The sequence below is a fragment of the Nonomuraea sp. NPDC049378 genome, from assembly GCF_055586745.1.
Map to the genome: position 1 here is coordinate 171468 of NZ_JBVJHP010000011.1, position 55805 is coordinate 227272.

Below are 55805 nucleotides of genomic sequence, written 5' to 3' on the forward strand. Positions count from 1 at the left end.
CCCGCGACGCACGACGCGCCGCGCGGGAGGGCACCGCGGGGCTCATGCGGCGCCGGCGTGCCCGCCTGGCCGAGGCGGTGGCCTACGCCCGCGCCCACTCGCCCTACTACCGCGAACTGTACGAAGGCCTGCCGGATCAGGTCGACGACCCGGCGCTGCTTCCGGCCACCGACAAGAAGGCGCTGATGGCCCGCTTCGACGACTGGGTCACCGACCGGCAGGTGACTCTCGAGAAGGCCGAGGCGTTCGTGGCCGACCCGCGTCTCGTGGGGCACCCGTTCTGCGGCCGCTACCTGGTGGTCACCACCACCGGCACCAGCGGCCTGCGCGGCCTCTTCGTGCTGGACGACCGGAACATGACCGTGCACACCGGCCTCGGCCTGCGCTCCGGTGGAGGGCTGTCGGCCGGGGACGTCGTCCGGACCCTCGCCCGCGCGGGCCGTACCGCCATCGTCACCGCGCCCGGCGGCCATTTCGCCACGGTCGCGGGACCGGCCCGGATGGCGTTGGACAGGCCATGGCTCGGCCGGATGATGCGGATCTTCCCCATCAACCAGCCGATCGCGGACCTGGTCGACCAGCTCAACCGGTTCAACCCCGCCAGTGTCGCCGGCTTCGCAGGCATGCTCACCCTGCTCGCCGGCGAGCAGGAAGCGGGCCGCCTGCGCATCCACCCCTCCCTGGTCATCCCGGGCGGTGAGACGCTGTCTCCGCACGCCCGGGAGCGGATCGCCACCGCGTTCGGAGCCAAGGTCCGCGCCACCTACGCCTCGGCCGAGTGCGGCTTCCTGAGCGCCGGCTGCACGGACGGCTGGTATCACGTCAACAGCGACTGGGTCGTCCTGGAACCGGTCGACGCCGACCACCGGCCCGTCCCACCGGGTCAGCTCTCGCACACCGTCCTGATCAGCAACCTCGCCAACCGGGTCCAGCCGATCCTCCGTTACGACCTCGGTGACAACGTCATCGTCCGGCCCGACGCCTGCCCCTGCGGCAGCCCGCTGCCCGCCATCCGGGTGCAGGGCCGCGCCGCCGAGCTGCTCGCCTTCCCCACCGGCGGTGGCGACCACGTCAGCATCTCCCCCATGGTCTTCGGCGCCGCGCTGCACGTGCCGGGCGTCGAGCAGTTCCAGCTCGTCCAGACGGCACCCACCACCTTGCGCGTACGCCTGCGAACCGCCGACGGCGCGGACGCCGACCGCGTGTGGGAGACCACGCGCGACCAGGTGACCCACCTGCTCGCCGAGCACCAGGCCGGGGCCGTCACCCTCGAACGCGCCGAGGAACCACCGCAGCAGTCGCCCGGTGGCAAGTTCCGCAGGATCATTCCCCTGGCCAGGGCGTGACGGCACGTCCACGTACGCGGCGCCGCACCCGTAGGCCGTAGCCTGCGCGGTGCCCGGGTCCCGGCCGCGACCGTCGCCGCGCCGGCACACGACCCACGCAGGGCAAGGGCTCGACTCTCGGGAGAAACGGTGCGGTTCTGGCGACTCGCACGGGAGCACCTGCGCACGATGGGCGTGCTCCTCGCGCTGACGTTGAGCGCCTGCCTGCTGGTCGCGGGGCTGCCCAGGGCGACGCAGGCGTCGTACGACGAGGCGCTGCGCCGCGCGCTGAGCTCCGCCCCCGCCGTGCTGGCCGACCTGACCGTGACCATGGAGTCGAGCTCGCGGGAGGAGGACCTTCGCGAACGCGCCCCGTTCGACTCCCTCGACCGCCTCTGGCGCCGGATCATGCCCGCACGGCTGCGCCCGCTGGCCGCAGCCGGTGGTCACATGAGCGCCAAGACCATCCGCACGCCGATCACCGGCACCAGCGGCCAGTCGTACATCAACCTGGGCTGGCTCTCCGACGCCGACCGGCGCGTGGACTGGGTGCAGGGGCGGGCGCCCGGCGCGATCGCGACCATGCGGTACGAAGGCCGGACGATCCCCGTGTTCGAGGCCGGGGTCGTCGAGGAGGCCCTGGGCAAGATGGAGCTGCGGCTGGGCCAGACGAAGATCGTCGGTGAGAACGATCAGGCCGGCGTGAAGATCGTCGGCGTCTTCCGCGCGAAGGACCCCGCCGACCGCTACTGGTCGCACCACCTCGACGTCCTGCACGTCCTGCGGCTGCAGCCGCTCCAGAAGCACATCACGGCGCTGATCTCCGAGGCCGGGCTGGGCGTGCTCAGCGGCAGGGAACGCTACCTGACCTACCGCTGGACCCTGCCCGTGGACCCGCGCGCGGCGAGCGCGCGGGCCGCCGGCGACCTCCGGACGGCGGTCGCGGAGTTCGACCGGGTGGTGGCGCTGCAGCCCATGGGCACGGCCGCCCCTTTCCACCTGCGGACCGCGCTGCCCAAGCTGCTCGGTGACTTCCTGGCCGAGCTGTCCACCGCACGGACCGTGATGTTCCTGGTGCTCGGCGGGCTGCTCGCCGTGGCCGTCGGCGTGATCGTGCTGGCCGTGCAGCTCCTGACCGACAGGCTCGACCACGCGCTGACGCTGGCGCGGGCGCGCGGCGGCTCGCTCCGGCAGGTGGCGGGCACGGCAGCGGCGCTCACCGGACTCGCCGTGGCGCCCGGCGCCCTGGCCGGGTACGCGCTGTCGTCCCTCGTGCCCGGTCCCGCGCTGCCGATCGTGCACGCCGGGCCGGTGCTCGTGGTGCTCGTAGCCGTCGGGTTCGCCGCCGTGCGCCTGGCCCTCGTGCACCGCACACCTCTGCGCGAACGACGCGACGACGTGGCCGCCGCCCGGCCCTCGGCCAGGCGGATCACCCTGGAGCTGCTGGTCGTCGTGCTGGCGTCGGCCGGGGCCTACCTGCTGCGGGCGCGCGGGCTGGACGACTCCGCGGGGCAGGACCCGTTCCTGCTGCTGGTGCCGGTCGCCTTGACCGCGGCGGCGGCGCTGATCACCCTGCGCTGCTACCCGTACCCGCTGCGGCTGCTCGTACGGCTGGCCGCGCGCGGCCGGGCGGCGGTGCCGTTCCTCGGGCTGACCCGGGCGGCCAGGGCCCGCCCCGCCGGCGTGCTGCCCGTGCTCATCCTGCTGCCCGCGCTGGGCGTGTCGGTGTTCGCCGCGGTGATCTCCGACGGGATCGCCGGCACGCAGCTGCAGGCGTCCTGGCAGCAGGCGGGCGCGCCGATCAGGATGACCTCCGACATCGAGATCCCGGCCGACGCGATCGAGCGCGTGCGCGGCCTTGCCGGGGTGGAGCAGGTGGTGCCCGCGCAGACGGGCGAGGTGCAGATCGGGTACGGCGGCGAGCGGGCCGCGGCCATCGCCGTGGACGTGGCGCGGTGGCGGCAGATCCTCGGCGGCACCCCGCTCGACCTGCCCGCCCTGTCCGACGGCGCGCTCGTCTCGCCCGAGCTGCGCGGCCGGGGCACGTTCGAGATCGGCTGGCAGTCGCGGCTGAAGCTCGCCACGCGCGGCGTGATCGAGTCGGTGCCCGGCTTCTTCACCGAGGGCAAGTTCCTCGTCGTGCCCATCGACGTGCAGGTCCGGCCCTACGTGAACACGCTGCTGATCAAAGGGGACGCCTCGCTCTCCGCGCTGGCGCGGCTCGTCCCATCGGCCACCATCACCTCCCAGGAGACGACCCTGGCAGCCATCAGGGACGATCCGCTGACGAGCGCGGTGCGCTGGGCGCTCGTGGTGGTGACGGTCGCACTGGCCGCGTACGCGCTGGCCGCCGTCGTGCTGGGCCTGATGGTCGGGGCGGCGGAGCGGGCCAGGGCGGTGTCGTTCCTGCGCACCCTCGGCCTGTCGGAGCGTCAGGCGCAGCGGCTGACCGTGCTGGAGATCCTGCCCATGATCCTGGTCACCGCGCTGACCGGGCTCGGCCTGGGCCTCGGCCTGCCCGCCGCGCTCGGGCCCGCCGTGGACCTGTCGCCGTACGCCGGTGACCTGCCCGTCGGCGACTACGCGCTCAACCTGTTCGTGCCGGGCGCGCTGGCGGCAGGGCTGGCCGCCGTGGCCGTGCTCGGCGCGTATGCGCACACGCTCATCAGCGGCCGCCGCAGCCTCGGCGCCGTCCTGCGCGTGGGAGACCTCGTCTGACTGGTCATCGCCCAGCGTTCCGGGCACGGTAGAGGCTGTGCCCGAAGACAATTTCGACGAACGAACAGCACGGACGTACGAAGCCAAATGGCCGGAACTGTTCGACCCTGCGGTCGTCGACCCCGCTGTACGGTTCCTCACCGACCTGGCCGGGCCAGGCGGCGCCGCTCTCGAACTGGGCATCGGTACGGGGCGCATCGCGTTGCCGCTCAGCCGGCGCGGTGTTCGGGTGCACGGCATCGAGCTGTCGCGGGCGATGGTGGCGCGGCTACGGGCCGAACCGGGCGCGGAGAACATCCCCGTGACCATCGGTGACTTCGCCACCACCCAGGCGGGCGCCACCTTCACCCTCGCCTACCTGGTGCGCAACACCATCACGAACCTCACACGCAAGACGAACAGGTCGAATGCTTCCGCACCGTGGCGGCGCAGCTGGCACCAGGCGGCTGTTTCGTCATCGAGGTCTATGTCCCTGAGCTTCGGCGTCTCCCGCCCGGCCAGACCGTCCATCCGTTCACCGTGACCCAGGAACATCTCGGTTTCGAGGAGTACGACGTGGCATCGCAGATCGCCGTCTCCCACCATTACTGGGTGGTGGACGGCCGGCTCGAGACCCGTTCGACGCCGCATCGCTACGTGTGGCCGGCCGAACTCGACCTGATGGCACGGCTCGCCGGCATGACCTTGCGCGAGCGATGGGCGGGCTGGAAGCGCGAGCCGTTCACCAGCGACAGCCGCACCCACGTCTCGGTGTGGCAGAAGTCGACGTAACGGCCGATCGGTACTTCTTGGCGGTGCGGCCCCGTCCGTATCATCGCGGGCATGGTGCTGCTGAACCCGGAGCCGCGGCCCAGCCGGCGGGCGGTGCTCCTGGCCGCTGGAGGGCTGCTCGCCGGGTGCGCCCAGCAGCCCGAGGCCGACGAGGTCGACCTGCGGCTGGCCACCGGGCCGGCGGGGGCGGTCTACCGGCGCATCGGCGGCGCGCTGGCCGGCCACATCTCCGAGCGGGTGCCGGGCGCCACCGTGCGCACCGTGCCGAGCGGGGCGTCCACCGACAACATCCGGATGTTGCGGGCGGGCGAGGTGCAGCTCGGGCTGACGAGCCTCGACGCGCTGATCATGGCTGACGGCAGCGCTCCCGAGGGGCTCTCAGCGATCTGCCGCCTGTACGAGAGCCACCTGCACCTCGTGGTCATGGCCGGTTCGCCGATCGAGGAGTTCCGCGACCTCAAGGGCAAGCGGGTCTCCCTCGGCGCCCGCGACTCGGGCACCGAGTTCACCTCGCTGCGGGTCCTGGAGTCCGGGCCGGTGGACGCCGACGGCCACTACCTCAGCCAGGCCGCATCGGCGGCGGCGCTGCGCGACGGCGAGATCGACGCGATGTTCTCCCTGACCGGCGTCCCGACACCCGCCATCACGGAGCTGGCCAGGCAACACGCGATCCGGCTGATCCACCTGGACGAGCAGGCGCCCGCGCTCTTCACGGCGTTCCCCGGTCCCTACACCCCGGCCATGATCCCCGCGACCGCCTACGCCGGTGTCCCCGCCACCCGCACGGTCGCCGTCCCGAACGTGCTTCTCGCGCGCAACGACCTGCCCGACGACCTGGTCCACGCCATCACCGACACGATCTTCACGCACACCGGCACGATCACCTCCGGCGGGCCCGACGCCGCCGGGGGCGGTCCGGAAGCCATACCCGAGGCGTGGCAGATCAACGTACGGACCGGCATCTCCACCGCGTCGATCCCGCTCCATCCGGGCGCGGCCGCCTGGTTCCGCGACCGCAAGCGCTGATCCCGAGCGCCGGCCGAGGTCTCCGTCGCCCGATTCAGGAGGTCTCAGGCCGCGGGATTCAGGAGGTCTCAGGCTGGGGATTCAGGCGTCCCGAGCGAGGCTCGTGCCGGAGGTCGCAGGCGAGGCTCAGGCGGGGGCAGGAGCCGGCGCGTCCGGCGGCGACGCCACCCGGGGCACGGCGGGCAACGCGACCACCGCGGCGAATCCGTGCCCCGACCCGTCCGGACGCGGCAACCCGTCCTCCAGCCGCAGTTCGCCCCCGGCCGCCCCCACCAGGTCGGCGCAGATCGCCAGTCCGAGGCCGGTCCCCGGCACGTTCTGGTGCCGCGGCGAGCGCCAGAACCGCCGTAGCGCCTGGACCCGCTCGGACGCGTCGATCCCCTGCCCGTCGTCACGGACGACGATCGTGACCACCCCACCGCCCCCGGAACCGGCCCCGGGCCCATCACCCTGCCCATCACCCTGCCCATCACCCTGCCCATCACCGGGCCCATCTCCCTGCCCATCACTGGGCCCACCGCCTGGGCCGCCGGTCTCGCCCGGATCGGCCTGGGCGGTCACCTCCACCGCCCGCGCGTCCGACAGCCGCAACGCGTTGCTGATCAGCTCGTCCAGGATGCTGCCCAGCCCTCCGGACGGCTCCAGCAGCCGCAGACCCGGCGGTACGTCGACCGCCAGCGTCTGCCCCGCGTTCTCCGTCAGCGCCCGCCACCGGTCCACCCGGGTCGCCAGTACCGCGTCGAGGTCCACCGGCGACGCCGTCCTTATGCTCTCCATCCGCGCGCTGGCCTGCAGGGAGTTCAGCATCCGCTGCATGGCTTTCAGCTCGTCGACGGCGACGGCGTACACCTGACGCCCGTCGCCGGCCCTGTCGCCGGCCCCGTTCCCGGACCCGTCAGCCGGGCCCAGGTGCGGTTCCAGGCTCTCCACGGCGAGCCGGAGGCTGGTCAGCGGGTTGCGCAGCTGGTGGGAGGCGTCGGACACGAACGCCCGCTGCCGCTGCACGGCGTTCTCGACGGCGTCCATCATGGTGTTGAACGACTCGGCCAGCCGCCGCAGCTCGACCGGGCCCGCCTCGGCGTCCGCGCGGATCGTCAGGTCGCCCTGGGAGATGCGCGAGCTGGCCGCGTCCAGTTCGCGCACCGGCCGCAGCACCCACGCCGACACCGGCCAGGCGACGGCCACGAGCGCGATCAGCGGCAGCAGTCCGAGACCGGCGAGCCGGGCCCAGCGCGCGAGGATGCGGGAGCGCGTCTTCGACAGGTCGGAGATCGTCACGACGGCGCCGACGACCTCGCTGTCCCGGCCCACGGGTTCGGCGACCACGAGTGCGGAGTCGTCCCACGGCGCCCATTCCCCTGAGGGTTCGGGTCTGGCCCCGGCCAGCGCGGCCGTCACGATGCGGGGCAGCGCCGGCTCCTTGCGGGCCGCCTCCTGGTAGGCGTCCGCGGGTCCGAGCAGCACCGTGCCCGAGGTGTCGATCACCGCGACGGGGATCCCGTACAGCTCGTGGTAGCGGGCCAGTTCCTGCTGGAGCGCCTCGGTACGCCCGGTCGAGAGCGCGGTCTCGGCCAGCGACGAGAACCGTCCGACGTCGTTGAGCCGGTCGACGTACGTCTCCTGGATCTCGCGTTCGGCCACGGTGACGCTGAGCGGCACCCCGAGCGCCGCGACGAGCAGCACCGCGAGGGGCACCAGGACGACGAGCAGGCGACGGTGCATGGCGGGTCAGCCGGTCGGCTCCGGCCGCTCGGCCAGGAGCCGGTAGCCGACCCCGTGGATCGTACGGATGACCACGGCCGGTCCGAGCTTGTGCCGTAGCGCCGCGATGTGGGTGTCGAGGGTGCGGCTGGAGGACTCCCAGGTGGCGCCCCAGATCTGGTCGAGGATGACGTCGCGGCTCACCACGTTGGGGGCCCGCCTGGCCAGCAGCAGGAGCAGCTCGAACTCCTTGCGGGTCAGCGTCACGGGGGCGCCGTCGACGGTGACCTCGCGGGTGCCGACACCGATCCGCAGCGGGCCGAGGACGAGGGGCTCGTCGGGGTGGCTGAGGGCGCGGGCCAGCCGGGTGCGCCGCAGGACGGCGTCGATCCTGGCCAGCAGCTCCGGGATGCCGAACGGCTTGACGATGTAGTCGTCGGCGCCGGCGCGCAGGCCGCGTACGCGCTCGTGCTCCTCCGAGCGTGCCGTCACGGCGATGACGGCGGTTTCCGGGCGGTCGCGCAGCTTGCGGATCACGTCGAGCCCGTCGCCGTCGGGCAGGCCCAGGTCGACGAGGACAACGTCGGTGGGGTCGGCGCGCACGGCTTCGGCGGCGGTGGCGATGCGGTGGACCTCGAACCCGGCCTGAGCCAGGACGGTCACCAGACCCCGCGCCACGCGGTCGTCATCCTCGATGATGGTGATCCGCATAGTGGATTGTACGACCCGGTCAAACGCCGGTGTTAGCCCGTTCTTGGGATTTCTCTGACATCTTGTGCATTCCTTGGGATTCCTCTGACACTATCCGCGCCCCTGCCAGCCCAGACTGAGGCCGCGCACTCACCGACGGAAGCGAATGCGCTGACGAGGAGGCCTCGACATGAGAACGTCCAGCAGATACCGGGCCACCGCGCGGATGATCGCCACGATCGGCGTCGTTTCGCTCATCGCCGCGTGTTCCGGCAACGGAGGTGGAGGCACCGCCGACGCCGGCGGAGGCTACCCTGACGACAACATCACGATCGTCGTGCCGTTCAGCGCGGGCGGCCCGACGGACACCGTCACCCGCCTGATCGCCGAGCCGATGGCCGCCAAGCTCGGCGGCAAGATCGTCGTGCAGAACGTCGAGGGCGCGGGCGGCACGGTCGGCGCCGGCGAGGTCGCGCGGGCAGAACCCGACGGCTACACCGTGCTCATGCACCACATCGGCATGTCGACCGCGCCCGCCCTCTACAAGGACCTGGGCTACCAGCCTCTGGAGAGCTTCGAGACGGTCGGGCTCGTCACCGAGGTGCCCATGACGGTCGTCGCCCGCAAGGACTTCGCGCCCGCCACGCTCAAGGACCTCGTGGCCCACGTGAAGGCGAACGCCGACAAGGTCACGCTGGCCAACGCCGGCATCGGCGCCGCGTCCCACCTGTGCGGCCTGCTGTTCCAGACCGCAGCCGGGGTGAAGCTCCAGGAGGTCCCGTACGAAGGCACCGGCCCGGCGCTGACCGACCTCGTCGGCGGCCAGGTCGACTTCATGTGCGACCAGACGACCAACACCAGCGGCCAGATCACCGCCGGCGAGGTCAAGGCGTACGCCGTCACCACGCCGGAGCGGGTCAAGAGCCTGCCCGACCTGCCCACCACGGCCGAGGCCGGGCTGCCCGGCCTGGAGGTCAGCGTGTGGCACGGGCTCTACGTCCCGAAGGGCACGCCGCAGGACGTCGTGCAGAAGCTGTCCGAGGCGCTGAAGGCCGCGCTGGCCGATCAGAAGGTCATCGACCAGATGGCCAAGCTCGGCACCGCGCCCGTCCCGGCCGAGAGCGCGACCCCGCAGGCGCACAAGACCAAGCTCGAAGAGCAGCTCGGCACCTGGGGCAAGGTCATCGCCGACGCCGGCGTCAAGGCCTCCTGAGGTGGAGCGCCGCCGCTCCTTCCCCGACGTCCTCGCCGGGGGAATCTTCATCCTGATCGGTGGCGCATTCGTGGTGGGGTCGCTCGGCTACGAGCTGGGCACCCCGCTGCGGATGGGCCCCGGCGCCTTCCCGCTGCTGGTCGGCGTGCTCGTGGCCGCGCTGGGCCTGGCCATCGTCATCAAGGGGCTCATCGCCGGCGAGGCGATCGTGTTCGGGCGGATCCCCTGGCGTGCGGTCGCCGCCATCACGCTCGCGCTCGTGTTCTTCGGGTTCACCGTACGGGGGCTCGGGTTCGTGCCGGCGTCGGCGGTGACCGCCCTGCTCACCACGCTGGCCAGTTCGCGCGTGCGGCTGCTCACGGCCGTGGCCGTGTCCGCCGGGCTCACCTTGGCCGGCACGCTCATCTTCGTCGTCGGGCTCCAGCTGCGGCTCCCGCTCTGGGGCCCGTGGCTGGGGTTCTGACGCGACATCCGGATTGAGGCATGGAACTTCTCGACAACCTCGCCCTGGGCTTCTCGACGGCCCTCCTGATCCAGAACGTCCTCTACTGCTTCGTGGGTGTGCTGCTCGGAACGGCGGTGGGCGTGCTGCCCGGCATCGGGCCGACGGCGACGGTGGCGATGCTGCTGCCGATCACGTTCAACTTCGAGCCGGTGACGGCGCTGATCATGCTGGCCGGCATCTATTACGGCGCGCAGTACGGCGGCTCGACGACCGCCATCCTCATCAACCTGCCCGGCGAGTCGTCGGCGGCGGTCACCGCGCTCGACGGGCACGAGATGGCCCGGCAGGGCAGGGCCGGCCCGGCGCTGGCCTCCGCCGCGATCGGGTCGTTCATCGCGGGCACGATCGCCACCGTCGCGCTCGCCATCGCGGCCCCGCCGCTGGCCCGCGTCGCGCTGCAGTTCGGCCCGGCCGAGTACTTCTCGCTGGTGCTGCTCGGCCTGATCGTGTCGATCGCGCTGGCGCGCGGCAACGCGATCAAGGCCCTGGCGATGATCTTCCTCGGCGTCCTGCTCGGCACGGTCGGCCAGGACATCTACACCGGCACGCCCAGGTTCGTCTTCGGCCAGCGCGAGCTGTACGGAGGCATCGACTTCGTGTCGGTCGCCGTCGGCATGTTCGGCGTGGCCGAGATCCTGCGCAACCTGGAGAACGAGCAGACCCGCACGGCGATCGTCAGCAAGGTGAAGAATCTCTGGCCCACCCGCGAGGACCGGCGCCGGATCGTCGGACCGATCCTGCGGGGCACCGGTCTCGGCGCCGCGCTGGGCGTCCTGCCCGGCGGTGGCCACGTGCTGGCCTCGTTCACCTCGTACGCCGTCGAGAAGCGCATCTCGAAGCGGCCGCAGGAGTTCGGGCGCGGCGCGATCGAGGGCGTCGCCGGCCCCGAGTCGGCCAACAACGCGGCCGCGCAGACGTCGTTCATCCCGCTGCTCACCCTGGGGCTGCCCGCCCATCCGGTGATGGCGCTGATGGTCGGCGCGTTCATCGTGCACGGCATCACCCCCGGCCCGAACGTCATCACCGACGAGCCCGCGCTGTTCTGGGGCCTGATCGCGTCGATGTGGATCGGCAACGTGCTGCTCGTGCTGCTGAACCTGCCGCTGATCGGCATGTGGGTGCGCATGCTGCGCATCCCGTACCAGGTGCTGTTCCCGATGATCATCCTGTTCGCCTCGATCGGGACGTACTCGCTGGGGTTCAACGCGTTCGACGTCTACGCGATCGTGCTCTTCGGGCTCCTGGGCTACATCCTGATCAAGTGCGGCTGCGAGCCGGCGCCGCTGCTGCTCGGCTTCGTCCTCGGGCCCCTGCTGGAGGAGAACCTGCGGCGGGCGATGATCATCTCTCGCGGCGACGCGTCGGTCTTCCTGACCCGGCCGATCTCCGCGGTGCTGCTGGCCGTGGCGCTGGCGGCGCTCGTCGTGGCCGTCCTCCCGACGATCCGCAAGCGCCGCGAGATGGTGTTCACCGAGGACGACTAGCCACTTCGCCGCCCTCACAGTTCGGTGCCGTGTCTCGTCGTACGGGTAGGGACAGATGCGAACGAGGGAGCCGCGGCACCATGACCACCCCATCCGAGCCGGCACACGCCCGGCCCGATCCGGGCCTGAGCGCGATCATGAGCGAGCGGCGTCACCTGATCAATCTCGCCTACCGGCTCCTCGGCTCCCTGGCCGACGCGGAGGACGTCGTGCAGGAGACGTACGCCCGCTGGTACGCCATGTCCCGGCGGCAGCAGGAGGCCATCGACTCCCCCGGCGCCTGGCTGACGACGGTCGCCAGCCGCATCTGCCTCGACCTGCTCGGCTCGGCGCGGGCCCGGCGCGAGAGATATGTGGGCGAATGGATCCCCGAGCCGCTGCCCGAGCAGTCGGAATGGAGTGCCGGCCGGCCGGGCGCCACCGGGACCGACCCGGCCGATCGGGTCACCCTCGACGAGTCGGTCAACATGGCCTTCCTCGTCGTGCTCGAATCCATGACTCCCGCCCAGCGGGTGGCGTTCATCCTGCACGACGTCTTCCGCTACTCCTTCGCCGAGGTGGCCGGGATCGTCGGGCGCACCGAGGCGGCCTGCCGCCAGCTGGCCGCCTCGGCCCGACGCCGCATCCGCACCGCGCGACCGCCCCAGGCCCCCGCGGCCCGGCAGGCCGGCATCGTCAGGGACTTCAAGCAGGCGTGGGAGGCCAAGGACATCGACGCCCTCGTCAACCTCCTCGACCCCGACGTCACGGGCACCGCCGACGGTGGCGGGGTCGTCAACGCCGTGCTGCGCCCGATCGAGGGCCGCGAGCGCCTCGCGCGGCGCTTCGTCGAGATCGCCCGCCTGGCGCCCGACGTGACCATCCTGGAGCGCACGGTCAACGGCCGGCCCGGGCTCGTGGCCCAGCAGGACGGCGCCACCATCGTGGTGATGGCGTTCGACGTCGCAGGCGACCGGATCAAGCGCATCTGGGCCGTGCTCAATCCAGAAAAGCTCCGGCCCTGGACGGATATCTGACCGGAGGCCGAATCGTGGTGAATATCTGAATCACGCGGACGGGTTTTCGCGTGCGCGAGGAATTCCGGCGGCCAGGAATAGCTCCCGTGCCGGCAATGACAATAGGCAGGTGCGCAAGTCCGCCGCCGTCATCTCTTTTCGTGTGCGAGAGGGCGTGAGGGGGCGAGCAGCGTGGACAGCGCCCAGCGTCCGGGGCCGAGGACGGCGACGAGCAGGAAACCCCAGCAGAAGAGCGCGGCCTTCTCCCCGCCGTTCTGGATGGGGAAGAGCGCCTGCGGCTGGTGGACGAAGAAGTAGGCGTAGGCCATGCTGCCCGAGCAGATGACGGCGGCGGCACGCGCGCCCAGGCCGAGCATGACGAGCACGCCGCCGACCAGCTGGATGGCGGCCGCCCACCAGCCCGGCCACTGGCCGATGCCGGGCACCGCGCCCTGCGGACCGCCCAGCACGCCGAAGAGTGTCGCCGCGCCGTGGCAGGCGAACAGCAGCCCTATCACGATCCGGTACAGAGCCAGGAAGAGCCCCTGATTCTTGAGCAGTGAATCCACCGATGTGTCCTTTCAAGAGGAAGGTTCGGAACCAATCGTGGGAGCGCTCCCAAACAGGTTCTCCAAAAACCAATACAAATGTCAACTACGTGCCGGCCGAAGGGTCCGCCGGCGAACGCCCGAGATGCGCGCCAAATGGCCGGACACTTCCTTCGCGAATATTCCGGCCCATGAAACTTTCACCCGCGCACGCGTCCGGCCCGGCCGCCGCGCGGCCGGGCCCCCGGCGATGCGCCGCACCTGCGAACGGCGCGCTCACTGGGCGTTCTCCGCACAGGTGCCCCTACCTGTACCTCGAATGGGGTGTACGCGGGAGCGACGAGGAGGGTGCGCGGCTGGCGTGCTCGCCACCGTCAGCCAAGCGGGCGCCGCACTTCACCTTCCGCCAAGGCCGCTTCGCCTCGCTGAAGGAATGCGACACTGCGATACGCCAAGCCCGCCACGAGATCGACTGGCTGGCTCGACTCCCCGCCCAAGCAGCGCAAGCGGTGCTGAAGACCTACCGCCAAGCGTGGGCGAACTTCTTCAACCCCGACCACCCGGCCCAACGCCCGACGTTCAAGGGCCGGTTCCATACCCGGATGGCGGTGGACGCGATCGCCGACGCCGAGCACGCGAGCCGGGTCACGCTGCTCGCGGGCGCCACGGCGGCGTTCCTGGTGATCGTCGCGACACGGGGCCGGCTCGGCTACCGCCCGGACGAGGAGCCCGTACGAGAGCCGTACAGGAGCCCGTACAGGAGATTCACCATCGGCGGTGAGACGCCGGGGCACAGCAGCGGGCGCGGGACCGGTGGGCGGTCCCGCGCCCGACGTGTGTCCGGCGAAAGACATGCGGCATTTCGCCGCAAACGGGACATCGCGGCAGCGCCTTCGCAACCGTCGTGACGAATGATCGACTTTTTCTGTCAATCGCATTGACATCGACCCTGTTCCGGCCGATGCTTTCCTCGCTGCACGCCCGTTTTTTGACCACCGCGCCCATTATTTGGGCATCCGGGAGAAGCCCACGCCGTGTTCGCGATTGATCTGAAACCCGAGGCCGGACGCACCCCCAAGCGCCCCATGGAGGGCGGCGTGGGATCGAGAGCCCGCACCGGCGGCGCACTGACCTGCCACCTGCTGCCGGCGAGAGCGAGCGCGCCGTGAACGTGCTCACCGATTCCACGAGCCGGTTGCTCTCCCGCTGGTGCGATCTGCCCTGCTCGCCGATCGCCTCGTCCATCGCCCGCCGCTGGGTGGCGGGGATGCTCACCTCCTGGAAGTTGCCGCTCTCCCCCGCGAACGAGGCGACGATCGCCGAGCTGACCAGCGAGCTGGTCACCAACGCGGTCCAGCACGCCGCCCCGCCACCCTGCGGCTCCTCCGGGATCAGGATCAACGTACGGGCCGGAGCCACCACGATCTGGCTGGCGGTCTGCGACCACGACCCGACCCTCCCCACGCGCCGGGCTCCCGACTTCTTCGCCGAGAGCGGGCGCGGCCTGTTCCTGGTGGAGGCGCAGGCCGACCAGTGGGGCGCGGTCCAGCACGAGAACGGCAAGTACGTCTGGTTCAGCCTGCAGTGCCACGGCGGCGCCCAGCACCCGAGCGCGATGCCGCCCGCCGACCCATCCGGTTGCCCCGAACGCTAAGGAGAACACCATGGCCCCCGTCGTCCTCCCCCACGACGTCACCGGCTCCGGGCAGCACCACGTGATCGTGTTGCACGGCTGGTTCGGCGACCGCAGCTCCTTCAGGAACATCCAGCCCTACCTGGACGGCGACGCGTTCAGCTACGCCTTCCCCGACTACCGGGGGTACGGCGAGGCGCGCGACCTCACCGGCGAGTACTCCCTCGCCGAGATCTCCGGCGACGTGATCGCGCTCGCCGACAAGCTGGGCTGGGAGACGTTCTCCCTGGTCGGCCACTCGATGGGCGGGACGGCGATGCAGCGCGTGATGCTGGACGCGCCCGGGCGGGTGAGCAAGCTCGTCGGCATCTCCCCGGTGCCGGCCTCCGGCGTGCCGTTCGACGACCAGAGCTGGGCGCTGTTCTCCGGGTCCGCCGAGGAGCCCGGCAACCGGCGCGCCATCATCGACCTCACCACCGGCAACCGGCTTCCCGGCGTGTGGCTCGACCAGATGGTGGCCGGCTCGCTGGGCAACTCCACGGTGACGGCCTACCGTGCGTACCTCGACGCCTGGGCCAAGACCGACTTCCACACCGAGGTGACCGGTTCCGCCACGCCGGTGCTCGTCATCGCCGGCGAGCACGACCCCGCGCTCTCCGCCGACGTCATGCGGGGCACCTGGCTGCAGTGGTACACCGACGCCGAACTGCTGACCTTCGCCGACGCCGGCCACTACGCGATGGACGAGACGCCGCTGGCCCTCGTGTCGGCCATCGAACGTTTCCTGGCCGCCTGACCGATCCCTTGGAGGGTTGCCCGTGAGTACGACGGTCAACGTGTTCGACCCGCGTATCTACGCACAGGGCATCCCGCACGAGACGTACCGCCTGCTACGTGACCACCACCCCGTGCGCTGGCAGGAGGAGCACGAGGTCGGCGACTGGCCGGCCGGGCCCGGATTCTGGGCGGTGACCCGCCACGCGGACGTCGTGCGTGTCCTGCGGTCGCCCAGCGAGTTCAGTTCCTGGCTCGGCGCCACCCAGATCCGCGACCCCGACCCGGCCGACCTGTCGTTCATCCGGCGGATGATGCTCAACCTCGATCCGCCGGATCACGGCCGGCTCCGGCGGATCGTCTCCGGCGTGTTCACCCCGAGGCGCGTCGAACGTTTCGCCGCCGGCATCGCGACGCGGGCCCGGCTGCTCATCGACGAGATCGCCGAGCGGGGCGAGTGCGACCTGCCGGTGGACGTGACCGACGACTACCCGATCCACAACCTCGCGGATCTCCTCGGCATCCCGCTCACCGACCGCGGCCAGATCCTGGAGTGGACCAACCGCGTGATCGGCTACCAGGATCCCGACCACGCGACCGTCGAGCGCGGCCCGGACGGCCGACCGGTCAACCCCCGTTCCCCGGCGATGCTCAAGGACATGTTCGAGTACGCCCACGCGCTCGCCGCCCGCAAGCGCAGGGAGCCGGCGGACGATCTCATGACGGCGCTGGCCACGGCCGAGGTGGACGGGCAGCGTCTCACCGATCCCGAACTGTCGATGTTCTTCTTCCTCCTGGTCATCGCGGGCAACGACACCGTGCGGTCGGCCCTGCCCGGCGGGCTGGTCGCGCTGCTCGGCCATCCGGGCCAGCATCGCCGGCTGCTCGACGACCCGGAGCTGCTCGACACCGCCGTCGAGGAGATGTTGCGCTGGCATCCGCCGGTGCTCAGCTTCCGCCGCACCGCCGTACGCGACGTGGTCCTGGCCGAGCAGCCCATCGCCGCAGGCGACAAGGTCGTCGTCTTCCACGGCGCGGCCAACTTCGACGAGCGGCGCTTCCCCGACCCGATGCGTTTCGACATCGCGCGCCGGCCCAACGACCACGTCTCGTTCGGGGACGGGCCGCACGTGTGCCTCGGCGCCCGGTTCGCCCGGCTGCAACTGCGCACGTTCTACCGGGAGCTGCTCTGGCGGCTGCCGGACATGCGGCTCGCCGGGCCTCCCGAGCGGCTGGTGTCGAACTTCATCGGCGGCGTCAAGCACCTGCCGCTGCGCTACACCCCCGCACCCAGGCTGGGCGCCGCATGACCGCCGACCAGCCCGGCACGGCGGGCACCGCGGTGTCGAAGACGATCGACACCGGACTGCGGCTGCTGGAGATCCTGAAGGACCATCCGGACGGGTTGACGATCACCGAGCTCGCACAGCTGACCGGGATCCACCGCAACGCGGTCTCCCGGCACCTCGTCGCGCTCGGCAACCACCGGCTGGCCGCCCGGGTCGGCAACCGCTTCACCCTGGGCCTCGGCATCGTCGAGCTCAACGCCGCCGTGCAACACCGGCTGCGCAGCGCGGCCTCGGCGGCGTTGCAGGCGCTGGCCGACACCTGCAACGCCACCGCGTTCATCACGGTGCTCGACATCGACGAGAGCCAGGCGGTCGTGCTCACCGTGGCCGAGCCGCGCGCCTCGCAGATCCACGTCACCTATCGCGCGGGCACCCGGCACCCCTCGAACCGCGCCGCCTCGGGGATCGCGATCCTGGCGGGCCGCCCGCCCCGCCCGGGCGAGCGCCCCGAGATAGCGCAGGCCCGCGCCGTCGGCTACTCGGTCACCGAAGGCGAGCTCCAGCCGGGCGCCTGGGGTGTCGCCGCCCCGATCTCCATCGCGGGACGCCCGGCCACCGCGAGTGTGGGCATGGTGACCATCGGGGAGCGGGACGCCGACGAGATCGCCCCCATCGTGCTCAGCACCGCGAGGGAGATCTCCCGGTTCCTCTGACGGCCGCGGCGCGAGGCAGGCCGCCCTGGCTAGCAGGTGACGACCTTCTGGTACTTCCCCCAGTAGTTGTGCCGGCGCATCTGCCCCTGCTGCAGGGTCCAGCAGGGCGAGTCCTTGCCGAACCTGATGACGATCTTCACGCGTACGGCCCTGCCGCAGGAGCGGTTCTTGACGAACGCGAACCCGCCCAGGTCGGCGTGCGACCGCCCGACGCAGGCCGGCGCGGTGCCGGCGGTCTGGGCGGAGGCCGGCCCGGCCCCGGTGAGCACCAGGCCGGCCCCGAGAACGGCTACGGATACCGCTTGGAGAATCTTCATGACGGCAGTGTCCGTACGCGCGCGTTGAGGACGTGTTGAGCCGGTGTTGAGGTCAGCGTTCGGAGGCGGCGGTCCGGGTCTGGACCTCGCGCACCCGCTCCACGTCCAGCTTGTTCGTCCGGTCGAACCGGTAGATGCCGTTCTCCTCCTGGAACACGTCGGTCAGCTGCGTGTAGCAGTATCCGAACATGTCCGGATCATCCAGCAGCACGTCGGTCAGCCCGGCGAACCGCGCGTGGAACTCGTCCTCGGTCCGCACCCGCTGCCCGTATCCCCAGGACGTCTGCCGGTCCGCCCGCTGATCGGTCCCGGCCAGCTCGGGGTTCCACCAGATCCCGCCGTACTCGCTGACGAAGTACGGCTGCCCCCGGTACGCCACGGAGATGGGCCGGCCGTCGGCGTCGTTGACGAACGGCTCGTCCCTCTTCAGGCCGGACATCAGGTCGGCGAAGGTGGCGGGCTCCTGCTCGTAGTTGTGCGAGTCGTAGATGTCGGTCTCCGGCACCCGGTGGCTGTAGCCGGACGCGTCGATGACCGGGCGGGTGGGGTCGGCGAGCTTCGTGGCCAGGAACATGCCGTGGGTGACGTCGTCGAGCTGGGAGACGCGGTCGTGGATCGGCTGCCGGGTCTCGTTGAGCGGGCACCAGCCGATGATCGACGGGTGTGAGACGTCCCGTTCCAGGACCTCCAGCCACTGCGTGACGAAGGACGCGGTCGGCCGCTGCTCGCGCCCGTCGTGGGCGCCCCAGTCGCCGAACTCCCCCCAGACCAGGTAGCCCAGCCGGTCGGCGTGGTAGAGGAAACGCTCCTCGAACACCTTCTGGTGCAGGCGCGCCCCGTTGAAGCCCGCGGCCAGCGCCAGCTCGATGTCCCGGAGCAGCGCGGCGTCGCTGGGCGCGGTCATGAGGCCGTCGGGGTAGTAGCCCTGGTCGAGGACGAGCCGCTGGAACACGGGACGGCCGTTGATGAGGACGCGCTTGCCGTCGATCGCGATGGAGCGCAGCCCGGCGTAGCTGTCGACGGTGTCCGTGACGGCGCCGCCGTCGTCGAGCAGCTCGACCTTCACGTCGTAGAGGTGGCCGTCGCCCGGCTCCCACAGGCGCACCCGGTCCTGCGGGATCTCCAGGCGCAGGGAGGGGGCGAGGTCCGCGTCGGCGCGGGCGGTCGCGGTGGCGACGGCGCCGTCCTTGTCGGCGACGCTCACCCGGACCGAGCTGCCGGGTCGGTTGCCGGACAGCGGGGTGACGACGGTGAAGGAGGAGGTCGCGACGTCGGGGGTGATGCGCGGGCGGCGCAGGTGCACGTCGGGGACGGGCTCCAGCCACACGGTCTGCCAGATTCCCGTCGTGCGGGTGTAGAGGCACTCGTAGTTCGCGTACCGGGTCGACTGCTTGCCCCGCGCCTGGGGTCCCTCGCGGGGGTCGCGGGCGCGTACGACGATCGTGGCGTCCTCGCCGGGGCGCGCCACGTCCGACAGGTCGGCCGTGAACGGGGAGAAGCCGCCGCGGTGGCGGGCCACCTCGACGCCGTTCACCCACACGGTGGCGTCGTGGTCGACGGCGCCGAAGTGCAGCAGGGTCCGGCGGCCCGCCCACGCGGCCGGGATGGTCACGGTGCGGCGGTACCACACCGCCTCCATGAAGTCGGTGTGCCCGAGCCCGGACAGCTCCGACTCCGGCGCGAAGGGGACGGTGATCGTCCCGGAGAGCTCGCGTTCGCGCAGGCCGCGCTCAAGGCCGGAGTCTCCGGCGTCGATCTCGAACTGCCACGGTCCGTTGAGGGTGAGCCAGTCCTGCCGGACCATCTGCGGGCGGGGGTATTCCGGTCGGGGCACGGCGGAACTCGGCATCTGTCAACCTTCCGGAAAACACAAAAACTGACAAAACAAAACCTTTTGCTACGTAGCAGAGTGTGCCACACTCCCTCCAACCGGAGTCAACATCCGGCCATCCCCCTGTTGTGAGGGCCGGCCGGACCCTCTGCGAGGAAGCACCTTATGAGCAAGTGGCCCGATACCCGCCTCTCCCGGCGAAGGGTGCTGCAGGCCGCGGGACTCTCCGCCCTGCTCGCCGGCTGTGGTACAGGACCCGCCGCGCGAAGCACGCGAGAGCTCGTCTTCTGGCATCTCATGACCGGCGGCGACGGCGAGCGGATGAACGCGATCGTGTCCAAGGCCGACGCGGACATGCCCAACGCCGAGATCAAGCAGGTCGTGCTGGCGTGGGGCGCCCCCTACTACACCAAACTCGCGATGTCGGCGGCCGGCGGGCGCGCGCCCGACCTCGGCATCGTGCACATGTCCCGGCTGGCCGGGTACGCGCCCGGCGGCCTGCTCGACCCCTGGGACCTCAACCGGCTCGCCCGCTACGGCATCAACGAGTCGACGTTCACGGCCCCGACATGGAAGAGCTCGATCGTCAACGGCAAGCTCTACGCCCTGGCCCTCGACTCGCACACGTTCGTGGCGTTCTTCAACACCGAACTGGCCGAAAAGGGCGGGCTGCTCGAGTCCGGCGGGAAACTGCCCGAGATCAAGAGCCTGGACGACCTGAAAAGACTCGGCAGGGAGTTCAAGAAGCTCACCGGCCACAAGTACGGCCTGTCGTACGGCTTCCTCGGCGACGGCGCCCAGCTGTGGCGCCTGTTCTGGACCTTCTACACCCAGCACGGCGCCACCTTCGGCCTGACGGGCGACACGTTCGGCTACGACGCCGAGGCGTTCGGCGAGTCGGTCGAGACGATGCGCAGCCTGGTCGACGGCGAGGTCGCCTCCAACAGCGCCGACTACGCCACGGCGAGCTCGTGGTTCCTCGGCGGCGACACCGGCCTGGCCTTCTCCGGCGTCTGGGAGCTCCCGCAGTACCAGGACGCGAAGATGCCCCTCGGCGCGATGCCGATCCCGAACCTGTTCGGCACGGACGTCAACTCCACCTGGGGAGATTCCCACACGTTCGTCCTCCCGCATCAGGACGACCCCGACGAGCAGCGACGGGAACTCGCCTACGAGGCCGTCTCGAAGATCCTCAAGAACTCGTTGCCCTGGGGCCAGGCCGGGCACACGCCCGCCTACCAGCCCGTCGTCAACACACCGGAGTTCAAGGCGCTGCGGCCGAACAACGACTACGCGGTCACGGCGACGTACCTCCACTACGACCCGCCGTCCTCCTTCACCGGCTCGGCATCGAGCTTCATGGACCAGTTCCGCAACAGCATCCAGAACGCGCTCACCGGCCAGACCTCCGTCAAGGACGCCATCGCCACCTTCGCCGAACGCGTCAACGTTCTCATGTCCAAGGCGGTGCAACGATGACGTCGGCCACTCTCACGAACAAGGGCGCCACCACCCCGGCGGCCACGACGCGGTCGAAGACCCTCAGGAGCCAGGGCGGGCTCCTCTACGTGCTGCCGTTCTTCGTGACCTTCGTGCTCTTCCTCCTCTGGCCCCTGATCTACGGGATCTGGATGAGCTTCACCGACCGCGACCTCGCGGCCGGGGCCGAGCCCAAGCTGGTCGGGCTCGACAACTACGCCGAGGCCCTCACGGACCCGATGGTGTGGACCACGTTCGGCAACACGGTGCTGTTCACCGCGATGACCACGATCCCGCTGGTCGTGGTGGCCCTCGCGGCGGCGCTGCTGGTCAACATGGGGCTGCCGGGGCAGTGGGTCTGGCGCATGGCGTTCTTCGTGCCGTACCTGCTCGCCTCGACCGTGGTCAGCCTCTTCTGGGAGTGGCTCTACAACCCCGAGCTCGGGTTGATCAACTCCTTCCTCGGCATCTTCGGCGTCGAGGGCAGGAGCTGGTTGCAGGACCCGGACTTCGCCATGGCGGCCGTCGCGGTCGCCACCACGTGGTGGACGCTCGGTTTCAACTTCCTGCTCTATCTGGCCGCGCTGCAGAACATCCCCAGCACGGTCTACGAGGCCGCCTCGATCGACGGGGCCGGCAAGTGGCGGCAGCTGTTCTCGATCACGCTGCCGCTGCTGCGCAACATCACCATGCTCATCCTCGTGCTGCAGGTGCTGGCCTCGCTCAAGGTGTTCGACCAGATCTTCCAGATGACGGCCGGCGGCCCCGACGACTCCACCCGCTCGATCCTGATGTACGTCTACGACACCGGGTTCACGAACTACCGGCTCGGCTACGCCTCGGCGATCTCGTACATCTTCTTCGCCATCATCCTGATCCTGTCGCTGCTGCAGCTGCGGTTCGCCCGGAGGTCCGACAAGTCATGAGAAGCATCAATCCCGGGCGCGTCGTGGCCTTCGTGGTGCTGGCCCTGTTCAGCCTCCTGATGCTGGCGCCGTTCCTGTGGGCGATCAACACCTCGTTCAAGACCGAGACGGACGCCGGCGCCAGCCCCGTGACGATCCTGCCCGAGGGCGGCTACACCTGGGACACCTACGTCGACCTCTTCCAGATGGGCAGCATCCCCACCTGGATGGTCAACAGCCTGATCGTGGCGGCCGGCGTCACGGCCATCACGCTGGTGATCTCCGCGCTGGCGGGCTACGCGTTCTCGCGGCTGGACTTCACCGGGCGCAAGCTGCTGCTGGGCCTCACCGTCGCCTCGATCATGGTCCCCGGGACCATCTTCATCGTGCCGCTCTTCGACGAGATGCTCGCCTTCAACATGGTGGACACGTACTGGGGGATGATCCTGCCCCAGGTGGTCGCGCCGGTGATGGTGTTCATCCTCAAGCGCTTCTTCGACAGCATCCCCCGCGAGCTGGAGGACGCCGCGCGGGTGGACGGAGCCGGATCGTTCCGGATCTTCCTCCAGATCGTGCTGCCGCTGTCGCGGCCGATCATCGCGGCGGTGGCGATCTTCACGTTCGTCGGCGCGTGGAACAACTTCCTGTGGCCGTACATCGTGACCAACGACCCCGACCTCATGACCCTGCCCGTCGGCCTGGAGACCGTCTCCACCGGCTTCGGAGTCGTCTTCGCCGAGAACATGGCCAAGTCCGTGCTGGCCGCGCTGCCCCTGATCGTGGTGTTCCTGTTCTTCCAGCGGCAGATCATCAAGGGCATCGCCACCACCGGGCTCGGCGGTCAGTGACCGGCCTCACCACGGCTCCGTTCCTGGCCGCTCACTGACTGGACTCGCGCACCTTCAGATGGAAGTCGACCATGATGTGCGACGTGCGCCCGCTGGGCTTTCCGGTGATCTGCTCGTGGAGCATGGCGACGGCGTGGGCGGCCATCGACTCGACGTCGGGGGAGACGGAGGTCAGCGAGGGCGTCGAGTAGCACGCCTCCTCGACGTCGTCGAAGCCCACCAGCGCTACCTCCTTCGGCACCCGGATGCCCCTGGCCTGCAGTGCCCGGAGCGCGCCGAGGGCGATGGAGTCGTTCATCGCGAAGATGGCGTCGGGCATCGGGCTCCCGGAGCCGATGTGCGCCTCGATCGCCTGCCGGCCGCCCTCGCGGGTCCAGTCGGCCCTGACCAGCAGGGTCTCGTCGGCCGGCAGCCCCGCCCGCTCGACGCCTTCGAGAAAGCCCTGCACGCGCATGCGTGCCGTCAGCCCTCCGTCGGGGTCGTAGCCGAGCACCATCAGCCGTCGCCGGCCCGTGTCGACCAGGTGGCGGGCCACCGCCACGGACGCCTCACGGTTGGGGATGCCGACGTGGTGAACCTCTCCCTCCAGGATCTGGTCGCCCATCAGCACGATCGGGTAGTCGGCGCGGCGGCGCTGCCCGTCGCCGGGCCGCAGTGACAGGGCCATCATGATCGCGCCGTCGGTCAGCTGGTTGCGGCCGCCCGTCAGGACCTGCAGCTCGTGCTCCCTGTCGGATCCGGTCAGCTCGATCATGACCGTGTAGCCGAGGGCCGCCGCCTTGCACACGACCGGGCCGGCGAGGTCGGCGAAGATGCGGGCCCTGAAGTCGGGGACGACGAGCGCGATGAGCCCCGTGCGGGCGGCGCGGAGGCTGCGCGCGGCGGCGTTGGGGACGTAGCCGAGCATGGCCATGGCGTCGAGCACGCGCTGGCGGGTCTCCGGGCGGACGTGTTCGTAGTTGTTGACGACGTTGGAGACCGTGCGCTGGGACACGCCGGCGGCGCGCGCCACGTCGTGCATGCTCACAGCCATCAGGCGACGCCTTACCCGGGATCGGTATCAGAGAGGTGCCATCGTACTGTTCGCGGCCTTGCGATCTCATCGGGTTTTTCGCCGCACGAGCGGGCGCCGCACGGCCAGGCGTCTCACATGGAGAGACGGCGTGCCGTAGTGCAGACGACAGATGAACTGTAAACTTTGTCAGCCCTGGTCACGTATGTCTCTTCCGTGCGTTCTCATCCCATCCGCACACGTGCTGACCTCCGGAGGAACCATGAGCTCTCCAGATGCCCTGTACGCCTACAGCGGGATCAAGAAGAGAGCCGGAGTCGTCTGCGACACCGCGGAGGACCTCCGGGTCGCCCGCCGCGAGTGGAAGGAGAAGGTCGACTCCCCCGAGCCCGAATTCGAGCTCGGCGACCCGGCCGCCGCCGTCACCGGCGTGCGCGAGGTCTGGGAGAAGGAGTTCACCGTCTATCGCGAGGTGCTCGAGAAGTGGTGCCTGGCGACGCGCGCGTCAGCCGCGGGGTTCGAGTCTGTCGAGGACTACCTCCGGTCCAGGCAGACGCCCACGTCCGGTGACCGTCCATGACCTCGGACGACTATCTGCAGGTCTCGACCGCGATCAGCCGGCTTCAGCAGGGCGTCGGCTTCCTCGCGACGATCACCAACCCGGTCACCATGATCGGCGAGGCCATCAGCACGATCAACACGCTGGGCTCGATCCTCAGGGACGTGCCCGGAGATCCCGACGGCATCGACGACCTCGGCAGGGCCTTCCGCAGGATGGCGGGCGCCATCGACACGGCCACCACCGATCTCGACCACACGCAGGTCTCGGTGCCGTCGGTGTGGAAGGGCGAGGCCGCCACCGAGGCGCTCGCCGCGCTCAAAGCGACCGACGACCTGCTGCAGCAGGCAGCGCCCGCCATGCGCAAGGCGGACACGTTGCTGACGGAATACGCCGACGAGCTGCGCCGGCTGAAACGCAGGCTCGGCGAGCACCGGCAGGACCTGCTCGACGCGGTGGGCGAGCTCGACAGCGCCCAGGACATCGTGCGCAACATGTGGAACACCGTGTGGCCGTTCGACGGCGACGGCGGCATCGCCGACGACATCGGCCGGGCCATCGGGGCCATCACCGGCGCCATCAGGGTCTTCGAAGACCTGGAGACCGCGGTGGACACGCTGCAGCGCGGGCTGCGCGACGTGCAGGGCAAGGCACGCGCGGGCGCGGTCCGGTCGCCGCACATCGACGCCTTCGACGCGGTGCTGCTGGCGGCCGCGGGCATCGACGGCACCGCGCAGGAGGAGAACGGCATCCTGAGCACGGCGCAGCTGGCCAGGGCCGCCGAGAAGATGGAGGCGCTGTCGGACGACGACCGCGCCCGCATGCAACGCCTCCTCGACGACGCCGGCTCCGAGGCGGAACGCGCCTATCTGATGAAGGCACTCGCGGCCGGCCACTCGGTCGATGACATCTCCACCTTCGCCTCGACCATCCGCGGCAAGAGCGAGAGCTGGTTGCGCGAGCACCTCAGCCTGGTCGACCCGGCGAGCAGCGGAAAGGTGCTCGTCAACGGCGTCGAGCTGGAGCAGCAGAACCAGACGACCTGCGGCTCCACCTCGATCATGGTGGCCCGCGCCATGAACGACCCGCTGTACGCGCTGAGCCTGACCACGGACGACAAGGGCAACCCGCTGACGGCCGCCGAGCTCCGGCAGAGGTTCACCGACGAGCAGCACCGCATCCACGACTCCACCAACACCGTGTGGCCGCAGAGCCTGGGCACCTCCCCCTGGGGGCTGAGCGGCGAGATGAACGAGCACGCCGACTCCTTCGGCACGCGCTACGACTGGCGGATCGTCGACGACACCGACGCCGGCTCCGTCAACCCGGCGCTCAACGACGCCGTCGGCGCGGTGGACGCCGGCCACACCGTGCCGGTCCTCATCGGCGACTCCTACCCGGCCCACTACGTGCTGCTCGTCGGGCACGAGGGCGACAACCTGGTCTTCTACAACCCGAGCGGGGAGATGACCCGCGTCAGCGAGGACGACTTCCGCAACGGCGACGTCTCGGCCCTGGGCTACGACCACGTCCAGGGCGTGGTGACCCCCCGATGAGCCGGCGACTCCTGCTGGTGCCGATCTGCGTGCTGCTGAGCGGGTGTGCCGCCTCCGACGCCACGACGCGCGCCGACCAGGCGCGGCTCGACGTCATGGTGTCGCAGCCGTTCGTCGGCGAGGCCGTCGAGGAGCCGGCCCGCAGGGTCGCGTTCCAGAAGTCGGACGACCTGCCCGCCACCCGGGGCACGGTGACCGTGGTCCTGGCCGACGGCCCGGCCGCGGATCCGGCCGGCGAGGCGCGGCGGCAGGCCGCGAGGGGCATGCGGAAACTGCGTGGCGGCGGCTGGACCGTCTACGCCACCGTGTGCCTGCCGCCGCGCGAGTCCGGTGACCCCGACCCGCCGGCGGAAGGCGCCTGGGACGCGTGGTCGTTCGCCGCGCACGCCTACAAGATCGTGGACGGCGTGTCCTACTTCGCCGTCGCCCAGGGGCTCGGGCAGTTGCCTGGCGACGTCGAGATGACCATCGAGATGCGCGCGCCGAGCTCGCACGAGCCGGTCACCGACCTGTTCCCCGACCGGCCGCCGGCCCTGCCCGCGGGACGGAACTGCGTGGAATCCGGCGACCTCCCGTCGAAGAAGCTCGCCGACGGCCCACCGGTGGTCATGGGCGAAAGCGGCAGCGAGCCATCCGGCAACGTACGGTGACGACCAGCCACGTGCGCTCTGGGCTGGGAAAACTAGATCATGTAGGGTGAGCCCGGCATACCCCCCAATGGCATGGAGCCCGCAGTGCCGCACATGTCCCGTCGTCAGATCCTCTCCCTCCTCCCGGCCGCCGGCCTGCTCGCGATGGCAGCCGCTCCCTTGCGTGCCGCCGCCGCGTCGGCGACCGATCACGCACGGCTGCTCGCCAACACCGTGGCGACCTTCGCGGGGACCGCGGAGGTCAACGCCCGCCCCGAGGTCGCCGGCAAGCTGGCGGCGATGCTCGACACCGCCAGGCGCCGGCTGGCCGCGATGGACCAGGCGGGTGACGGCGAGCTGTTCGCCGGCCTGGCGCTCGGCACCGACGACGCCAAGCTGCGCTCGGCCTACCAGTACCTGTACGAGATCGCGCTCGCGACCCGCAGCCCCGGCGGCGAGCTCGACGGTGACGCCGCCGTCCAGCGCCGGGTCGTCGACGGGCTCCAGTGGCTGCACGAGCACTACTTCGGCGACCAGTCGAAGGGCTACTACGGCAACTGGCACAGCTGGGAGATCGGCATCCCCACCCACGTGAGCAGGACGCTGGTCCTGCTGGACGAGCGGGTGCGGGAAACGCGCCCCGACCTGACGGCCACGTACATCGCCTCGATGGACGCCTACCTGCGCAACGGCAAGGACGGCGACGTCGACCTCGACTCGCGCTTCCACACCGGGGCCAACCTGGCCGACATCACCGGCAACCGCATCCTGCAGGGCGCGCTCACCGGCGACGACGCCCGCGTCTCCAAGGCCATCTCCGACCAGGCCACCGTCTTCGCCACGATCGACCCCTACGACCTGCAGCACGGGGTCACCGACGGCTACTACCACGACGGCTCCTTCATCCAGCACCACTCGGTCGCCTACACCGGCTCCTACGGGCGTGCCCTGCTGACCCGCGTGGTGCAGACACTCAGGACGCTCGAAGGCGCGACGAGCGGCGGCGGCTCCGACCTGGCCGGCGTGGTCCACCGCTGGGTCTCCGACGGCTTCGCCCCGCTGATCTTCGAGGGGTGGATGATGGAGATCGTCAAGGGGCGGGCGGTCTCGCGGACGAACACCGGCTACTCCGACGTCCAGGTGATCGTGGAGGCCATCGCCGACCTGGCCGACCACGTCGAGGGCGACGGCTCGCAGGCACTGAAGAGATACGTCAAGTTCCTGCCGGAGGCCGACACGGGCACGTTCGTCTCCCCGGTCAGCATCGCCCGCTACGCGGCCATCCGCGCCGACTCCGCCATCCCGGCGGCCGACCTGAACCCGCCCGAGCGTTCGGTGGCGTTCAACTCGATGGACAGGACCGTGCACCGCCGCCCCGGTTACGCCTTCGGGCTGGCGCGCAGCTCCGACCGGATCAGCAAGTACGAGTACATGAACGGCGAGAACCTCATGCCCTGGTTCCAGGGTGACGGCGCCTACTACCTCTACCTCTCGGGCGAGGACCAGCGCGAGGTCTTCGGCGTCGACTACTACACGGCCGTCTCGCCGTACCGGCTGGCCGGGATCACCGCGCCGGAGGAGGAGCGGCGCACGGTCCCCGACCTGTACGGCCGGTTCTGGTACGAGAACCCGGACCATCCGCTCAACTTCACCTCCTCCTCGGAGTCGCAGAACACCTACGTCTACTTCCCCCTGGCCGGCAACGCCTTCTCCGGCGGCGCCACGCTCGGCGCGTACGGCGTGGCCGGCATGGTGCAGTCGGACGACGCCGCCTACACCGCCAAGCAGCGGGGCGTCCTGCCCGACGACTTCGTCGTCTACCGCAACGCCCGCGCGACCAAGTCGTGGTTCATGTTCGACGACGAGATCGTGGTGCTGGCCGCGGACGTCTCGGGCCAGGGCCGCCGCGCCGCGGTGACCACCGTGGACAGCCGCATCGCCGCTCCCGGGGACGCGGTCGTGCTGACCGGCGAGGGCTGGCGTGGCGAATCCTGGCGGGCGGGCGACACGTCGCCGCCGCGCTGGTTGCGGTACGCCAACGACACCCGCCGCACGTCGGTCGGATACGCCTTCCTCACCCGGCAGCCCGTCGCCGCCGGCCTGGAGACGGTGACCCGCAGCCGCAGGGTCGTGCGGGCGAGCAATCCCGACACGAGTGTGACCAAGAACGTCTTCACCGCCTCCATCGCCCATCCGGCCGCCGGCGGGGTCTCGGCCGTGGCCTACGCCCTGGTCCCGAACGCGACGGAGGCCCGCCTGCGCGGCTACGCGGACGGCCCGCTCACCGTGCTGGCCAACGACCGGCGCCTGCAGGCGGTCAAGCACGAGCAGCTCGGGATCGTCGCCGCCAACGTCTTCGGCGGCGGCCCGCGCCACGCGGAGCGCCTGCTCGTCGACGGCCCCGCCTCGGTCATCGTCCGGAGCGGCGAGCGCACGGTCGTCGCCCTGTCCGACCCCACGATGAAACGCGACCACGTCACGGTCGTCCTGCACGGCCGGCCCCTCCGCCTGGACACCGCCGACGAGGGTGTGACGGTGCGCCGCGTGCCGGGCGGCACCCAGGTCCGGGCGGCGACCCGTCACGCACACGGACGCACCTTCACCGCCACCTTGCGCTGACCTGATCGCCTGGATGATCAGCGCCCCTCCATGAGAAGACGACGCCTCCCGGTCGCCACCGGGAGGCGTCGTCTCTTCGGTGGAGCTACTTCTCGCTCGGCGTGCCGCCGGCGGCCTTGGCGTCCTCGGCGTCCTCGGCGTTGTCGCCGTTGGCGCCGATGACCGCGAGTTCGAACTCGCCGTCGTAGAGCTCGTGGCCGGTGATGACGGCCGACTCCACGGCCTCCTCGCCACGCTGACCGCGCAGGATCAGCGGGTCGTGCCGCAGGTCACGCGTGAGCGCCACGCACATGCCCGCCATCACCACCATGAACGGCACCGCGGCCAGAATGGTCAGGTTTTTCAGTCCGGTGAGCGCCGCGTCGCCGCCGCCGCCGATGAGCAGCATGATGGCCGCGACCGCGCCGGTCAGCACGCCCCAGACGATCACGACGACCCGGCTGGGCTCCATGGTGCCGCGCTGCGAGAGCGTGCCCATGACGATCGAGGCGGCGTCCGCCCCGGAGACGAAGAAGATGCCGACCAGGATCATCACGAGCAGGGTCGTGGCGCCCGCCAGGGGGTATTCGTTGAGCAGCGCGAACAGCTGGCCCTCCGCGGTGGCCTCGCGGGTCAGGCCCGCGCCGCCGGCCTCCTGGTTCATCGCCGTGCCGCCGAAGACCGCGAACCAGACCAGGCTGACCACGCTGGGCACCAGGATCACGCCGCCGACGAACTGCCGGATGGTGCGGCCCCGGCTGATGCGGGCGATGAACATGCCGACGAAGGGCGTCCAGGAGATCCACCACGCCCAGTAGAACACCGACCAGCCCGACAGCCAGGTGGCGACCTCTTCGCCGCCGCTGGCCTCGGTGCGGGCCGCCATCTGGGCCAGATCACCGATGAACGAGCCGACGGAGGTGGGGATGAGGTTGAGGATCAGCACGGTCGGGCCGACCAGGAAGATGAACACGACCAGCACCAGCGCCAGCACCATGTTGGTGTTGGACAACCACTGGATGCCCTTCTCCACGCCGGAGACCGCCGACAACACGAACGCCGCCGTCAGCACCGCGATGATCACGATGAGCAGGGTCTCGCCGACCTCCGACATCCAGCCGACCTCCTTGACGCCGCTGCCGATCTGCAGCGCGCCGAGGCCGAGCGAGGCGGCCGAGCCGAACAGGGTGGCGAAGATGGCCAGGATGTCGATGACCTTGCCGACGGCTCCGTTGGCGTGCCGCTCGCCGATCAGCGGGGTGAACACCGCACTGATCGTCTGCCGCCGGCCGCGGCGGAAACACCCGTAGGCGATGGCCAGACCGACCACGGCGTAGATCGACCACGGATGCAGTGTCCAGTGGAAGAGCGTGGTGGCCAGCGAGGTCTCCATCCGCTGCGCCGCGGCCGCGGTGGCCTCCTGCGTGCCGGGCGGAGGCTCGGCGAAGTGCGTGAGCGGCTCGTTGACCCCGTAGAACATCAGGCCGATGCCCATGCCCGCGCTGAACATCATCGCGATCCAGGACACCGTCCTGAACTCGGGCTCCTCGCCCTCCTGCCCCAGGGTGATCTTGCCGTACTTGCTGAACGCCAGCCAGAGCACGAACACCACGAAGCCCGAGGCGGCGAGCACGAATGCCCAGCCCAGGTTGTGCATCGTCCAGTCGAGCATGGAGGTCGACACGCCCTCCAGCGTGTCGGTGGCGACCGCTCCCCAGATGACGAAGGCAAGGGTGAGCGCAGCGGCCACCCCGAACACCACCCAGTCCGTCCGGGGTGGGAAGGCGGCTTTGATTCCTCCCGAGGTATCCATGATTTTTCCGGTGTCCTGTGGTTGCTGTTCCACGAGTTCCTCTCGGCCTTCTCTCGTGTACGCGTCCGTGTTCCAGTACGTGTCCGTCTCGGATACGTACGGACTGCTCACACGACGTTACCGAATGATCTTCGAACGACCAAAAAAACTATTACAATCGGTCAAACGCCGTAAACCTTTGTTCATGATCAAGCGTCCTCTGATATCACGGTGATCCGCGCCCGTGACTTCTTCGTTAGGGACGGCCGGCCGTGCTCGCCGTGCTCAGCGTTCCCAGCGGATCTCGCCGTCGTGCAACCGTCCGGTCGATCGCAGACCCGCGGCCGCGGCGACGGCGGCCGAGGCCGCGTGGCCGGGATGGATGTGCGCGACGATCGTGCCCATCCCCTGCCCCACCAGCCGGCATACCAACGCCTTCGCCGCCTCCGTGGCCAGGCCGCGCCCCTGCCACGGGGTGCCGATCACCCAGGCGATCTCGGCGGTCCGCCCCTCGACCGTGGCCTGCACGTAGCCGGTGAGGCACTCTTCCTCCCGCGACCACACCACCCAGTTGCGCCAGCCAGGCGGCCCGGCCACCAGCCGCTCGTAGCGGGCGCGCAACTCCTGCGCGGTGAGCGGGACGCCGCCGGTGAAGGCGTGCAGGGCGGGGTCGGACAGCACGGCGGCCATCTCGTCGGCGTGCTCAACGCGCAGCGGGCGCAGGGCGAGGCGCGGTGTCTCGATGCTCTCCACGCGCCACCCCTCACCCATGGCGGCTCACCCTACTCCCTGGGTGTCAATCGTGGGCGTACGACAGGATGACGGCCTCCACCAGCAGCGTCACCTGGTTCTCCGTATGGCAGTCGGCCTGGTGGACGGCGAGTTCCGCGCCGCAGGCCGCGCAGACGAGGTTGGGGCCGACGATCGCGCTGATCCCGCAGCAGCCGGTGAGCCGGGAGGTGTCCGGATGCAGCCGCATGCCGACGGCGTCGTCGGGATGGATGACCAGGCCGGGATGCTCATCCGAGAGCTCGTGGGGGTGGTGGTTGGCCGCGTACGTCCCGCGCGGCATCCGCGGCTGCTTGATCCTTTCGTACCACACGGTCGCGTCGACCGGCTGCTCCTTGTACGGGGGCAGCGGGATCTTCCGCACGGACAGGGTGATCGGGTTACGGCATGCGAAGCAGAGGAAACACGCCACACCGCGACGATACGCCGCCGTCCAGTGTCTATGTGGCGGCAGAACACAAAGAGGGCGGCATCCGGAGATGCCGCCCTCTAGAGGGCCCGCGCTGTTCAGCTCGGCGCGGGCCGGCGCTTCAGCGCCGAGCTGCCGCGGACGCGACCGGGCTGCCCCACTTGAGCCCGTCCGTCGGCCACACCTCCTTCTTCAACATCCTGAGCGTCGGGTCGGTGCCGCCGACCTCGCAGCGGGCGCCCTTCTTCGGCATCTTCAACGAGATCAGGTACTCGTCGAAGGGCACGGTGCTGCACCTGTCCTTGCCGTAGATGCGGTGGCCCCAGCCCTCGTAGGTGAGGAGCGTGGCCTTGGAGCCGAACTGGCGGGCCACGTTGGCGGACCAGATCCACGGGGTGGAGGGGTCGTGGATCGAATTGCCCAGCAGGATCGGGGCGTCACCCGTGTACCGCAGCCGGTGCTGCGGGTTGTTGGTGGGGTGGCCCAGGCACACGGGCAGGTCCTCGACCGGCATCGGGTTGAGGCGCATGTCGGGGGCGATGCGGGAGGAGATCTTCATCAGCGCGGCGTACTCCCGGTAGTTGCGCACCGGCAGCTTGTAGTCCTCGCAGAGGATCGTCGTGTTCAGCTCGACGGTCTCCCCCGACACCGGCTGCCGCCCGGGCAGCGGCGGCACCTCGTCCGGCAGCGGGCCGCCGTCCAGGGCGTTGAGCATCTGGCTGAGCAGCTGCCAGGCCGGGCCCTCCGTGCCGAGCACGCCCTGCCACAGGACCTGGATCTCGGTCATCGGACGGTCCTTGACGCCCGGGTAATAGAGCTTGCCGTCACGCGCCTTCTTCAGCAGCCGCTCCCACACCTCACGGACGTCCTTGCCGTGCAGGGCGCACGCGGTCTCCTGCTCGCACCAGCCGACGAACTGGTCGAACGCGTCCTCCACGGCGGCGGCCTCGGTGGTCAGGAACGCCGCGACGCCGAGGCTGTGGTCCATGTTGCTGTCGAGCGCCATGGTCCTGATGTTGCCCGGGAACAGCTCGGCGTACATCTGGCCGATCAGCGTGCCGTACGAGATGCCGTAGAAGTTGAGCTTGCCCTCGCCGAGGGCGGCGCGGATGGCTTCGACGTCACGGGCCACGCTGACCGAGTCGACGTGGTCGTAGAGGGGGCCGGTGCGCTGCCGGCAGTCCTCGCGCAGCTCCTTGGCGAACGCCGTCCACTTGTCGAAGTCGGCCTGGCTCTTCATGACGGCGTACGGGAACTTGTTGTACACCGACGCCGAGCAGGTCACCGGATGGCTGCGGCCCACGCCCCGGGGGTCGAAACCGACGATGTCGAAGTGCTTGCGCAGGTCTTCGGTGTAGGAGCCGGGGGCGGCGTAGACGGCCTCGACGCCGGATCCGCCGGGGCCACCGGGGTTGATCACGAGGGATCCGACGCGGGCCTGCGGGTCGAGGGCCTTGCGGCGGGCGAGGGAGATCTCGACCTTGGGTCCGTTCGGCTTGGACCAGTCGATCGGCACGGCGAGCTTGCCGCACTCGGCTTCCGGCTCCTCCTCGCAGGGCGCCCAGGTGATGCCGTCCTTGACGGCGACCCCCGTGGCCCTGTCCGCGGCGGCCGCCGCTCCGGCCGTCGAAAGAGGTAACAGCGCCGCCAGCACCGTGAATGCGGCGGCGAGCAGGGAAGATCGTCTTCGCACGTTGCTCCAATCGTCACTCGATCAGCCGGCCGCTCGCGCGGCACACGGCCAGGCCTGATCATCCCGGCTCGCAGCGGCGTGTGTGGCAAAGCTGAGAAATTTGGCGCAAAGTGCTCCCTTTTCGGCATCTGCCACACTGGCCTTTCCAGCGATCCACGCCACACGGGGGACAGAACCGGATGAACGGGACGGTCACGGCGGTCAGCAGCAACGGCGAATACTCCTTCACCAAGCCGAACCGGGAGAGCATCACCCTGATCGCCGGCCTAGGGGTGGAAGGCGACGTGCACGCGGGCGTGACCGTCAAGCACCGCTCCCGGGTGGCCCAGGACCCCACCCAGCCCAATCTGCGCCAGGTGCACCTCATCCACGAGGAGCTGTTCGCGGAACTGGGCGAGGCCGGCTACACGGTCAGGCCGGGCGAGCTCGGCGAGAACGTCACCACCAGCGGCATCGACCTGCTCGGCCTGCCGGCCGGCACGCTGTTGCACGTCGGCGAGCAGGCCGTCGTGGAGGTCACCGGGCTGCGCAACCCCTGCGTGCAGATCGACAACTTCCAGGACGGCCTGCTCAAGCAGGTCGTCGGCCGCGACCAGGCGGGCAACCTGGTACGCAAGACCGGCGTCATGAGCGTCGTCAGGACGGGCGGCGTCGTGCGCCCGGGCGACCCGGTCAAGGTGGAGCTCCCGGCCGGGCCCCATCGCCCGCTCGACCGCGTCTGAGCCCGGCCCGCCTCAGAGCTCCTTCGGCACGAGGCCGACGTCGAAGCGCACCTCGACCTCGTCGCTGAGCTTGAGCGCGCCGAACAACGCCGAATAGGGCCGGATGCCCCACCGGGACTGCACGATGACCGCCGAGCCGCGCACCCGGCCCTCGGCCAGCGAGCCGCGCACCTCGGCCGGCCGCGTGACACCGACGAGGGTGAGCTCGCCCTCGACGCGGAACTCCTCCGCGCTTCCCTCGACCCGCGTCGACCGGAACGTGATCGTCGGGTGGCGCCGGGTGTGCAGGACCTTCTCGCCCAGGATCTTCCCGATCTCCCGGCGATCCGACTCCGTGAGCGGCTTGACGCCGCCCGTCCCCTGCCTGACGACGAGCGAATCCGCGTCGACCTCGACGCTCACCGAGGAACCGGCCGGATCGGCGGGATCGACAGCGGCCTCGCCGTGCCAGCGGGTCACCTCGATCGTGAGGTCATGCCCGGCCTTGGCGCCCAGCCCGGTGCGGGTCGTGTGCACCAGCAGCTGCCCGGACTCGGGCCCCAGCCCGTAGCCACCAGCGGAAACGTCCATAGTGCCAGGTTAGCCCCGCGTCGTACGCCCGCCGCGGCCCGGCGTGCCGGCCTCGCCCGCCCCGGCGGCTGGACAAGGAGCGGCTGGCGTGATCTGACAGAGAGGAGTGCCAGCGATCACGGACAGGAGCACCTGGAGATGAGCGATACACGGCGACTGCACACCGCCGGCGCCAACCTGTTGGAGCGAGCCCGCGACCTGCGCCCCCTGATCGAGCGCGAGGCGGACGCGGCGGAGGCGCAGGGCAGGCTCACCACATCCGTCATGGACGCCCTGCACGAGGCAGGACTTTTCGGCGTATGGGTGCCCGTTCCCCTCGGCGGCGCCGAATCGTCCCCCCGGGAACTGATCGCCGTCTTCGAGGAGCTGTCGTACGCCGACCCCTCGACGGGCTGGGTGGTCATGGCCACCACCCTCGAGAACGGCACGGCCGGGGCCTACCTGGGTGACGACGCCGTCGAACGCATCTTCGCCGGCCCGCGGATGCCGCTCGTCGCGGGCCAGGGCACCAGGCCGGGCACCGCCGTACGCGAGAACGGTGGGTTCCGGCTCAGCGGGCAGTGGAGTTTCGCCTCGGGCATGCTGCACGCGCAGTACGCCCACAGCCTCGGCGCCGTCGAGGGCTCCGACGAGGTGCGGATCTTCATCACCCCGCTGGACGACGTCAAGATGCTCGGCAACTGGGACGTCCTGGGCCTGCGCGCCACGGGCAGCATCGACTACGCCATCGACGGAGCCTTCGTACCGGAGTCGCAGTCGCACGTCTTCACCCAGAACGAGCCGCTGCGCGGCGGCGCGCTCTACCGGCTCGGCCTGGTCGACCAGGCGCTGATCTGCCACTGCGGCTGGGCGCTCGGCGTCGGTCGCCGGCTCCTCGACGAGCTGGTCCGGAACGCGGGGGCGCGGGCGGGACGGCCCGGCCAGCTCGCCGGCAGTGACGCCTTCCGCACCGGCTTCGCCCGGGCGGAGGCGGCGTTCCGCGCGGCCAAGGCCCTGGTGCACGAGACGTGGGACGACGTGGAAGGCACCCTGGACGCGGGCCGCACGCTCGACGTACGCCAGGAGACGATGGTGCGGCTGGCGCTCAACCACGTCACCTCGACGATCGCGGAGGTGTCCCGGTTCGTCTACGCGTCGGGCGGCACCTCGGCGCTGCGCGACGGGCTGGTGCAGCGGCTGTTCAGGGACGCCCACGCCGGCACCGCGCACATCACCTCGGGGCCGCAGGTGCTCAAGGAGTGTGGCCGCGAGCTGGCCGGGCTGGCTCCCGGCGAGTCGTGGGAGGTGTTCGGCCTGCGGGCGTAGCTTTCCAGAACCGGTTTCCGCGGGACCGATGAGTTCCGCCGCCGCCGCGGGTCTTCATCACCGAAGTCGAGAAAGGACGGACTCATGGCCCACACCCTTGAGGTGCCCGGCGGCACTCTGCACTACGACATACGGGAGGGCGAGCCGAGCGACGCGCCGATGTTGCTGATGATCGGTTCCCCGATGGACGCCAGCGGCTTCACCGGCCTGGCCGCCCGTTTCCGCGACCGCACGGTGGTCACCTACGACCCGCGCGGGAGCGGCCGCAGCACCCGCACCGGCGGCGGCGAGTCGACGCCCGAGCAGCACGCCGACGACCTGCACCGGCTGATCGACGCGCTCGGCGGAGGGCCGGTGGACATCTTCGCCAGCAGTGGCGGCGCCGTCAACGGGCTGGCGCTGGTGGCCAGGCACCCCGGCCAGGTGCGTACGCTCGTCGCGCACGAACCGCCGGCCGTCCAGGTGCTGCCGGACCGGGAACGGGCGCTGGCCGCCGTGACCGGCATCCGCCGCACCTACGACCGGCACGGGTTCGGAGCGGCGATGGCGAAGTTCATCGCGGTCACGGGCCTGCACGGCGAGATCCCCGACGGCTTCGACGACCAGCCCGTGCAGAGCCCCGCCGAGCTCGGGCTGCCGGCGGAGGACGACGGTTCCCGGGACGATGTGATGTTCGCGCAGAACCTGGTGACCTGTACGCACCACGAGCATGATTTCGAGGCGCTGCGCGCCGCCTCGGCCCGCGTGGTCATCGGCGTCGGAGCGGAGAGCGAGGGCCAGTTGTGCCATCGCGCGGGCGTGGCCGTCGCCGCACGCCTCGGCACGGAGCCGGTCGTCTTCCCCAGCCACCACGCCGGGTTCCTCGACGGCGAGTTCGGCATGAAGGGCGATCCGGAGGCCTTCGCCGCCACGCTGCGCCAGGTCCTGGCCGCATAGACGCGGGAGGCCCGTCGTGCCGGCGCCGCCCGGACCGTGGCGCCGGCCGGCCGTTCCTAGTAGATGCGGTACTTCTTGCCGCAGTTGTCGAACTTGCCGGCCCAGCAGGTGAACGTGTACACCTTCTTGATCCCGTGACCCTGCCAGGCGCCCGTGACCTTGCCGTCCCACGCCTTGTTGAACCTCTTCCACTGACCGCCCTGGTACACCTCGAACCAGACCCAGCCCTTCTTGCCGCCGACCTTGTCGACGCCGTGCCACTTCGTGAAGACCTTCCCGTGGCTCTCCCACGTCCTGCCGAACGTGTACGCCTTGCCGTCGCTGGAGAAGACCTTCCCCCAACTCGTCGTAGAGTGCGTGGCCGCCTGGGCCGCGGCCGGGACCAGGGACAGACCGGTGACCGCCATCGAACCGGCCAGAGCCGCGACCGTCAGAGCCTTACGCATGCAGATCTCCTCCTTCGTCAGATGCCTTCGGGGATTCCGTCCGGCACGGCACTGACTCTAGGAAGGACGTCTGCGATCAACTGTGCACGAATCCACACATCCCATGTGATGGGCGCCACACACCACCCCGTCCGCGGGACCGTAACGGATGCGCAACGGTGTGTGACGCAGTCGTGGTGCGCGGATCTTGATCGGGTAGTTCTGCCGACATGTCGGTTTCGCCCTATGAAGGATGGTTGCTGGCCGGGCGATACCGGCTGCTGGCCGAGCTGGGCCGGGGCGGCATGGGCACGGTCTGGCGCGGCCACGACGAGCTCCTCGACCGCCAGGTCGCGGTCAAGGAACTCAGCCTGCCCCACCGGCCAGGACCCGAGCGGGAGGTCCTGCTGGGGCGCACCATGCGCGAGGCCCGCCTGTCCGCCCGGCTGAGCCATCCGAACATCGCCATCGTGTACGACGTGGTGGAGGCCGACGAGCGGCCGTGGATCGTCCTGCAGTACGTGCCTTCCCGCAGCCTGGACGACGTGGTCAGGGAACGGGGACCGCTGCCCGCCGCCACCGTGGCGCGCGTCGGGCTGGAACTGCTGGACGCGCTGCGCGCCGCGCACGCGAAGGGCATCGTGCACCGCGACGTCAAGCCCGCGAACGTGCTGATGTCCGACGACGGCCACGCCGTGCTGACCGACTTCGGGTTGGCCACCACGCTGGACGACCAGGCACACCTCACGCGGGAGGGCATCGTGCTCGGCACGCCCGCCTACCTCGCCCCCGAACGGGCGCGCGGCGGGCCCTCCACCCCGCAGTCCGATCTGTGGTCGCTGGGCGCCACCTTGTACGAGGCCGTCGAGGGCCGCTCCCCCTTCGGCAACAGCGGCGCGCTGGCCACCCTGAGCGCGGTGCTCACCAGCAGCCCCGCCCCGTTGCGGCAGGCAGGGCCGCTCGCCCCGGTCATCACCGGCCTCCTGGACAAGGACCCCGGGCGCCGCATCGGAACCGCCGAAGCCCACCGGGAACTGCTCCGGGTGGCGGAGCAGGAGCAGCCGTCCCGCCACGAGGCCGCTCCGAGCCGGGCCGAGCCCGCATCCCTCGTCGCTGACAACGGCGCCCTCTTCCCCATCCCGGCCCTGGGCTCCCGCCCCCGGGCGGCCACGCACGGACGGTGGCGGCAGGCGGCCGCTGTGACCGCCCTGATCGTCGCGGTGCTCGCCACGACCTCCTGGCCCGATGGGGAGGTCGCCGGCCCTCGCCACGAGACGCCACGCGCCGAACCCGTCACGCATCCGGCGCCGCAGCCCAGCAGCGCGCTGCACGCCTACCGCGCGTCAGCCGACAGGCCACCCGAAGACGCCCTCTCCCGAACCGCGCGACCATCCGGCAACCCGTCCCGGACCGCCCAGCCGCGCGGCACCCCGTTCCGTGCCGCGCAGCCGCGCTCCACCGGCGCGTGGCGCTCGGGGCGCCTGCCGCCGGGGCTGGCCAAGAAGGGCGGCAGGGCCAAGGGGGCCACGTACGGAAAGCCCGGCAACGGCTGGGGACGCGGCCGCTGAGCGGATGACCGGCGTCCCGCCGCGCACTCGGCCGGTCAGCCCCTGGCGGGCACGAGGATGCCGCGGCCCTGGAGCCGCCCGCCGTCCAGGTCGTCCATGGCGTCGTTGACGGCCTCCAGCGGGTACGTCCTCGTGTGCAGGCCGACCTTGCCCTGGGCGGCCAGGGCCATGAGCTCGTCCAGGTCGTTGTAGGAGCCGACCAGGTTGCCGATCACGTTGATCTCGCTGGAGATGATGTCGATCGTGGGGATCTCGACCCGCCCGCCGTAACCGATCACGAAGTACGACCCCGCGCGGCGCACCATCGCCACCCCCTCGGCCTCGGTGCCTCCTTCGCCAACGAAGTCCAGCACCACGTGAGCGCCCTGCCCGCCGGTGAGGTCGGCGACCGCCTCGACCTGGCGGCCGTCGGCATGGACGGTGTGGGTGGCGCCGAGCCCCTGGACGAGTTCGAGGGCGGCCGGTGACCGGTCGACGACGATGATCTCGGCGGGCGTCATGGCGGCCAGGCACTGGACGCCGATGTGGCCCAGCCCGCCGGCGCCGATGACCACGACCCGCGTGCCCGGGTGGAGGAGCGGCACGGCCTTGCGTACCGCGTGGTAGGCGGTCAGGCCCGCGTCGGCCAGCGCCGCGACGTCCGCCGGCTGCAGCGAGGGATCCAGTTTGACCACGGATCGGGCGGTGGTGAGCAGCAGGTCGGCCATGCCGCCGTCGGTGTCGATGCCGGGGAACTTCGAGGCCGAACAGTGCACGTCGTCGCCGGCGCGGCACGCCCGGCACAGCCCGCACGTGACGAGGGGGTGCAGGATGACCGCGTCGCCGGGCCGGACGCCGGTCACGGCCGAGCCGACCTCGCGCACCCAGCCGGCGTTCTCGTGCCCGATCGTGTACGGCAGGCTCACACCCGACTTGGCGGCCCACTGTCCTTCGACGATGTGCAGATCCGTCCGGCACAACCCGGCGCCGCCGATCTCGACCAGCACATCCAGCGGACCGCCGATCTCGGGCTCGGGGACGTCCTCGACGACCGGACGTTTGTCGTACTCGTGCAGGCGTACCGCTCGCATCGCCACTCCCTGTCCGACAGATAGGTCGTAGCTCGATCCTTGGTGCGTTCGCCGCGAATGGTCAACGCCCGGTGGCCCATGAAGCGGTAGATCCCTGTTCCTAGGAGATGCGGTTCTCGTACGCCTGCTTGCCACCGCGCCTGTCGACGCCCCACGGATGGGCGCCACACAGCATGGGGGTCCGCGCTCGGTACGACGCCGCCCCCGGCTACCCCGTGAGGCGAAGAGGGGCCGGCGCCGGCGTACGCGGGACGGCGTAGCCGGGTCGCCGCTCGCCGGCGGATTCCTCGGACGGCGGATCCGGCGACGCTTGGTCGTGTCAGCAGGAGACGACGGAAGAGAGAAGCAAGCAGATGACCGCCACGTACACGAAGATGCTCGCCACGACGACCGGGTGGCTCGCCCGCCACAGCATCGACGCCCTGCGGATCAGCGTCGGCCTGGTCTTCCTGGGGTTCGGGTTCCTGAAGTTCTTTCCTGGCGTCAGCCCCGCGGAAGAGCTCGCGGTGGGCACGCTGGAACAGCTGACGTTCGGCGTGGTGTCGGGCGGCGTCGCGCTCGCCGTCGTCGCCGCCACCGAGTGCTTCATCGGGCTGACCCTGATCACCGGGAGGTTCCTGAAGGCCGGTCTGCTCGTGATGGCCGGGGCGCTCGTGGGGTTCATGTCGCCGCTGGTGCTGTTCTTCACCGACATGTTCCCCGGTGGCCCGCCCACCCTGGAGGCCCAGTACATCCTCAAGGACATCGTGCTGGTCACCGCGGCCATGGTGATCGCGGCCAGGGCACTGGGAGCGCGGCTCGTCCCGCCCCGCGAGCGGACGGCTTCGGACGTCAAGCTGGCCGCCTGACCCGTACTTTCGGCCCGGCGGCGAAGCCCCGTGGAGCGACGCTCCGCGGGGCTTCACCGTGCCTGATCGTGCTTCCCGGTCAGGAATGCGCGTAGATGCGGTGCACGAACTCGGCCAGCTTGCTGTCGGGCAGCTCCTTGGCCAGGTCAGCCTCGGTGATCATGCCGATGATCCGGCGCTCGCGGATGACGGGCAGCCGCTTGATCTGGTGCTGCTCCATCTTCTGCAGCGCTTCCTCGACGCTGTTGTGGGCCTCCACCCACACGAGGCCCTGGGCCAGCTCCCCTGCCATGGTGGAGTCGAGGTCCTTGCCCTCGGCGCAGCACTTGACCACGATGTCGCGGTCGGTGATGATCCCCTTGAGCCGGTCGTCGTCGCCGCAGATCGGCAGCGCCCCGACCGACAGGTCGCGCATCATGCGCGCGGCGGTGCGCAGGCTTTCGTGCTCGCCGACGCACTCCGCTCCCTGGTGCATCACGTCCTGGACGGTCTTCGCGACCCCTGATGTGTCCATTGTCGCCTCCTTCAGCAGGATTGACGGAACATCACGCGCCCCCTACCCATCAGGCGGCGGCTCAGCCCGTGAGCCACCGACCGAAGACGCAAGGCCGTACATCCATCGATGTACGGCCGTTTTCGTCAGGCGGGACGATGGCGGCGGGTTGCGGCGGCAGCAGGCTGGAAGGTGTGAAAGGACGCATAGACGCACTGGACGTGCTGCGCGGCGTGGCGATCATGGGCACGCTCGGCACCAACATCTGGATCTTCACCGCTCCGGGCGGCCCCCTGGACATGCTGCAGCTGGGCGGCGGCGGCAGCGCGGTGGAGACCTTCGTGCGCTTCCTGTCCAACGGCAAGTTCCTCGGGCTGCTGACCCTGCTCTTCGGCATCGGCCTGGAGCTGCAGTACCGCAGCGCCGTGCGCAAGGGCCTGGCCTGGCCTGGACGGTATCTGTGGCGCTCGGCGCTCCTGCTGGCCGAGGGCACGCTGCACTACATCCTGATCTTCGAGTTCGACGTGCTGATGGGCTACGCCGTCACCGCCGTGATCGTCGCGTACCTGGTGGGCAGGAGCGAACGCGCGATCACCGGCTGGATGATCGGCATGGGGACGCTGCACGCCGCCCTGGCCGTCCTGGCCACGGTGGCCCTGCAGGCGCCGGCCACGGGCGGCGGCACGAGCCCCGTCTACACCGAGGGAAGCTGGCTCGACCAGGTCGGCCTGCGCCTGGAGTACGCCGCGATCTTCCGCATCGAGCTGATCTTCATCGTGCCCATGGGCGTCGTCCTCTTCCTTCTCGGCGCCCGCCTCCTCCGCGCCGGGCTGTTCGAGGACCGCGGCGCCCGGCTGCGCAGGAGGCTGATCGCGGTCGGGCTCGGCGCGGGCGTGCCGCTGAACCTGGCCACCTCCTTCGCCGGCCCCGGCTGGTTCGTGGCCGACCGCTACCTGCTGGCTCCCCTGGTCTCGCTCGGCCTGCTCGGGCTGATCACCACCATCGTGCTCGGCCTGCGCGGCGCCCCCGGCGTGGTACGGCGGGGGCTCACGAACGTCGGGCGGACGGCGCTGTCCGGCTACGTGTTCCAGAACCTGCTGGCCGGCGCACTCTGCTACGGCTGGGGCCTCGGGCTGGCGAGCCGGCTCGACGCGTACCGGCCCTGGTGGGTGCCGGTCGCGTGGGCGGCGATCTGCCTGCTCATCATGGTGCTGTCCTCGTCGTGGCTGCGCCGGTTCCGGCGCGGACCGCTCGAAACGGCCTGGCAGTGGGCCTATCAGGCGCCGTTCGGTAACGCCGAGCAGCCGGCGAACAGCCCGAGCCGCGTCAGAAGTACTTCGGGGTGAGGTCCGTGGTTGGCCAGGTCTTCACGGTGCCGATCGCCTTGCCGAGGATGGGGTCGATCCCGTCGAAGTCCAGGCTGCCCTCCTCCTCCCTGCGGTTGAAGATCACGCAGTAGCTGACGCCGCGTTGCACGCGCGCGAAGAAGCTGAACGTGCCGGGCATGCTGCCGTTGTGCCAGGTGTTCAACCCTCCGGCGTTGTTCTCGCGCACGCGCCAGCCGAGGCCGTACCAGTCGCCGCCGGGGTTCTCGCCGAGCTCGGGCCTGGCGAAGACGCGCGAGATCGACGTGGAGTTGAGCACGGGCCCCGCGCCGTCGAAGACGAAACCCCACTTGACCAGGTCGACGGCCGAGGCCAGCCAGCCGCCGTTGGCGTCCTGGTTGGGCATGCTGAAACCCCCGTAGGGGTAGGGCACGGTCTTGCCCGACGGGTCCACGACGCTCTTCCTGGAGTACTTCGACTCGTACGGCACCTCGGTGGAGAACGCCTCGGAGCGGAGGCTGCGGCCGAGCCGCATCCGCTCGATCTCGACGGGGGCGAGCAGCTTCTGCCGCACGTACGTCTCGTAGGGCAGGCCCGAGACCCGCGCGATGACCCGGCCGGCCAGCATGTAGCCGTAGTTGCTGTAGACGTACTTCGAGCCGGGGGCGAAGTCGAGCTTCTTCGCGGTGGTGTACTTCGTGATGTCGGCGTGGTCGATCGGCAGCGGCACGTCCAGCGACGCCGCGATCGTGGTGTCGTTCCACAGCGGGTCGGTCGTCACGCCCCTGTCCCAGCCGCCGGTGTGCTGGAGCAGCCGCCGGAGGGTGACCTTCGCCAGCCGGGGGTCGGCCTCGGTCGGCAGGTCCAGCAGGTCGGCGACCTTGTCGCCCAGGCTCAGCTTGCCGTCCTGCGCCAGCCGGACGATCGCGGCGGCGGTCAGGCTCTTGCTGAGGCTCGCGATCCGGAAGAGGGACGTCGGCTGCACCTTCGCCGTCGAGCCGTCCGGCCTGGTGTAGGAGCCGTAGCCGCGGGCGAGCAGGATCTTGCCCTTCCTGGCGACCGCGAGCTGCGCGCAGGAGATGTCCCGCTCCTTGATGTACGCCTTCAGCGCCTTGTCGAACCCGGCCATCGACGCCGGCACGACCCCGGTGGTCGGCGGCTCGGCCGACCCGGCCCACGCGGGAGCCGCCCCGAGCGCGATCGCCGGCACGGCGCCCGCACCCGCCTGAAGGAGCCGCCGCCGGCTGAGCATGGTCACATTTCCCCCTGCTGTCACATTGCTCGCAATCGGCCTCTTTACTACCACAGAGCCAGGCGTCAGGGCCGGAGGATCAGGTGGCCGCGGCGGTGGGCCATCCGCAGGAACAGCACCGTCGGCACGCCGCACACCAGGATCGCGACGACGCTCGCCTCAGGACCGAACGCGCCGCCGGTCAGCGCCGCCGGCCCGGACATCGTCGCTTCGAGCAGCCCGTGCGACTCCGCTCCCGAGCCGGAGACGGTGACCCCGAAGATGCCGGCTTCGGCGGCGTTCCAGCCGAGGTGCAGTCCGATGGGGACCCACAGGCTGCGCGTGGCGGCGTACGCGGCGCCGAGCATCAGCCCGGCCTCGACCGCGATGGCCAGCGCCCCCCAGCCGGTGGCGCCCGGGTTGGCGAGGTGCAGCGCTCCGAACAACCCGCCGGAGACCAGCAGCGCGCCCCACGTCCCGGCCATCTCCTCGACGATGCGGAACAGCACGCCGCGGAAGAGCAGCTCCTCGACGACCGCGACCGCGCACATCGTCCCGAACACGGTCACGGCGCCCCCGGGCGACCCCCACCCGGCGACGCGGTAGCCGCCGACCACGGCGATGACGCCGATCGTGACCGTGAACAGCGCCAGGCCGGCGAGCGTCCACCGCCCCACCAACGACGCGGCCTCCTCGCGGCCCGGCAGCAGCTCCATCACGTGCCGCCGCTCGGTGGCCCGCACCCCCATCGCGTACGCCCACATCGCGAACCCCGCGCCGAGACCGCCGGCCACCAGGCCGCCGACGGGCCCCGTGGCCATCCCGGCGGCGATCTTGTCGACGACGGCGGTGACGCCGGCGAGCAGCACCACCATGATCAGGAGCCGGGCCATCGGCCGCGACCACCACCTGGCCTCCGCCACGGGAAGCACCTGCACGCCCAGCTCCATCGAAACGACCTCCACCCTCATGGCCTCGCGGCCCCACGCCGCGGCCACACCAAGGACGCTACGGCGGCGTACCGGTCGAGATCATCACGCTGGAGTGGACAACCGGGGGTAGCTCGCTCGGGGGATCAGGGCGCCGTTTCGTGGCCCGGCCGGCCAGGGGTGCGGCGGCGCTGCTTCAGCTCCGCCTCGTACAGGTGGCGGCGCCCGCCGGCCAGATCCTCGCGGATCTCCCGTTCGAGGTCCTGGAACTCGCGGTAGTAGCCGTCGTCGTACTCCTCCACGAGCTGGAACGTCCACCGGCCGTCGAGGACGTTACGGCCGATCAGCTCGCGCTCGATCCGATCGGCCCACGCGTCGTGCCCGCCCTGGCGCAGCTGCTCCACCACCCGGTCCAGCGCGAAGTCGGCGCTGCCGGTGAGCTGGTGCATCGCGTACAGATGGCCCCTGGCCCGGTGGATCATCTCCAGGGCCTCGCTGAAGCCGCCCAGCGCCTCGACGGTGACATCGTCCAGTCCCGCCGGGCGGCGGTGGGCGGGGTCGGGCACACGTTCTGTCATGAGGTCACCGCTACCCCACGGCCCCCACCCCTATCCGGCGAAACGCGGTCAGTCGCGCTCCTGCCAGGTGCACAGGCAGATTCGGTTGCCCTCCGGGTCGGCCAGCACCCAGAAGCTCGGCGCCCCCTCGTCGTCCACGAGCGTGCCGCCGGCGGCGAGCGCGGCGTCGATGCGCGGCCGCACCTGCTCGGGGTCCACCCACACGTCGAGGTGCCAGCGCTGGCGCGGCTCCTCGCTGCCGGACCTCTGGAACCAGATCGCGGGCAGCGCGTCGTGCGGGTCGCGCACCTCGTCGCCGACCCCGGCCTCCGCCTGGTCCTTCATGTCCAGCACGGCGGCCCAGAACGGCAGAACCCCCTTGTGGGACGGGGTGTCGAGGGCGAGCTCCATGCGGGAGACGCTCCCGCTCTCCAGCTCCACGCCGGTTTCGGCGGCGATCCTGGAGATCGTACGAGCCAGCCGGACGTCGCGCTCGGTGACCCCGCGCTCGTCATGGCTGGTGAGCCGGACGTCGACGTGGGTGTAGCGCAGATCGAGATCGGGATGGTGGTCCATCTCCTCGGCCGCCGCGCCGATGGCGTCGACGACGGAGAGCCCGGTCGCGAAGTTCCCCGTCCTGATGCGGGTGTGCAGGCCACCGAGCAGGAGAACCCACCCGTCCAGCGCCTCGCCGGCGATCTGCTGTCCAGTGAGCTTGGTCATGGGTCAATGCTGGCGTACCGCCCGCGGATGAGGAAGACCTGCCCGCCTCGGGAGCACACGGCCTCGGGCGCACGGGCTCGCGACGGCAACCCGTTCGTTATGGCGTCGATCCGCGCGGGCGGCGACCCCGTACTCCGGGGCACTCGACCTTCCGGAGACCAGCATGACCATCCGCTCGTTGCCCATCGTGCTCCTCGTGCTCGCCCTGCCCGCCACCGCCTGCACCGCCCCCACCGGACAGGCCGCCTCCTCGTTCGGCCGCCCGCCCTCGGCGGCGCCGTCCCAGGCGTCGCCGTCGTCGTCGCAGCCGCAGGGCGTCGTGTCCGTGGCGGAGGCCGAAGCCGTACTCGAACAGTGGGAGGCGGCGGAGACGGAGGCCCAGCGACAGGGCGGGACGGACTGGACGGCGGCGGAAACCGGGCTCGCCGCGACCATGAGCAAGGCCGAGAGCCGGGCGCGCGAGATGATCGGCGAGCGTGTCACCACCCCGAGGCGGGCCATCGTCAAACCGCGGTTCGCCATCCCTGGGAAGGTCGCGGGCGCGCCGTGGTTCATGGCCGAGTTCCGCCGCAAGGGCGGCACCTCCTGGTCACAGGCGATCTTCAAGAAGACGCAGGACGGCTGGCGCATGACCGTCATGTCCATCACCTCCGCCAAGTCCCGGCCACCCGCCGTCGCCCGCGACGACAAGGGCCTGGCCACCACGGTCGCACCGGACGACGGCGACGGCCTCACCGCCTCGCCTCGCGAGATCGCCCGGGCCCACGCCCGCCTGCAGGCCACGTTCGGCCAGGACCGCGACGCCCGGCGGCTCTTCACCGCGAAATCCGCCGCCCGCCTGGACGCCGACGTCAGGCTCGACGAACGCGAACACCTGGGCGACGAGTGGAACATCACCGTCCGCTCACGTCCGGCCACCGACATCTACGCGCTGCGGACGACCAACGGCGGCGCTCTCGTCTGGTACGGCATCCAGCAGCAGAACACCATGGTCGCGCGCCCCGGCGCCACCGCCACCATGAAGTTCACCAACCGCGTGCCCGCCGCCCTGAGCCACGGCCGCAGCTACACCCGCAAGGCCGTGCTCAAGACGGCCGGGATCTACCTGGCCGTCGTGCCGCGGTCCGGCCCGGTGCGCATGCCCGGGGAATGGTTCATCAGCCTCGGCGTCAGCGGGTCCTGAGCCGGCCCTCGCCGTCAACCGTGCACCTAAGTACACCCCCGCCGTGCCCTCATCCCCATTCCTGCCCCCGACCTGGCTCATTAGCGTCGAAGCCAGTAACCAAGGGGGTTTCAGCCGTGAACATGTCACTCCAGTCCTCGACCTCACCGAAGGGGCCGGTCGCCCCTCCCGCCCGGGCGCCCGCCCCGGACCTCGCCCGCGGCATCATGTTGCTGGCCATCGCGTACGCGCACGCGCCGCTCTACGTGCAGCCCGCCGACCGCGGCCCGTCGCTGCTCAACGACGTCCTCGCCTTCCTGCACCAGCTCCTGGTCAACAACCACGCGCGGCCGATGTTCGCGTTCCTGTTCGGCTACTCGCTGGTGCAGTTGCTGAACCGGCAGCTGGAGCGCGGCAACGACTGGGTGAGCGTGCGCAAGCTGCTGCGCCGCCGGGGCTGGTGGTTGCTCGCGATCGGATTCGTGCACGTCCTGGTGCTCATCCCGCTCGACATCCTCGCTCCGTACGGCATCGCCGCCCTGCTCTGCGTCGGCCTGCTGAGGGCCAAGGACGCGACGCTGCTGTGGGTGTCGGGCATCACCCTGGTGCCGTCGGCGCTGCTCGTCGGGCTCGCCATGTGGTATCCGCTGTCGGAGGGCATCTCGGCGTACGAGGCCGGCAGCATCGCCCCCGGCGCGCTCGGCCCGGTCGAGATGCTGGCGGGCCGGCTCGTGGGCTGGCCGTTCGGTCTGGTCATCGGCGTCATCATGGTGATCCCCGGGGTGCTCGTCGGGATCTGGGCCGCGCGGCGGCAGCTGCTGGAGGAGCCCGTCCGGCACCGTACGCTGCTGATCCGCGTCTCGGTGGTCACCACGGCGGTGTCGCTGCTCGGCTCCGTTCCCGCAGGGCTCATGCAGGCCGGCTGGTGGGCCGAGCCGTCGAGCCCGGCGGTGCTGGTCGCGTCGCTCGTCCAGCCGCTCAGCGGGCATTTCGGCGGCATCGGCCTGGCCGCGATCATGGGGCTGGCCGCGATCCCGGTCATCCGGCGGCCGAACGCCCTGGCCACCGCCCTCCAGGCGCTGGGCCAGCGCTCCATGAGCCTGTACCTCTTCCAGTCCGTCGTGTTCGTCGCACTCTTCTTCCCGTACGGGCTCGGCCTGCAGGACGACCTCGACCTCGCCGGCGCCACGGGAGTGGCCACGGCGACCTGGCTGCTGTCGATCCTCGTCGCCGACCTCATGCGCCGCGCCGGGCACCGCGGCCCGGCGGAGATCCTGCTGCGCCGCCTGGCCTACCGGTGACGGGTTAGGGTGACCGGGTGCCTGTCCGATTGATTGGTGCCAATCCCGGTCTCACCCTGTTCGTCGCCGGCGAGCGGGTCGCCTTCGCCTCCGTGTGGCGGGTCGACTGGTCCGAGCGCGGCAAAGGACACGCCCTCGTGATGTGGCACGGCGGCACGACCAGGGTCGTCGCGGAGGAGCGGGAGCTGGGTGAGTGGCTGGCCGCCGGCTTCACCCGGCACTTCCCCGAGGTGCGTGGCCTGCCGTGGCCCGAGCCCGCTTTCACGCGGGCGCCCGTCCACCTCGAACTCGACCTGGACAAGGGGCTCCGGGCCACGGCGGACGACGTGACGGTCGAGATCCCCGGCCCGCCGCGCGAGCGGCGGGCCGTCCGCGTGCCGGAGTTCGACCTGGGAGGCGTGCCGCACCTGCTCACGAACGTCTTCATGCCGTGCGACAGCGGCAGCATGACGATCGGCGGCACGGCGGTGGCGGCCGACTCCGCGACCGCCTTCCTGGCCGACGCAGAGGTGTGGAGCAGCTGACCTCCCGGCCGGCGCCGACGTGGCGCGGTGTCAGCATCCGGCCGGCCCGCCTCTCCTGCCTGGGGCCGGGCACGGCCAGGCGAGCGCGACATGGACAGGCCTGGGGCCGCAGAGCCGTCGCCTGCGGATAGGGTCGGAAGCCAACCCGGGAGCGGAGGGACCGATCATCAGCAGCGACCACTCCCGCCCGCATGACGAACGATCCCCGCGCCGCCGGGTGACCGAGGCGGCGATCCTGAGCGGGCACGACCAGAGCCTGGCCGACATCGCCCAGTGGACGTGCCCGCACGGGCAACATGCCGGGAACGGCTGCGTCCCCTGCTACCACGCCGCGGGCGAGGCCGACCCGGCGTTGCCGCTGTGGGATGTCGCGGTGTGGTTCACCTCGGTGCGGCCCATCCCGATCAGGGCGCTGCACGACGTGCACCGCCATGACCGCCAGTTCGCGATCGACCAGCCGTCGACGCCGCTGGTCTACCTGCTGAGCGGGCAGGCCAGAGCGGCGCTGGGCGCGGAGGCGGTGGCGGGCGTGGTCGGGTTCCTGGTGCAGAACCAGCACATCGTGGACGAGTTCGTCGTGACGGAGATCCGTGCCGTGCATTCATGAAGCGCATGCGCAGGCGATGTGTGATAGCGTGGAAACAGTTGCAGATGTGTTACCCATAAGACTTGTGCGCACCTGACGATCTTGATCTTCGGGTGCGTTTTTTGTTTCCGGTCATCTCCGGATGGGCTCATTCCAGCGACGCGGGGTCCGTAAAGTGCGGATCTCGTCTCCGCCTCCTATCTAAAGGAGATAGACATGGCGACCGGAACCGTGAAGTGGTTCAACTCCGAAAAGGGCTTCGGCTTCATCGCGCAGGACGGCGGCGGCGCCGACGTCTTCGCCCACTACTCCAACATCGTCTCCAACGGTGGCTACCGTGAGCTGACCGAGGGCCAGAAGGTGGCCTTCGACGTCGTCCAGGGCCAGAAGGGCCCGCAGGCGGAGAACATCGTTCCCGCCTGACACGGCATCAAGCTCGCAGAGCCGGGGCCCGCACCAGACTGGTGCGGGCCCCGGCTCAGTTCTGGGAGAAATCACCCATGAGGCGAGCAACCCCTGGGTAGGACGCAGACGTAACAGGAGGGTCGCGAGGAGAGTCCTGCGCATGCGGAGTGACGGCGAACTGATGCTGGGAGGCCTGCTGGAGGCGGCCCACCTCATCGCGCTGGAGCAGGTCCCCCGCGTGGTGGCCGAGCACGCGCGGGTGGCCGGACTCACCCGGACCCTGATCTACGTGGCCGATCTGCAGCAGCAGCGCCTCGTGCCCCTTCCCGGCCAGCACGGCGACAACGGCGAAGTGCTCGCTCCGATCCTGATCGACACGACGCTCGCCGGACGGGCCTTCCGGAATGTGGAGATCGTACGCAGCCGGCGCGGGCCGGACACCACGCCCAGGCCCGAGGAGGAGCCGCGGGTGTGGGTGCCGATCCTGGACGGCACCGAACGCCTCGGCGTGCTCCAGGCGAGCCTGCCCGACCTCGGAGAGCTCGCCGAGCGGCGGGTCATACATCTGGCCTCGCTCCTCTCGCTCATCCTGGCGGCCAAGCGCAGCCACAGCGACTCCTACGCGCGGCTGGTCCGCGTCCAGCCGATGACGCTGTCGGCCGAGGTGCTGTTCAACCTGCTGCCGCCGGGCACCTTCGCCAACGAGCGCGTGGTGGTCAGCGCCGCGCTGGAGCCGGCGTACGAGGTGGGCGGCGACGCCTACGACTACGCCATCGACGGCGACACCCTGCACGTCTCGATCTTCGACGCCATGGGCCACGACACGTCGGCCGGGCTCACCGCCACCATCGCCATGGGCGCCTGCCGTAACGCCCGGATCCAGGGGGCCGACCTCCCCACCGCCGGCGAGGAGATCGACGAGGCGATCGCGGAGCAGTTCACCGGGCGGTTCGCCACCGGCATCATGGCCGACCTCGATCTGCGCACCGGCCAGCTGAGCTGGGTGAACCGGGGCCACCACCCGCCGCTGGTGCTACGCGGCGGCCGGTGGGTGACCACGCTGGCCGCCGAACCCGACCCGCCGATGGGCTTCCGGCTGGGCCCGCGCACCGGGCTGCTCGACCATCAGCTGCAGCCGGGCGATCGCCTGATCTTCTACACCGACGGGATCATCGAGGCGCAGAGCCCGGACAGGGAGTTGTTCGGGCTGGAGCGGTTCATCGACTTCCTCATCCGCCACGAGGCCGACGGGCTGACCGTTCCCGAGACGTTGCGGCGGCTGATCCAGGCCATCCTGAAGCACCAGCGCGGCAGGCTCCAGGACGACGCCACCGTCCTCGTGGTGGAGTGGCAGAGCCGAACCCCGGAGCGGCTCGTGCTCTGAAACCCGCACCATCCCGGACGCCCCCGGGATCCGCTCGTCTCCGAAGGCCGCACTGTCCCGGACGCCCTCCCGCCCTTGCGGCACCGGACGGTCGTCATGGTGAGCCGACGGGGACGAAGCCGGAGCCGGCTCGGTAGTTGGGCGACTGGTGGCGGAAGTAGGTGTTGTAGACCTGGCAGTAGCGGCCGCCGCGGGCCAGCAGCGTGGAGTGGTCGCCCTCCTCGACGATCTGGCCGTGGTCGAGCACGATGATGCGGTCGACGTGTTCGATCGTGGAGAGCCGGTGGGCGATGACGATCGAGGTGCGGCCGGCCAGCACGACGTCGAGGCCCTCCTGGATCTGGGCCTCGGTCATCGGGTCGACGCTGGCCGTGGCCTCGTCGAGCACCACGATCGCGGGATCCTGGATGAGCAGGCGGGCCAGCGCGACGAGCTGGCGCTGGCCCATGGACAGGGCGCGGCCGTGCTCGCCCACGTCGGTCTGCAGGCCGTGCGGGAGCGCCTCGACCCAGTCGCCGCCGCCGACCGCCGACGCGGCCGCGAGCACGTCGGCGTCGCTCGCCTCCGGCCGCGGATAGCGGATGTTGTCGGCGACCGTGCCGCTGAACAGGAACGGCGCCTGCGGGACCGCGCCGATCTGCCGGCGGTAGGCGGGCAGGTCGAGGCCGCGGATGTCGTGGCCGTCGATCAGCAGGCTGCCCTCCTGGAACTCGTAGAAGCGGGTGATCAGCTTGCTCAGCGTCGACTTGCCCGCGCCGGTGTGACCGACCAGCGCGACGGTCTCGCCCGCCTCGATGAGCAGGTTGAAGTCGCGGAGCACGGGATTGCCCGGGTCGTAGCCGAACGTGAGGTCGCGGAACTCGATGCGCCCGGCGATCCTGCCGGGATCCTGCGCGCCGGTCTGCACCACTCTCGGCTCGGCGTCGATCAGGGCGAAGACCCGCTCGGACGCGGACAGCCCCTGCTGGAACTGGGACCAGAACGCGGCGATGGACGTCAGCGGGAACCAGAAGAGCGCGACCCCCTGCAGGAAGAGATACCAGTCGCCGGCGCTCAGGCCGCCGCCGAGCACCGCCGTGCCGCCCAGCTGGACGAGGGCGACCGTGGCGAGCCCGGCCACCAGGAAGAGCACGGGAAAGATGGCGGAGAAGACGAACCCCTGCCGCAGCGTCACGCGGTAGCTCTGGCGGTTGATGGGCCGGAACTCGTCGTAGACCTGCTGCTCCTGGCGGAAGTTCTTCGCCACCGCGATGCCGCCCATGGTCTCCTGCAGGTTGGCGTTGACCCGGCTCAGCGAGCGTTGCGCGTGACGCGTGCTGGCCCGCGCGAGGCGGCGGAAGACCAGCGCGAGGCCCACCACGATCGGCACGACCAGCATCGTCAGCAGGGCGAGCTCGACGCTGCGCAGGAACAGCAGGACCGTCACGAAACCGACCATCAGCACCTGGCTGATGAGATCCATCGTCAGGGTGGAGACCGTGGCGAAGTCGTCAGTGTCGGACGTCACCCGGCTGACGATCCGGCCGGACGGCGTCTCGTCGTAGAACGACAGGTCGCGCTCCAGCACGGCGTCGAACGCGTCTTCGCGCAGCCGCAGGACGACGTCGCCGGTGACCCGCGCGCTCTGCCACTGCCGGACGAAGTTGAACCCCCACCCGAGCACCCCGGCCAGCAGGGTGCCGGCGACCAGCTGCAAGCCCACCTCGGCGATCGTGCCGTCGGCGAGCGCGTCGACGGCCAGGCTGGCCAGCAGCGGGATGGCCGCCTGGCTGACCGAGCCCAGCACGATCATCGCGGCCACCACGAACATCGCGACCATCTTGGGCCTGAAGTAGGACAGGATCCGGCGGAGCAGGTCGCGGTCGTTGTAGGTGCGGTCGTAGTCTTCGGCGTCGAGGCCGTCCATGACGAAGCCCATCAGCGGGCCCTCCCCTGCTCGCGCTCCAGGACGGGCGCCTCACGTGCGGGATCCAGCCCGTCAGGCGCGACCGCCAGGCCTCCCGCCTCGTCGGGCCCGATCGCCGAGCCCCTGACCTCCTCCAGCTCGATCGCCGAGCCTCTGGCTCCCTCCGGCTCGGTCGCCGGGTGTCCTGCCTCTTCCGGCGTGTCGCCCTGCGGGGCCACGTCGACCTCGTCGTAGTGGGCGAAGATCCGGCGGTAGAGGCGGCTGCGCTGGATGAGCTCGTCGTGGGTGCCGCAGCCGACCAGCTCGCCCCGCCTGAGCAGCAGGACCTTGTCGGCCCAGCGGATCTGGGAGAGCCGGTGGGTGATCAGCAGCGTCGTGCGCCCGTCGAGGACGCGGCCGATCGCCTGCTGGATCTTGTCTTCCGTGGCGGAGTCGATGGCGCTCGTCGAGTCGTCGAGCACGAGGATCGCCGGGTCGGTCAGCAGGGCCCGCGCGATGGCCAGGCGCTGGCGCTGGCCGCCGGACAGCGTGACGCCGCGCTCGCCGATGACCGTGTCGTAGCCGTCGTCGAGCTCGCCGATGAACTCGGCGGCCTGGGCGTCTTCCGCCGCCCGCACCACGGCCTCGCGGTCGGCCCGCTGGCCCAGGCTGAAGGCGATGTTCTCGGCCACGGAGCGGGAGAAGAGCACGATGTCCTGCTCGATGGTGGAGATCTGGGAGCGCAGCGAGTCGAGGTCCCAGTCGCGGATGTCGGTGCCGTCGACCAGGATGCGGCCCGAGGTGACGTCGTAGATGCGCGGCACGAGCTTGGTGAGCGTGCTCTTGCCCGATCCGGTCTCGCCGACGATCGCCACCGTCTCGCCGGGCCGCACGCTGAACGTCACGCCGCGCAGCACCGGGTCGCCCTCGTCGTAGCCGAACGTGACGTCCTCGAAGACGATCTCTCCCGCGATGGGCGCGGCGCGGCCGTCGGCCCGCTGCTCCAGCTCGGCCTCGGCGCTGATGATGCTCAGGATCCGGCGGGAGGAGGCGATGCCGATCTGCACCAGCGAGAAGGTGAAGATCGAGATCTGCGTCGGGAAGCCCAGCATGACGACCAGGCCCATGTAGGCCACCAGGTCGCCGACCGTGATCGCCCCCGCGCCCTGGAGCTGGAGACCGTGCCACAGGGCGCCGGCCACCGCGAAGGCGTAGAGGAGGGTGGGCAGGTAGCGTGCCTGGACGAGGCCGTTGCGTACGAAGGAGTCGCGGTAGAGGCGCGCGTTGGCGCGGAACCGCCCCCGCTCCTGCCCCTCCTGCGCGGTCACCTTGATCACCTCGATGCCGCGCACGGCCTGGCTGAGCCCGGCGTTGAGCTCGCCGAACTGGTCGCGCATGCGGGTCGACACCGGGTTGAGCCTGCGCATGTAGTGGCGGAGCGCGAACACGAAGACGCAGGCGTAGACGCCGGGCACGAGCAGCAACCGGGGGTCGATGGTGGCGATGAAGAAGAACGGCACCAGGCCGGTCAGCCAGGAGTCGACGATCAGATCGACGCCGGGACTGATCATGATGGACAACTGCCGGATGTCGTTGGCCGCCCTGGCCATGAGGTCGCCGACCCGCTGCCGGTTGTGGAAGGTCTGGCTCTTGCCGAGCAGGGCGACGTAGAGCTCGTCGCGGGTGTCGCGTTCCAGCCGTTTGGCCAGCACCTCGCTGCCCATCCTGGCGACCATGTCGGACAGGCCGCGGGCTGTCACCAGCGCGAGCATCGCCAGCGTGATCGACCACAGGGCGGAGGCCGGCTCGCCCCGCTCGCCCAGGACGGCGTCGAAGGCGTCGCCGGTGAACTGGGGCACGGCGGCGTTGAGCACCACCATGACGAGCGACCCGCCGAGGAACCCGGCCAGGTGCTGTGGATGCCGGCGCAGATGGGACCAGAGCCAGCGCACGGGACCGCGCCGGTCGTAGCGCGGACCGGAGACGGAGAACTCCGAGCTGTTGGTGGTCACCGGTAGGTCCTTTCCCCCCTTGGCCGCGGTGGCGGCACCGGT

Annotated in this window: 54 protein-coding genes (1 of these 54 only partly in view); 34 read left to right on the forward strand and 20 right to left on the reverse strand. The window is 70.6% G+C overall.

The window, feature by feature from the left end:
• The 5 genes from ACZ6SA_RS24435 to ACZ6SA_RS24455 all read left to right on the forward strand — a co-directional run.
• Positions 1 to 1346 carry the 3' portion of a hypothetical protein gene (locus tag ACZ6SA_RS24435; protein WP_465830614.1) on the forward strand. The gene continues 25 nt to the left of window position 1, outside the view, so 1346 of the gene's 1371 nt are visible here — the last part of the coding sequence; its start codon lies beyond the left edge, outside the window; it ends in the stop codon at positions 1344 to 1346.
• A gap of 129 nt (positions 1347 to 1475) precedes the next feature.
• Positions 1476 to 4043, forward strand: coding sequence for an ABC transporter permease family protein (locus ACZ6SA_RS24440; protein ID WP_465830616.1), 2568 nt, complete (start codon positions 1476 to 1478; stop codon positions 4041 to 4043).
• Positions 4044 to 4080: 37 nt separating this feature from the next.
• Positions 4081 to 4566 carry a class I SAM-dependent methyltransferase gene (locus tag ACZ6SA_RS24445; RefSeq protein ID WP_465830618.1) on the forward strand — a complete coding sequence of 162 codons (486 nt, stop codon included), beginning with the start codon at positions 4081 to 4083 and terminating at the stop codon, positions 4564 to 4566.
• On the forward strand, positions 4563 to 4814 hold the full coding sequence (locus tag ACZ6SA_RS24450) for a hypothetical protein (RefSeq protein ID WP_465830620.1): 252 nt from the start codon (positions 4563 to 4565) through the stop codon (positions 4812 to 4814). Before ACZ6SA_RS24445 ends, ACZ6SA_RS24450 begins: the two co-directional genes overlap by 4 nt.
• Before the next feature lie 51 nt (positions 4815 to 4865).
• Positions 4866 to 5840, forward strand: coding sequence for a TAXI family TRAP transporter solute-binding subunit (locus ACZ6SA_RS24455; protein ID WP_465830622.1), 975 nt, complete (start codon positions 4866 to 4868; stop codon positions 5838 to 5840).
• Positions 5841 to 5966: 126 nt separating this feature from the next.
• On the opposite strand, the gene ACZ6SA_RS24460 is transcribed toward ACZ6SA_RS24455, so the two are convergent.
• Both ACZ6SA_RS24460 and ACZ6SA_RS24465 read right to left on the reverse strand, forming a co-directional pair.
• Complete coding sequence (locus ACZ6SA_RS24460) at positions 5967 to 7562, reverse strand: sensor histidine kinase (RefSeq protein WP_465830624.1); 1596 nt, start codon at positions 7560 to 7562, stop codon at positions 5967 to 5969.
• Positions 7563 to 7568: 6 nt separating this feature from the next.
• The gene (locus ACZ6SA_RS24465) at positions 7569 to 8252 is read right to left on the reverse strand and encodes a response regulator transcription factor (RefSeq protein ID WP_347645715.1); all 684 of its coding nucleotides are present in this window, start codon (positions 8250 to 8252) and stop codon (positions 7569 to 7571) included.
• Between the two features lie 169 nt (positions 8253 to 8421).
• Here ACZ6SA_RS24465 and ACZ6SA_RS24470 point away from each other — a divergent pair, with 169 nt between their 5' ends.
• The 4 genes from ACZ6SA_RS24470 (at position 8422) to sigJ (ending at position 12449) form a co-directional block, all read left to right on the forward strand.
• Positions 8422 to 9444, forward strand: coding sequence for a tripartite tricarboxylate transporter substrate-binding protein (locus ACZ6SA_RS24470; RefSeq protein ID WP_347645714.1), 1023 nt, complete (start codon positions 8422 to 8424; stop codon positions 9442 to 9444).
• 1 nt (position 9445) lies between these two features.
• Positions 9446 to 9907, forward strand: a complete 462-nt coding sequence (locus ACZ6SA_RS24475) for a tripartite tricarboxylate transporter TctB family protein (RefSeq protein ID WP_347645713.1) — start codon at positions 9446 to 9448, stop codon at positions 9905 to 9907.
• A gap of 20 nt (positions 9908 to 9927) precedes the next feature.
• Positions 9928 to 11433, forward strand: a complete 1506-nt coding sequence (locus ACZ6SA_RS24480) for a tripartite tricarboxylate transporter permease (protein ID WP_347645712.1) — start codon at positions 9928 to 9930, stop codon at positions 11431 to 11433.
• An 80-nt stretch (positions 11434 to 11513) separates the two neighbouring features.
• Positions 11514 to 12449: an RNA polymerase sigma factor SigJ gene (sigJ, locus tag ACZ6SA_RS24485; RefSeq protein ID WP_347645711.1), complete on the forward strand. Its 936-nt coding sequence runs from the start codon at positions 11514 to 11516 to the stop codon at positions 12447 to 12449.
• A 128-nt stretch (positions 12450 to 12577) separates the two neighbouring features.
• On the opposite strand, the gene ACZ6SA_RS24490 is transcribed toward sigJ, so the two are convergent.
• Entirely contained in the window at positions 12578 to 12997 is a 420-nt protein-coding gene (locus ACZ6SA_RS24490) for a DoxX family protein (protein ID WP_347645710.1), read from the reverse strand.
• A gap of 170 nt (positions 12998 to 13167) precedes the next feature.
• On the opposite strand from ACZ6SA_RS24490, the gene ACZ6SA_RS24495 reads away from it, so the two are divergent.
• From ACZ6SA_RS24495 to ACZ6SA_RS24520, 6 genes are all read left to right on the forward strand, one after another.
• Positions 13168 to 13884: a hypothetical protein gene (locus ACZ6SA_RS24495; protein ID WP_465830628.1), complete on the forward strand. Its 717-nt coding sequence runs from the start codon at positions 13168 to 13170 to the stop codon at positions 13882 to 13884.
• A 126-nt stretch (positions 13885 to 14010) separates the two neighbouring features.
• Positions 14011 to 14145: a hypothetical protein gene (locus ACZ6SA_RS24500; RefSeq protein ID WP_347645708.1), complete on the forward strand. Its 135-nt coding sequence runs from the start codon at positions 14011 to 14013 to the stop codon at positions 14143 to 14145.
• Complete coding sequence (locus ACZ6SA_RS24505) at positions 14142 to 14630, forward strand: ATP-binding protein (protein WP_347645707.1); 489 nt, start codon at positions 14142 to 14144, stop codon at positions 14628 to 14630. The genes ACZ6SA_RS24500 and ACZ6SA_RS24505 overlap by 4 nt, the downstream gene beginning before the upstream one ends.
• A 10-nt stretch (positions 14631 to 14640) precedes the next feature.
• A complete protein-coding gene (locus ACZ6SA_RS24510; RefSeq protein WP_443152091.1) occupies positions 14641 to 15405 on the forward strand; it encodes an alpha/beta fold hydrolase in 765 nt (254 codons plus the stop codon).
• Between the two features lie 22 nt (positions 15406 to 15427).
• Entirely contained in the window at positions 15428 to 16693 is a 1266-nt protein-coding gene (locus tag ACZ6SA_RS24515) for a cytochrome P450 (protein ID WP_465830632.1), read from the forward strand.
• Positions 16690 to 17385 (forward strand): IclR family transcriptional regulator, encoded by a 696-nt coding sequence (locus ACZ6SA_RS24520; RefSeq protein WP_347645704.1) that lies wholly within the window; start codon positions 16690 to 16692, stop codon positions 17383 to 17385. Before ACZ6SA_RS24515 ends, ACZ6SA_RS24520 begins: the two co-directional genes overlap by 4 nt.
• Before the next feature lie 29 nt (positions 17386 to 17414).
• Here ACZ6SA_RS24520 and ACZ6SA_RS24525 read toward each other — a convergent pair whose 3' ends face one another.
• The gene (locus ACZ6SA_RS24525) at positions 17415 to 17702 is read right to left on the reverse strand and encodes a hypothetical protein (protein ID WP_347645703.1); all 288 of its coding nucleotides are present in this window, start codon (positions 17700 to 17702) and stop codon (positions 17415 to 17417) included.
• A gap of 52 nt (positions 17703 to 17754) precedes the next feature.
• A complete protein-coding gene (locus ACZ6SA_RS24530) occupies positions 17755 to 19551 on the reverse strand; it encodes a glycoside hydrolase family 2 protein (protein ID WP_465830635.1) in 1797 nt (598 codons plus the stop codon).
• Positions 19552 to 19698: 147 nt separating this feature from the next.
• Here ACZ6SA_RS24530 and ACZ6SA_RS24535 point away from each other — a divergent pair, with 147 nt between their 5' ends.
• Genes ACZ6SA_RS24535 through ACZ6SA_RS24545 form a run of 3 tightly spaced genes read left to right on the forward strand, consistent with a single transcriptional unit; the run spans position 19699 to position 22765 of the window.
• Positions 19699 to 21012: an extracellular solute-binding protein gene (locus ACZ6SA_RS24535; RefSeq protein ID WP_465830637.1), complete on the forward strand. Its 1314-nt coding sequence runs from the start codon at positions 19699 to 19701 to the stop codon at positions 21010 to 21012.
• A complete protein-coding gene (locus ACZ6SA_RS24540) occupies positions 21009 to 21938 on the forward strand; it encodes a carbohydrate ABC transporter permease (RefSeq protein ID WP_465830639.1) in 930 nt (309 codons plus the stop codon). The genes ACZ6SA_RS24535 and ACZ6SA_RS24540 overlap by 4 nt, the downstream gene beginning before the upstream one ends.
• Positions 21935 to 22765: a carbohydrate ABC transporter permease gene (locus ACZ6SA_RS24545; RefSeq protein ID WP_465830641.1), complete on the forward strand. Its 831-nt coding sequence runs from the start codon at positions 21935 to 21937 to the stop codon at positions 22763 to 22765. Before ACZ6SA_RS24540 ends, ACZ6SA_RS24545 begins: the two co-directional genes overlap by 4 nt.
• Positions 22766 to 22796: 31 nt before the next feature.
• Here the strand turns inward: ACZ6SA_RS24545 and ACZ6SA_RS24550 are convergent, their stop codons facing one another.
• Positions 22797 to 23798: a LacI family DNA-binding transcriptional regulator gene (locus tag ACZ6SA_RS24550; RefSeq protein ID WP_465830643.1), complete on the reverse strand. Its 1002-nt coding sequence runs from the start codon at positions 23796 to 23798 to the stop codon at positions 22797 to 22799.
• 241 nt (positions 23799 to 24039) lie between these two features.
• Between ACZ6SA_RS24550 and ACZ6SA_RS24555 the strand changes: the two genes are divergently transcribed.
• The 4 genes from ACZ6SA_RS24555 (at position 24040) to ACZ6SA_RS24570 (ending at position 29140) form a co-directional block, all read left to right on the forward strand.
• A complete protein-coding gene (locus ACZ6SA_RS24555; protein WP_347645699.1) occupies positions 24040 to 24357 on the forward strand; it encodes a hypothetical protein in 318 nt (105 codons plus the stop codon).
• The gene (locus ACZ6SA_RS24560; protein WP_465830645.1) at positions 24354 to 25892 is read left to right on the forward strand and encodes a WXG100-like domain-containing protein; all 1539 of its coding nucleotides are present in this window, start codon (positions 24354 to 24356) and stop codon (positions 25890 to 25892) included. The genes ACZ6SA_RS24555 and ACZ6SA_RS24560 overlap by 4 nt, the downstream gene beginning before the upstream one ends.
• A complete protein-coding gene (locus ACZ6SA_RS24565) occupies positions 25889 to 26542 on the forward strand; it encodes a hypothetical protein (protein ID WP_465830646.1) in 654 nt (217 codons plus the stop codon). Before ACZ6SA_RS24560 ends, ACZ6SA_RS24565 begins: the two co-directional genes overlap by 4 nt.
• Before the next feature lie 93 nt (positions 26543 to 26635).
• Complete coding sequence (locus ACZ6SA_RS24570) at positions 26636 to 29140, forward strand: polysaccharide lyase family 8 super-sandwich domain-containing protein (RefSeq protein WP_465830647.1); 2505 nt, start codon at positions 26636 to 26638, stop codon at positions 29138 to 29140.
• A gap of 85 nt (positions 29141 to 29225) precedes the next feature.
• On the opposite strand, the gene ACZ6SA_RS24575 is transcribed toward ACZ6SA_RS24570, so the two are convergent.
• The 4 genes from ACZ6SA_RS24575 to ACZ6SA_RS24590 form a co-directional block, all read right to left on the reverse strand.
• Positions 29226 to 30869 carry a BCCT family transporter gene (locus ACZ6SA_RS24575; RefSeq protein WP_465830648.1) on the reverse strand — a complete coding sequence of 548 codons (1644 nt, stop codon included), beginning with the start codon at positions 30867 to 30869 and terminating at the stop codon, positions 29226 to 29228.
• 327 nt (positions 30870 to 31196) lie between these two features.
• The gene (locus ACZ6SA_RS24580; RefSeq protein WP_443152081.1) at positions 31197 to 31682 is read right to left on the reverse strand and encodes a GNAT family N-acetyltransferase; all 486 of its coding nucleotides are present in this window, start codon (positions 31680 to 31682) and stop codon (positions 31197 to 31199) included.
• A 25-nt stretch (positions 31683 to 31707) separates the two neighbouring features.
• Positions 31708 to 32064 (reverse strand): hypothetical protein, encoded by a 357-nt coding sequence (locus tag ACZ6SA_RS24585; RefSeq protein WP_465830649.1) that lies wholly within the window; start codon positions 32062 to 32064, stop codon positions 31708 to 31710.
• Between the two features lie 166 nt (positions 32065 to 32230).
• Positions 32231 to 33802: an alpha/beta fold hydrolase gene (locus tag ACZ6SA_RS24590; protein WP_465830650.1), complete on the reverse strand. Its 1572-nt coding sequence runs from the start codon at positions 33800 to 33802 to the stop codon at positions 32231 to 32233.
• Between the two features lie 179 nt (positions 33803 to 33981).
• Here ACZ6SA_RS24590 and ACZ6SA_RS24595 point away from each other — a divergent pair, with 179 nt between their 5' ends.
• A complete protein-coding gene (locus tag ACZ6SA_RS24595) occupies positions 33982 to 34524 on the forward strand; it encodes an MOSC domain-containing protein (protein WP_347645691.1) in 543 nt (180 codons plus the stop codon).
• Between the two features lie 12 nt (positions 34525 to 34536).
• Here the strand turns inward: ACZ6SA_RS24595 and ACZ6SA_RS24600 are convergent, their stop codons facing one another.
• Complete coding sequence (locus ACZ6SA_RS24600) at positions 34537 to 35094, reverse strand: YceI family protein (protein ID WP_465830651.1); 558 nt, start codon at positions 35092 to 35094, stop codon at positions 34537 to 34539.
• 138 nt (positions 35095 to 35232) lie between these two features.
• Between ACZ6SA_RS24600 and ACZ6SA_RS24605 the strand changes: the two genes are divergently transcribed.
• Both ACZ6SA_RS24605 and ACZ6SA_RS24610 read left to right on the forward strand, forming a co-directional pair.
• Complete coding sequence (locus ACZ6SA_RS24605) at positions 35233 to 36399, forward strand: acyl-CoA dehydrogenase family protein (RefSeq protein WP_465830653.1); 1167 nt, start codon at positions 35233 to 35235, stop codon at positions 36397 to 36399.
• An 84-nt stretch (positions 36400 to 36483) separates the two neighbouring features.
• Entirely contained in the window at positions 36484 to 37335 is an 852-nt protein-coding gene (locus tag ACZ6SA_RS24610; protein WP_347645688.1) for an alpha/beta fold hydrolase, read from the forward strand.
• Between the two features lie 56 nt (positions 37336 to 37391).
• Here the strand turns inward: ACZ6SA_RS24610 and ACZ6SA_RS24615 are convergent, their stop codons facing one another.
• Positions 37392 to 37781, reverse strand: coding sequence for a hypothetical protein (locus ACZ6SA_RS24615; RefSeq protein WP_465830655.1), 390 nt, complete (start codon positions 37779 to 37781; stop codon positions 37392 to 37394).
• Between the two features lie 209 nt (positions 37782 to 37990).
• On the opposite strand from ACZ6SA_RS24615, the gene ACZ6SA_RS24620 reads away from it, so the two are divergent.
• Positions 37991 to 39328 (forward strand): serine/threonine-protein kinase, encoded by a 1338-nt coding sequence (locus ACZ6SA_RS24620; protein WP_465830657.1) that lies wholly within the window; start codon positions 37991 to 37993, stop codon positions 39326 to 39328.
• 35 nt (positions 39329 to 39363) lie between these two features.
• Here the strand turns inward: ACZ6SA_RS24620 and ACZ6SA_RS24625 are convergent, their stop codons facing one another.
• Positions 39364 to 40398: an NAD(P)-dependent alcohol dehydrogenase gene (locus tag ACZ6SA_RS24625; protein ID WP_465830659.1), complete on the reverse strand. Its 1035-nt coding sequence runs from the start codon at positions 40396 to 40398 to the stop codon at positions 39364 to 39366.
• Positions 40399 to 40751: 353 nt separating this feature from the next.
• Between ACZ6SA_RS24625 and ACZ6SA_RS24630 the strand changes: the two genes are divergently transcribed.
• Positions 40752 to 41246: a DoxX family protein gene (locus ACZ6SA_RS24630; protein ID WP_347645684.1), complete on the forward strand. Its 495-nt coding sequence runs from the start codon at positions 40752 to 40754 to the stop codon at positions 41244 to 41246.
• A gap of 79 nt (positions 41247 to 41325) precedes the next feature.
• Here ACZ6SA_RS24630 and ACZ6SA_RS24635 read toward each other — a convergent pair whose 3' ends face one another.
• Positions 41326 to 41760: a CBS domain-containing protein gene (locus ACZ6SA_RS24635; RefSeq protein WP_347645683.1), complete on the reverse strand. Its 435-nt coding sequence runs from the start codon at positions 41758 to 41760 to the stop codon at positions 41326 to 41328.
• Between the two features lie 173 nt (positions 41761 to 41933).
• On the opposite strand from ACZ6SA_RS24635, the gene ACZ6SA_RS24640 reads away from it, so the two are divergent.
• A complete protein-coding gene (locus ACZ6SA_RS24640) occupies positions 41934 to 43085 on the forward strand; it encodes a DUF418 domain-containing protein (protein ID WP_443152071.1) in 1152 nt (383 codons plus the stop codon).
• On the opposite strand, the gene ACZ6SA_RS24645 is transcribed toward ACZ6SA_RS24640, so the two are convergent.
• From ACZ6SA_RS24645 to ACZ6SA_RS24660, 4 genes are all read right to left on the reverse strand, one after another.
• Complete coding sequence (locus ACZ6SA_RS24645; RefSeq protein WP_465830831.1) at positions 43066 to 44316, reverse strand: serine hydrolase domain-containing protein; 1251 nt, start codon at positions 44314 to 44316, stop codon at positions 43066 to 43068. The genes ACZ6SA_RS24640 and ACZ6SA_RS24645 overlap by 20 nt on opposite strands.
• Positions 44317 to 44381: 65 nt before the next feature.
• Positions 44382 to 45293 carry a lysostaphin resistance A-like protein gene (locus ACZ6SA_RS24650; RefSeq protein ID WP_465830662.1) on the reverse strand — a complete coding sequence of 304 codons (912 nt, stop codon included), beginning with the start codon at positions 45291 to 45293 and terminating at the stop codon, positions 44382 to 44384.
• A gap of 77 nt (positions 45294 to 45370) precedes the next feature.
• Positions 45371 to 45802 carry a hypothetical protein gene (locus tag ACZ6SA_RS24655; protein ID WP_347645680.1) on the reverse strand — a complete coding sequence of 144 codons (432 nt, stop codon included), beginning with the start codon at positions 45800 to 45802 and terminating at the stop codon, positions 45371 to 45373.
• A gap of 48 nt (positions 45803 to 45850) precedes the next feature.
• The gene (locus ACZ6SA_RS24660) at positions 45851 to 46504 is read right to left on the reverse strand and encodes a 4a-hydroxytetrahydrobiopterin dehydratase (RefSeq protein WP_347645679.1); all 654 of its coding nucleotides are present in this window, start codon (positions 46502 to 46504) and stop codon (positions 45851 to 45853) included.
• Between the two features lie 163 nt (positions 46505 to 46667).
• Here ACZ6SA_RS24660 and ACZ6SA_RS24665 point away from each other — a divergent pair, with 163 nt between their 5' ends.
• From ACZ6SA_RS24665 to ACZ6SA_RS24690, 6 genes are all read left to right on the forward strand, one after another.
• Positions 46668 to 47687: a DUF8094 domain-containing protein gene (locus ACZ6SA_RS24665; protein ID WP_465830663.1), complete on the forward strand. Its 1020-nt coding sequence runs from the start codon at positions 46668 to 46670 to the stop codon at positions 47685 to 47687.
• 122 nt (positions 47688 to 47809) lie between these two features.
• Positions 47810 to 48967, forward strand: coding sequence for a DUF418 domain-containing protein (locus ACZ6SA_RS24670; protein WP_465830833.1), 1158 nt, complete (start codon positions 47810 to 47812; stop codon positions 48965 to 48967).
• A 17-nt stretch (positions 48968 to 48984) separates the two neighbouring features.
• The gene (locus ACZ6SA_RS24675) at positions 48985 to 49491 is read left to right on the forward strand and encodes a hypothetical protein (RefSeq protein ID WP_465830665.1); all 507 of its coding nucleotides are present in this window, start codon (positions 48985 to 48987) and stop codon (positions 49489 to 49491) included.
• Between the two features lie 217 nt (positions 49492 to 49708).
• Entirely contained in the window at positions 49709 to 50098 is a 390-nt protein-coding gene (locus ACZ6SA_RS24680) for a hypothetical protein (RefSeq protein WP_347645676.1), read from the forward strand.
• A gap of 195 nt (positions 50099 to 50293) precedes the next feature.
• Entirely contained in the window at positions 50294 to 50500 is a 207-nt protein-coding gene (locus ACZ6SA_RS24685; protein ID WP_055509312.1) for a cold-shock protein, read from the forward strand.
• Positions 50501 to 50642: 142 nt separating this feature from the next.
• Positions 50643 to 51866, forward strand: coding sequence for a PP2C family protein-serine/threonine phosphatase (locus ACZ6SA_RS24690; protein ID WP_465830668.1), 1224 nt, complete (start codon positions 50643 to 50645; stop codon positions 51864 to 51866).
• 94 nt (positions 51867 to 51960) lie between these two features.
• Here ACZ6SA_RS24690 and ACZ6SA_RS24695 read toward each other — a convergent pair whose 3' ends face one another.
• Both ACZ6SA_RS24695 and ACZ6SA_RS24700 read right to left on the reverse strand, forming a co-directional pair.
• Positions 51961 to 53784: an ABC transporter ATP-binding protein gene (locus ACZ6SA_RS24695; RefSeq protein WP_347645674.1), complete on the reverse strand. Its 1824-nt coding sequence runs from the start codon at positions 53782 to 53784 to the stop codon at positions 51961 to 51963.
• Positions 53784 to 55763 carry an ABC transporter ATP-binding protein gene (locus ACZ6SA_RS24700; protein ID WP_465830670.1) on the reverse strand — a complete coding sequence of 660 codons (1980 nt, stop codon included), beginning with the start codon at positions 55761 to 55763 and terminating at the stop codon, positions 53784 to 53786. Before ACZ6SA_RS24700 ends, ACZ6SA_RS24695 begins: the two co-directional genes overlap by 1 nt.
• Positions 55764 to 55805: the final 42 nt, after the last annotated feature.

Coding starts and splice junctions, on each gene's coding strand:
- ACZ6SA_RS24455 (WP_465830622.1), top strand. CDS start 4,866: ATGGTGCTGCTGAACCCGGAGCCGCGGCCCAGCCGGCGGGCGGTGCTC.
- ACZ6SA_RS24460 (WP_465830624.1), bottom strand. CDS start 7,562: ATGCACCGTCGCCTGCTCGTCGTCCTGGTGCCCCTCGCGGTGCTGCTC.
- ACZ6SA_RS24465 (WP_347645715.1), bottom strand. CDS start 8,252: ATGCGGATCACCATCATCGAGGATGACGACCGCGTGGCGCGGGGTCTG.
- ACZ6SA_RS24470 (WP_347645714.1), top strand. CDS start 8,422: ATGAGAACGTCCAGCAGATACCGGGCCACCGCGCGGATGATCGCCACG.
- ACZ6SA_RS24480 (WP_347645712.1), top strand. CDS start 9,928: ATGGAACTTCTCGACAACCTCGCCCTGGGCTTCTCGACGGCCCTCCTG.
- sigJ (WP_347645711.1), top strand. CDS start 11,514: ATGACCACCCCATCCGAGCCGGCACACGCCCGGCCCGATCCGGGCCTG.
- ACZ6SA_RS24495 (WP_465830628.1), top strand. CDS start 13,168: ATGAAACTTTCACCCGCGCACGCGTCCGGCCCGGCCGCCGCGCGGCCG.
- ACZ6SA_RS24510 (WP_443152091.1), top strand. CDS start 14,641: ATGGCCCCCGTCGTCCTCCCCCACGACGTCACCGGCTCCGGGCAGCAC.
- ACZ6SA_RS24520 (WP_347645704.1), top strand. CDS start 16,690: ATGACCGCCGACCAGCCCGGCACGGCGGGCACCGCGGTGTCGAAGACG.
- ACZ6SA_RS24525 (WP_347645703.1), bottom strand. CDS start 17,702: ATGAAGATTCTCCAAGCGGTATCCGTAGCCGTTCTCGGGGCCGGCCTG.
- ACZ6SA_RS24530 (WP_465830635.1), bottom strand. CDS start 19,551: ATGCCGAGTTCCGCCGTGCCCCGACCGGAATACCCCCGCCCGCAGATG.
- ACZ6SA_RS24535 (WP_465830637.1), top strand. CDS start 19,699: ATGAGCAAGTGGCCCGATACCCGCCTCTCCCGGCGAAGGGTGCTGCAG.
- ACZ6SA_RS24540 (WP_465830639.1), top strand. CDS start 21,009: ATGACGTCGGCCACTCTCACGAACAAGGGCGCCACCACCCCGGCGGCC.
- ACZ6SA_RS24545 (WP_465830641.1), top strand. CDS start 21,935: ATGAGAAGCATCAATCCCGGGCGCGTCGTGGCCTTCGTGGTGCTGGCC.
- ACZ6SA_RS24550 (WP_465830643.1), bottom strand. CDS start 23,798: ATGGCTGTGAGCATGCACGACGTGGCGCGCGCCGCCGGCGTGTCCCAG.
- ACZ6SA_RS24555 (WP_347645699.1), top strand. CDS start 24,040: ATGAGCTCTCCAGATGCCCTGTACGCCTACAGCGGGATCAAGAAGAGA.
- ACZ6SA_RS24560 (WP_465830645.1), top strand. CDS start 24,354: ATGACCTCGGACGACTATCTGCAGGTCTCGACCGCGATCAGCCGGCTT.
- ACZ6SA_RS24565 (WP_465830646.1), top strand. CDS start 25,889: ATGAGCCGGCGACTCCTGCTGGTGCCGATCTGCGTGCTGCTGAGCGGG.
- ACZ6SA_RS24570 (WP_465830647.1), top strand. CDS start 26,636: ATGTCCCGTCGTCAGATCCTCTCCCTCCTCCCGGCCGCCGGCCTGCTC.
- ACZ6SA_RS24580 (WP_443152081.1), bottom strand. CDS start 31,682: ATGGGTGAGGGGTGGCGCGTGGAGAGCATCGAGACACCGCGCCTCGCC.
- ACZ6SA_RS24595 (WP_347645691.1), top strand. CDS start 33,982: ATGAACGGGACGGTCACGGCGGTCAGCAGCAACGGCGAATACTCCTTC.
- ACZ6SA_RS24600 (WP_465830651.1), bottom strand. CDS start 35,094: ATGGACGTTTCCGCTGGTGGCTACGGGCTGGGGCCCGAGTCCGGGCAG.
- ACZ6SA_RS24605 (WP_465830653.1), top strand. CDS start 35,233: ATGAGCGATACACGGCGACTGCACACCGCCGGCGCCAACCTGTTGGAG.
- ACZ6SA_RS24610 (WP_347645688.1), top strand. CDS start 36,484: ATGGCCCACACCCTTGAGGTGCCCGGCGGCACTCTGCACTACGACATA.
- ACZ6SA_RS24615 (WP_465830655.1), bottom strand. CDS start 37,781: ATGCGTAAGGCTCTGACGGTCGCGGCTCTGGCCGGTTCGATGGCGGTC.
- ACZ6SA_RS24620 (WP_465830657.1), top strand. CDS start 37,991: ATGTCGGTTTCGCCCTATGAAGGATGGTTGCTGGCCGGGCGATACCGG.
- ACZ6SA_RS24625 (WP_465830659.1), bottom strand. CDS start 40,398: ATGCGAGCGGTACGCCTGCACGAGTACGACAAACGTCCGGTCGTCGAG.
- ACZ6SA_RS24630 (WP_347645684.1), top strand. CDS start 40,752: ATGACCGCCACGTACACGAAGATGCTCGCCACGACGACCGGGTGGCTC.
- ACZ6SA_RS24635 (WP_347645683.1), bottom strand. CDS start 41,760: ATGGACACATCAGGGGTCGCGAAGACCGTCCAGGACGTGATGCACCAG.
- ACZ6SA_RS24645 (WP_465830831.1), bottom strand. CDS start 44,316: ATGCTCAGCCGGCGGCGGCTCCTTCAGGCGGGTGCGGGCGCCGTGCCG.
- ACZ6SA_RS24655 (WP_347645680.1), bottom strand. CDS start 45,802: ATGACAGAACGTGTGCCCGACCCCGCCCACCGCCGCCCGGCGGGACTG.
- ACZ6SA_RS24660 (WP_347645679.1), bottom strand. CDS start 46,504: ATGACCAAGCTCACTGGACAGCAGATCGCCGGCGAGGCGCTGGACGGG.
- ACZ6SA_RS24665 (WP_465830663.1), top strand. CDS start 46,668: ATGACCATCCGCTCGTTGCCCATCGTGCTCCTCGTGCTCGCCCTGCCC.
- ACZ6SA_RS24670 (WP_465830833.1), top strand. CDS start 47,810: ATGTCACTCCAGTCCTCGACCTCACCGAAGGGGCCGGTCGCCCCTCCC.
- ACZ6SA_RS24685 (WP_055509312.1), top strand. CDS start 50,294: ATGGCGACCGGAACCGTGAAGTGGTTCAACTCCGAAAAGGGCTTCGGC.
- ACZ6SA_RS24690 (WP_465830668.1), top strand. CDS start 50,643: ATGCGGAGTGACGGCGAACTGATGCTGGGAGGCCTGCTGGAGGCGGCC.
- ACZ6SA_RS24695 (WP_347645674.1), bottom strand. CDS start 53,784: ATGGGCTTCGTCATGGACGGCCTCGACGCCGAAGACTACGACCGCACC.